The 57,538-nt window shown below is 73.0% G+C and carries 47 protein-coding genes and 4 pseudogenes (2 of these 51 running past the window's edge); 33 read left to right on the top strand and 18 right to left on the bottom strand.

From position 1 onward, the window contains the following. A protein-coding gene (locus V5O46_RS09940) for a 4'-phosphopantetheinyl transferase family protein (protein WP_332884117.1) crosses the window boundary here: on the top strand, positions 1-15 show its 3' end. It extends 648 nt beyond the left edge of the window; the window shows 15 of its 663 coding nt (coding positions 649-663); its start codon lies beyond the left edge, outside the window; its stop codon occupies positions 13-15. A 660-nt stretch (positions 16-675) separates the two neighbouring features. Here the strand turns inward: V5O46_RS09940 and V5O46_RS09935 are convergent. After that, positions 676-1,067, bottom strand: a pseudogene (locus V5O46_RS09935) (hypothetical protein). Between V5O46_RS09935 and V5O46_RS09930 the strand changes: the two are divergent. The 5 genes and pseudogenes from V5O46_RS09930 to V5O46_RS09910 form a co-directional block, all read left to right on the top strand. Next, positions 966-1,196 (top strand): annotated as a pseudogene (locus V5O46_RS09930) (hypothetical protein); the annotation flags it as partial. The pseudogenes V5O46_RS09935 and V5O46_RS09930 overlap by 102 nt on opposite strands. 32 nt (positions 1,197-1,228) lie before the next feature. Next, entirely contained in the window at positions 1,229-2,353 is a 1,125-nt protein-coding gene (locus tag V5O46_RS09925) for a family 78 glycoside hydrolase catalytic domain (protein ID WP_332884116.1), read from the top strand. Positions 2,354-2,556: 203 nt separating this feature from the next. Beyond that, complete coding sequence (locus V5O46_RS09920; RefSeq protein WP_332884115.1) at positions 2,557-3,156, top strand: alpha-L-rhamnosidase C-terminal domain-containing protein; 600 nt, start codon at positions 2,557-2,559, stop codon at positions 3,154-3,156. A gap of 970 nt (positions 3,157-4,126) precedes the next feature. Then, the gene (gene panD, locus V5O46_RS09915) at positions 4,127-4,546 is read left to right on the top strand and encodes an aspartate 1-decarboxylase (protein WP_332884114.1); all 420 of its coding nucleotides are present in this window, start codon (positions 4,127-4,129) and stop codon (positions 4,544-4,546) included. Positions 4,547-4,572: 26 nt separating this feature from the next. Next, entirely contained in the window at positions 4,573-5,226 is a 654-nt protein-coding gene (locus V5O46_RS09910) for an aspartate/glutamate racemase family protein (protein WP_332884113.1), read from the top strand. Between the two features lie 678 nt (positions 5,227-5,904). Here the strand turns inward: V5O46_RS09910 and gndA are convergent. Beyond that, positions 5,905-7,344, bottom strand: a complete 1,440-nt coding sequence (gene gndA / locus V5O46_RS09905) for an NADP-dependent phosphogluconate dehydrogenase (RefSeq protein ID WP_332884112.1) — start codon at positions 7,342-7,344, stop codon at positions 5,905-5,907. 348 nt (positions 7,345-7,692) lie between these two features. Here gndA and V5O46_RS09900 point away from each other — a divergent pair, with 348 nt between their 5' ends. Further along, positions 7,693-8,907: a transglycosylase family protein gene (locus V5O46_RS09900; RefSeq protein WP_332884111.1), complete on the top strand. Its 1,215-nt coding sequence runs from the start codon at positions 7,693-7,695 to the stop codon at positions 8,905-8,907. Here the strand turns inward: V5O46_RS09900 and V5O46_RS09895 are convergent. Next, positions 8,897-10,018 (bottom strand): DMT family transporter, encoded by a 1,122-nt coding sequence (locus V5O46_RS09895; RefSeq protein WP_332884110.1) that lies wholly within the window; start codon positions 10,016-10,018, stop codon positions 8,897-8,899. The two genes, V5O46_RS09900 and V5O46_RS09895, sit on opposite strands and share 11 nt — an antisense overlap. A 364-nt stretch (positions 10,019-10,382) precedes the next feature. Between V5O46_RS09895 and V5O46_RS09890 the strand changes: the two are divergent. From V5O46_RS09890 to V5O46_RS09880, 3 genes and pseudogenes are all read left to right on the top strand, one after another. After that, positions 10,383-10,915, top strand: a pseudogene (locus V5O46_RS09890) (sugar phosphate nucleotidyltransferase); the annotation flags it as partial. A gap of 343 nt (positions 10,916-11,258) precedes the next feature. Next, positions 11,259-12,599, top strand: a complete 1,341-nt coding sequence (locus tag V5O46_RS09885) for a wax ester/triacylglycerol synthase family O-acyltransferase (RefSeq protein ID WP_332884109.1) — start codon at positions 11,259-11,261, stop codon at positions 12,597-12,599. A gap of 303 nt (positions 12,600-12,902) precedes the next feature. Continuing rightward, the gene (locus V5O46_RS09880; RefSeq protein ID WP_332884108.1) at positions 12,903-14,390 is read left to right on the top strand and encodes an SDR family NAD(P)-dependent oxidoreductase; all 1,488 of its coding nucleotides are present in this window, start codon (positions 12,903-12,905) and stop codon (positions 14,388-14,390) included. A gap of 205 nt (positions 14,391-14,595) precedes the next feature. Here V5O46_RS09880 and V5O46_RS09875 read toward each other — a convergent pair whose 3' ends face one another. Then, entirely contained in the window at positions 14,596-15,045 is a 450-nt protein-coding gene (locus tag V5O46_RS09875) for a hypothetical protein (protein ID WP_332884107.1), read from the bottom strand. Between the two features lie 472 nt (positions 15,046-15,517). On the opposite strand from V5O46_RS09875, the gene V5O46_RS09870 reads away from it, so the two are divergent. Then, a complete protein-coding gene (locus V5O46_RS09870) occupies positions 15,518-15,691 on the top strand; it encodes a hypothetical protein (protein WP_332884106.1) in 174 nt (57 codons plus the stop codon). Positions 15,692-15,783: 92 nt separating this feature from the next. Beyond that, positions 15,784-16,266, top strand: a complete 483-nt coding sequence (locus V5O46_RS09865) for a GNAT family N-acetyltransferase (RefSeq protein ID WP_332884105.1) — start codon at positions 15,784-15,786, stop codon at positions 16,264-16,266. A gap of 27 nt (positions 16,267-16,293) precedes the next feature. Here V5O46_RS09865 and V5O46_RS09860 read toward each other — a convergent pair whose 3' ends face one another. Then, on the bottom strand, positions 16,294-17,637 hold the full coding sequence (locus V5O46_RS09860; RefSeq protein ID WP_332884104.1) for an amidase: 1,344 nt from the start codon (positions 17,635-17,637) through the stop codon (positions 16,294-16,296). A gap of 275 nt (positions 17,638-17,912) precedes the next feature. After that, positions 17,913-18,647, bottom strand: a complete 735-nt coding sequence (locus tag V5O46_RS09855; protein ID WP_332884103.1) for a TetR/AcrR family transcriptional regulator — start codon at positions 18,645-18,647, stop codon at positions 17,913-17,915. Positions 18,648-18,737: 90 nt separating this feature from the next. Here V5O46_RS09855 and V5O46_RS09850 point away from each other — a divergent pair, with 90 nt between their 5' ends. Continuing rightward, positions 18,738-19,799: an amidohydrolase family protein gene (locus V5O46_RS09850; RefSeq protein ID WP_332884102.1), complete on the top strand. Its 1,062-nt coding sequence runs from the start codon at positions 18,738-18,740 to the stop codon at positions 19,797-19,799. Between the two features lie 150 nt (positions 19,800-19,949). Here V5O46_RS09850 and V5O46_RS09845 read toward each other — a convergent pair whose 3' ends face one another. After that, positions 19,950-20,996 (bottom strand): LacI family DNA-binding transcriptional regulator, encoded by a 1,047-nt coding sequence (locus V5O46_RS09845; RefSeq protein WP_332884101.1) that lies wholly within the window; start codon positions 20,994-20,996, stop codon positions 19,950-19,952. A gap of 216 nt (positions 20,997-21,212) precedes the next feature. Between V5O46_RS09845 and V5O46_RS09840 the strand changes: the two genes are divergently transcribed. The 6 genes from V5O46_RS09840 to V5O46_RS09815 all read left to right on the top strand — a co-directional run bounded on the left by V5O46_RS09840 (position 21,213) and on the right by V5O46_RS09815 (position 30,808). After that, complete coding sequence (locus V5O46_RS09840; protein ID WP_332884100.1) at positions 21,213-22,505, top strand: ABC transporter substrate-binding protein; 1,293 nt, start codon at positions 21,213-21,215, stop codon at positions 22,503-22,505. A gap of 6 nt (positions 22,506-22,511) precedes the next feature. After that, positions 22,512-23,420 (top strand): carbohydrate ABC transporter permease, encoded by a 909-nt coding sequence (locus V5O46_RS09835; protein ID WP_332884099.1) that lies wholly within the window; start codon positions 22,512-22,514, stop codon positions 23,418-23,420. A 41-nt stretch (positions 23,421-23,461) separates the two neighbouring features. Beyond that, complete coding sequence (locus V5O46_RS09830) at positions 23,462-24,346, top strand: carbohydrate ABC transporter permease (RefSeq protein WP_332884139.1); 885 nt, start codon at positions 23,462-23,464, stop codon at positions 24,344-24,346. 26 nt (positions 24,347-24,372) lie between these two features. Then, on the top strand, positions 24,373-25,632 hold the full coding sequence (locus V5O46_RS09825; protein WP_332884098.1) for a glycoside hydrolase 5 family protein: 1,260 nt from the start codon (positions 24,373-24,375) through the stop codon (positions 25,630-25,632). Then, the gene (locus tag V5O46_RS09820) at positions 25,629-27,707 is read left to right on the top strand and encodes an endo-beta-N-acetylglucosaminidase (protein ID WP_332884097.1); all 2,079 of its coding nucleotides are present in this window, start codon (positions 25,629-25,631) and stop codon (positions 27,705-27,707) included. The genes V5O46_RS09825 and V5O46_RS09820 overlap by 4 nt, the downstream gene beginning before the upstream one ends. Positions 27,708-27,790: 83 nt before the next feature. Then, positions 27,791-30,808: an alpha-mannosidase gene (locus V5O46_RS09815; RefSeq protein WP_332884096.1), complete on the top strand. Its 3,018-nt coding sequence runs from the start codon at positions 27,791-27,793 to the stop codon at positions 30,806-30,808. Positions 30,809-30,850: 42 nt separating this feature from the next. On the opposite strand, the gene V5O46_RS09810 is transcribed toward V5O46_RS09815, so the two are convergent. Next, positions 30,851-32,272, bottom strand: coding sequence for a lipase maturation factor family protein (locus V5O46_RS09810; protein WP_332884095.1), 1,422 nt, complete (start codon positions 32,270-32,272; stop codon positions 30,851-30,853). A 129-nt stretch (positions 32,273-32,401) separates the two neighbouring features. On the opposite strand from V5O46_RS09810, the gene V5O46_RS09805 reads away from it, so the two are divergent. The 3 genes and pseudogenes from V5O46_RS09805 to V5O46_RS09795 all read left to right on the top strand — a co-directional run. Continuing rightward, the gene (locus tag V5O46_RS09805) at positions 32,402-34,507 is read left to right on the top strand and encodes a SpoIIE family protein phosphatase (RefSeq protein WP_332884094.1); all 2,106 of its coding nucleotides are present in this window, start codon (positions 32,402-32,404) and stop codon (positions 34,505-34,507) included. A gap of 49 nt (positions 34,508-34,556) precedes the next feature. After that, on the top strand, positions 34,557-35,420 hold the full coding sequence (locus tag V5O46_RS09800) for an Fpg/Nei family DNA glycosylase (RefSeq protein WP_332884093.1): 864 nt from the start codon (positions 34,557-34,559) through the stop codon (positions 35,418-35,420). A 60-nt stretch (positions 35,421-35,480) separates the two neighbouring features. Further along, a pseudogene (locus V5O46_RS09795) lies at positions 35,481-36,169 on the top strand (sigma-70 family RNA polymerase sigma factor); the annotation flags it as partial. Here V5O46_RS09795 and V5O46_RS09790 read toward each other — a convergent pair. From V5O46_RS09790 to V5O46_RS09780, 3 genes are all read right to left on the bottom strand, one after another. Continuing rightward, positions 36,147-36,800 (bottom strand): zf-HC2 domain-containing protein, encoded by a 654-nt coding sequence (locus V5O46_RS09790; RefSeq protein WP_332884092.1) that lies wholly within the window; start codon positions 36,798-36,800, stop codon positions 36,147-36,149. The pseudogene V5O46_RS09795 and the gene V5O46_RS09790 sit on opposite strands and share 23 nt — an antisense overlap. Positions 36,801-36,985: 185 nt before the next feature. Beyond that, positions 36,986-37,501 carry a hypothetical protein gene (locus V5O46_RS09785; RefSeq protein ID WP_332884091.1) on the bottom strand — a complete coding sequence of 172 codons (516 nt, stop codon included), beginning with the start codon at positions 37,499-37,501 and terminating at the stop codon, positions 36,986-36,988. Between the two features lie 149 nt (positions 37,502-37,650). After that, positions 37,651-38,196 carry a sigma-70 family RNA polymerase sigma factor gene (locus tag V5O46_RS09780; protein WP_332884090.1) on the bottom strand — a complete coding sequence of 182 codons (546 nt, stop codon included), beginning with the start codon at positions 38,194-38,196 and terminating at the stop codon, positions 37,651-37,653. A gap of 233 nt (positions 38,197-38,429) precedes the next feature. Between V5O46_RS09780 and V5O46_RS09775 the strand changes: the two genes are divergently transcribed. Next, positions 38,430-39,605 (top strand): CapA family protein, encoded by a 1,176-nt coding sequence (locus tag V5O46_RS09775; protein ID WP_332884089.1) that lies wholly within the window; start codon positions 38,430-38,432, stop codon positions 39,603-39,605. A gap of 135 nt (positions 39,606-39,740) precedes the next feature. After that, complete coding sequence (locus tag V5O46_RS09770) at positions 39,741-40,577, top strand: polysaccharide deacetylase family protein (protein ID WP_332884088.1); 837 nt, start codon at positions 39,741-39,743, stop codon at positions 40,575-40,577. Positions 40,578-40,608: 31 nt separating this feature from the next. On the opposite strand, the gene V5O46_RS09765 is transcribed toward V5O46_RS09770, so the two are convergent. Next, positions 40,609-41,274 carry a class F sortase gene (locus tag V5O46_RS09765; protein WP_332884087.1) on the bottom strand — a complete coding sequence of 222 codons (666 nt, stop codon included), beginning with the start codon at positions 41,272-41,274 and terminating at the stop codon, positions 40,609-40,611. 332 nt (positions 41,275-41,606) lie between these two features. Between V5O46_RS09765 and V5O46_RS09760 the strand changes: the two genes are divergently transcribed. Further along, positions 41,607-42,092 (top strand): hypothetical protein, encoded by a 486-nt coding sequence (locus tag V5O46_RS09760; RefSeq protein WP_332884086.1) that lies wholly within the window; start codon positions 41,607-41,609, stop codon positions 42,090-42,092. 101 nt (positions 42,093-42,193) lie between these two features. Here V5O46_RS09760 and V5O46_RS09755 read toward each other — a convergent pair whose 3' ends face one another. From V5O46_RS09755 to V5O46_RS09745, 3 genes are all read right to left on the bottom strand, one after another. Then, positions 42,194-42,856, bottom strand: a complete 663-nt coding sequence (locus tag V5O46_RS09755; protein ID WP_332884085.1) for a hypothetical protein — start codon at positions 42,854-42,856, stop codon at positions 42,194-42,196. Positions 42,857-43,066: 210 nt separating this feature from the next. Next, positions 43,067-43,831, bottom strand: coding sequence for a bestrophin-like domain (locus V5O46_RS09750; protein WP_332884084.1), 765 nt, complete (start codon positions 43,829-43,831; stop codon positions 43,067-43,069). Between the two features lie 16 nt (positions 43,832-43,847). Next, positions 43,848-43,979 (bottom strand): hypothetical protein, encoded by a 132-nt coding sequence (locus V5O46_RS09745; protein WP_332884083.1) that lies wholly within the window; start codon positions 43,977-43,979, stop codon positions 43,848-43,850. 725 nt (positions 43,980-44,704) lie between these two features. Here V5O46_RS09745 and V5O46_RS09740 point away from each other — a divergent pair. From V5O46_RS09740 to V5O46_RS09730, 3 genes are all read left to right on the top strand, one after another. Further along, positions 44,705-45,682, top strand: coding sequence for an SCO0930 family lipoprotein (locus tag V5O46_RS09740; protein ID WP_332884138.1), 978 nt, complete (start codon positions 44,705-44,707; stop codon positions 45,680-45,682). Positions 45,683-45,893: 211 nt separating this feature from the next. Beyond that, entirely contained in the window at positions 45,894-46,706 is an 813-nt protein-coding gene (locus V5O46_RS09735; protein WP_332884082.1) for an SAM-dependent methyltransferase, read from the top strand. After that, positions 46,703-48,847, top strand: coding sequence for a putative bifunctional diguanylate cyclase/phosphodiesterase (locus V5O46_RS09730; RefSeq protein WP_332884081.1), 2,145 nt, complete (start codon positions 46,703-46,705; stop codon positions 48,845-48,847). The genes V5O46_RS09735 and V5O46_RS09730 overlap by 4 nt, the downstream gene beginning before the upstream one ends. 21 nt (positions 48,848-48,868) lie before the next feature. Here V5O46_RS09730 and V5O46_RS09725 read toward each other — a convergent pair whose 3' ends face one another. After that, positions 48,869-49,753 (bottom strand): LysR family transcriptional regulator, encoded by an 885-nt coding sequence (locus V5O46_RS09725; RefSeq protein WP_332884080.1) that lies wholly within the window; start codon positions 49,751-49,753, stop codon positions 48,869-48,871. A 120-nt stretch (positions 49,754-49,873) separates the two neighbouring features. On the opposite strand from V5O46_RS09725, the gene V5O46_RS09720 reads away from it, so the two are divergent. The 5 genes from V5O46_RS09720 (at position 49,874) to V5O46_RS09700 (ending at position 55,056) form a co-directional block, all read left to right on the top strand. Next, on the top strand, positions 49,874-50,545 hold the full coding sequence (locus V5O46_RS09720) for a succinate dehydrogenase (RefSeq protein ID WP_332884137.1): 672 nt from the start codon (positions 49,874-49,876) through the stop codon (positions 50,543-50,545). A gap of 2 nt (positions 50,546-50,547) precedes the next feature. Next, positions 50,548-52,500: a fumarate reductase/succinate dehydrogenase flavoprotein subunit gene (locus V5O46_RS09715; RefSeq protein WP_332884079.1), complete on the top strand. Its 1,953-nt coding sequence runs from the start codon at positions 50,548-50,550 to the stop codon at positions 52,498-52,500. Continuing rightward, positions 52,497-53,246 carry a succinate dehydrogenase/fumarate reductase iron-sulfur subunit gene (locus tag V5O46_RS09710; protein ID WP_332884078.1) on the top strand — a complete coding sequence of 250 codons (750 nt, stop codon included), beginning with the start codon at positions 52,497-52,499 and terminating at the stop codon, positions 53,244-53,246. Before V5O46_RS09715 ends, V5O46_RS09710 begins: the two co-directional genes overlap by 4 nt. Before the next feature lie 218 nt (positions 53,247-53,464). Next, positions 53,465-54,238: a GNAT family N-acetyltransferase gene (locus V5O46_RS09705; RefSeq protein ID WP_332884077.1), complete on the top strand. Its 774-nt coding sequence runs from the start codon at positions 53,465-53,467 to the stop codon at positions 54,236-54,238. Then, positions 54,235-55,056, top strand: coding sequence for a lysophospholipid acyltransferase family protein (locus V5O46_RS09700; protein WP_332884076.1), 822 nt, complete (start codon positions 54,235-54,237; stop codon positions 55,054-55,056). The genes V5O46_RS09705 and V5O46_RS09700 overlap by 4 nt, the downstream gene beginning before the upstream one ends. A 10-nt stretch (positions 55,057-55,066) precedes the next feature. Here the strand turns inward: V5O46_RS09700 and V5O46_RS09695 are convergent, their stop codons facing one another. Both V5O46_RS09695 and V5O46_RS09690 read right to left on the bottom strand, forming a co-directional pair. Further along, the gene (locus tag V5O46_RS09695; RefSeq protein WP_332884075.1) at positions 55,067-57,418 is read right to left on the bottom strand and encodes an excinuclease ABC subunit UvrA; all 2,352 of its coding nucleotides are present in this window, start codon (positions 57,416-57,418) and stop codon (positions 55,067-55,069) included. Between the two features lie 72 nt (positions 57,419-57,490). Further along, on the bottom strand, positions 57,491-57,538 hold the end of the coding sequence (locus V5O46_RS09690) for an LLM class flavin-dependent oxidoreductase (RefSeq protein WP_332884074.1). 984 nt of this gene lie beyond the right edge of the window; only the last 48 of its 1,032 coding nucleotides appear in the window; its start codon lies off the right edge, out of view; its stop codon occupies positions 57,491-57,493.

Here is a 57,538-nt window from a genome sequence, read left to right as displayed (position 1 = left end):
GCGGTCTCGCTGTAGCCGGAGGACCTGGGGACGCATCAGCCCCGATGTGCGTCCATGGGCTCAGCCGGTCGGCAGGGTGGGAGGAGGTGGAGTGTCCCGGACGCGGCGCTTGCCGATGCCTGATGGCGTGCTGGGAGAGTCAACACTGGGCCAGTGTGAGTCCTGAAACACTCTGGGACATCTGACCGCAGATGCGAATCGTTGTAGGCTCCGGAGGCCGCCCTTTACCTGCAGGAAGCAGACGGGGGCCAGCCCCACCAGCCTCGATCCCTCCCTGGAATCCCTGCGGCAGTGATGGGAGGAAGGCGAGCACATCGCGCCGTCCTGCACCAAGAGATCGTCGCCAAGGGCTACCAGCGGGTCAAGATGGCAAGGCTGGGAATTCTCGGTCGGCGCGACGGCACGTGACGAACCGGCTGGCATGTCCGTCGCTTCCATGGCGTCTCCAGGAGCAGCAGTCCGTCCAGTTCCGGGAGATCGTCTCAGTGGGCCTGATCAGGAAGGGCCGGGGTTGACGCCTCCGGCCCCTTTGCGCGCGCTGTAGAAGCATGGGTGCGCCGAGCGGCGGCACTTCTTGGGGGCCGAGCTGTAGTTCCGGCCATTGACAAGGCCACGTCGGTCAGGAAGTCCGGAGTTCGGCTGGGACACGCCGGTGTGGTCAGACCTTCTCGGCGGTCACGCGCCGGTGGTCGGTGGTCGGTGGTCGGTGGTGAGTATCGTAATGTCCTCGACGTCGGACGTCAGGGATGGTGACCCGGCCCGGTTGGGCGAGGGCGGTGGCGCAGAGCATGGCGTCGATGGCGTACTTGTGGCCGTGGAGGCCGGCCGTGCGCAGCAGGGCGGCGGACTGGGCGAGGGCCTGGGTAACGGGCTCGACGCGCAGCCGGGACAGCGTCCACTTGAGCGGCGTCGTTGATCCGGGGGTGGCGTTCGATGTGGTCCGGCATCTGCGCCGCGGCCCGAACGTGATCGCGGTGCTGGTCTCCTATTACGGCCGGGCCACGTCGTGGTGGCAGTTGGCGCCGCCCGAGGGCGGCATCAACGGTGACGCCTGTCTCGTACTCGATGCGCGGTGGGACGGAGCCTGCGACCTTTCCAGCGACGTCTCGTGGCGCGTGCACCGCTCCACCGCGTGGAGCATGCTGGGCTCCTTCGGCGTCCCCTGCGAGGTGCTGGACGCCCGAGCGTTGCCAACCGGCTGGACCGGCCCTGGCCTTGACGACAGCGGTTGGCCGACCGCAACCATCTTGAAGGCCAGGCACTGGGGCGGGCTCGGGCGCAGTCGGCCACCGGTCAGTCCGTACGGGGGAAGCTGCTCCCCCGGCCGATCGTGCTCGGCGGCCCGACCGTACGGCCGACGGCGGTCCTGGACGCCCGAGTCCGGCCGAAGCCGCACTGGGCGAGCCCGCATCCGGCGGCCCGCGTGGTGCAGTATCTTGAGGACCCGGGTACGTCGGTCCGTGCCGGTCTGCCACTGTCCGCCTCGATCGACCGCGACCAGAGGCTCGACGCCATTCTCGACTTCGGCGCGCTGACCACGGGTTTCGTGGAACTGACCGTCGACGCCTCGCCCGGCACCGTCCTCGAGCTCGGCCACCGCGAGGAGCCCAAACGCGTCGGTGTCACAGAGACCACCTCCGACTACGAGGCCGGCGCCCGCTACATCTGCTCGGGCGGCCGGGCGACCTACTCCGCCCTGGAACCGGCCGGCCTGCGCTACCTCCACCTGACGGCGCACGCCCCCGACGGCGCTGAGGTGACCCTGGTGGACGCGGCCGTTCACGAGCACGTGTACCCGCAGTCGGGCGGGGCCCACTTCACCAGCGGTGACCAGGAGCTGGACCGCATCTACCGCGCGGGTGTCCGCACCGTTCAGCTCAACTCCACCGACGCGTACACCGATTGCCCGAGCCGCGAACAGCGCGCCTGGACCGGTGATCGAGTCGCCCACCAGATGGTGCATCTGGCGATGAAAGACGACTGGCGGCTGGCGGAGCACTACGTCGAGCTGGCTAACTCGCCGCGTCCGGACGGCATCCTGCCGCTGAGCGTGGCCGGTGACTTTGAGCAGTTCGGCGGGTTCACCATCCCCGACTGGTCACTGCACTGGGTCCACGGCGTGCACAACCTCTACCGCTACACCGGCGACCGCACCCGCCTCGCCCCATGTCTGCCGACCGTGGAGCGGGTGCTGCGCTGGTACGAGCTCCACCTCGACGAGCACGGGACGCTGAGCGACCTGCCGGAGTGGAATCTGGTGGACTGGTCGAGCGCCTTCACCACCGCCCGCACCTCCATAGTGTCCGCGCTGTGTGCCCGTGGCCTCGCCGAGTACGCGGACCTGTGCGACTGAGTCGGCAACGCCGGGTCGGCGGCCCGGGAACGGCACGCGGGTGTGGCGGTCTCGTTCGAGGATTTCTGGGATCCGCGCCGGGGCTTGTACGTCGACCACATCGTCGACGGAAAGCGCCGGCGGCCACCTCGCAGGCCGCGAACGCCGCCGCGATCGTCGCGGGCCCCGCGCCGCGTGAGCGGTGGCGGGCGATCGCGGCGGCGATGATCGACCGCTCTGCCGTCGTCACCCGCTCCTGGATCGGCGGCGACGGCGGCTACGACATCCAGAAGGAGGAGGACCAGCGGCGCGGCATCCAGCGCATCGACTGGGACGTCGACCACGAGATCGTACGTGCCCAGCCCTTCTTCAGCTACGTCGCGCACGACGCCGTGGCCCGCGCGGGCCACGGCATCCGGTTCGTCGACCTGGTCCGCGACTGGTCAGTGTTCCTGCGTGAGGGCTACGACACCTTCGGCGAGTGCTGGGGTTGGGGCACGCCCGTGCACGGTTGGTCCAGCACTCCGTCCCGCGACCTGATCGTGCACGTGCTGGGCATCTCGCCGGATCTGCCCGGGTTCGAGCGGGTGCGGATCGCCCCGCGGCCGGGCCCACTGGGCGAGGTGGCCGGCGTGGCGCCGACTCCGTACGGACTGGTTGAGGTCGAGATCTCCGGCGAGCAGGCTGTGGTGTCCAGTCCGGTCCCGGTCCACTTCGTCGACCCCACCGGCCGGAGCCACCGCGTGGCCGCCGGGAAACACCGGGTGCCGATGCGTCGCGCGCAGACCCTGACCGAACGCACCCCGGGGAACCCGTGTGCTTGACCACGGCGTGCTTCCCCAACCGATCGGAAGTCGCGGTGGCGCAGACAAATCACGGGCCGTGGAGCGTGCTCGGCGACTCGCATCCCGCCGATCCAACGGGAACGTCCTTCCGGTCCAGACCAGCTCGGTGTTCCGGCATCCGGGCAAGGAGGACTTGTAATCGCCCTCCCAGAGCCAAGCCGTGTGCGTCACGCTTCGACCGGCGTCGTCAGCACGGCCCGGACAGCCTTGCCGCCCGGCGGGTGGGGGACGCAGTCCCAGTGGTCGGCGAGGGCGGCAAGAAGCGCCAGGCCACGGTCCCCGGTCTGGAGTCGTCGGGTTCGGTGTTTGCTAGGAGGGGGGCGCGGGTGGAGGTCCAAGCAGGCGTTCTGACGTTGATGCGGAGGCGGTGGGCGGTCGGGTTGAGGTCGCCGTGAGCCGGAAGCAGTGACCGTGCACGCGGCCGTGCAGGACGGCGGTGGCAGCCAGCCCCACGACGATGAGTTCGGCACTTCATGGACGAGTTGGAGGCCGATGGGCCACGGAAAACATGTGAACATCATTCGCGCTCCCAACCGTTGTCCTCCGACACGGTGATGCGCCTTGGGCATGACGTAGAGGGGAAATGACGAGGAAGTGTTCGATCGTGTGGTGGGGAAGCGTGCTGGTCGGCTCTCCCGTCCCGCTCTCGCACTCGCCTGCGAGCCGTGATCCGATTACCCCCGAGCAGGCTCAATGCCGCCGACTTGCCTGATGAGACGTCAGGTAGGTCAGCACCCACTCAGCATCAGTCCCGAACGGTTCCTCGCGCGTGCGCCTGGTCGGTGGCTTCGCGACACCTGGCTGGCGCAGAAATGCGCAGGCGGGAGACCTGGTCACAACAACGCACGATTTTCCTGGAGGTCTTCGAGTCGAAGACATGTCGATGTACAGTGAGGGACGCCCCTGACCTGCAGAAAGCTGGCGGGGAGCCGTCTTCTAGGAGTCCAAAGTGCTGCGAACTTTGATCAAGTCCAAGATCCACCGCGCCACCGTCACCCAGGCCGACCTGCACTACGTGGGATCGGTGACCATCGACGCCGACCTGCTGGACGCCGCCGATCTGCTGCCCGGTGAGCTGGTGCACATTGTCGACATCACCAACGGTGCCCGGCTGGAGACGTATGTGATCGAGGGCGAGCGGGGTTCCGGCGTGATCGGGATCAACGGGGCCGCAGCCCATCTCGTGCACCCCGGCGATCTGGTGATCATCATCAGCTATGCCCAGGTCAGCGACGCCGAGGCGCGGGCGCTGGAGCCGCGGGTCGTGCACGTGGACCGGGACAACCGCATCGTCGCCCTGGGTGCCGATCCCTCCGAGCCGGTGCCAGGCTCGGATCAGCGGCGCAGCCCGCAGTCCGTGGCCGGCTGACGGTGCCGGCCGGGGCCGTCTCGCGGGTGCTCGCTCTGCTGCACACGTCGCCCGTGCATGTCCCGGTCTTCGACGCCCTGCGCGACGCCCACCACCCCGGCCTGGAGCTGCGCCACCACGTAGAGGCGGGTCTGCTCGACCGGGCCCGGCGCGACGGGCCTCAGGCCGTGACCGACGCGGTCCGGGCGGCGCTGCGACGGGCGGTCGGCGACGGGGCGCGGGCCGTGCTGTGCACCTGCTCCACCCTCGGCGCCGTCGCGGAGGAGGCGGCCGGTGCCGCCGGGGTGCCGGTGCTGCGGGTCGACCGGCCGATGGCCGCCGCCGCGGTCGCCGCCGCCCCGACGTCCGCCGGGGGCCGGGTCGTCGTTCTCGCCGCGCTGGAGAGCACCCTCGCGCCGACGGCCGGTCTTCTCGCCGAGGAGGCGCGGCGTGCCGGTCGGCTCGTCGATGTGCGGACCCGGCTGGTCGAAGGCGCCTGGGAGCGGTTCGGGGCCGGCGACACCGACGGGTATCTGCGACGGGTGGCCGCAGCCGCCGACGCGGTCGAGAGGGCCGACGTGATCGTTCTGGCGCAGGCCTCCATGGCCCGGGCGCGGGAGCTGGCGGCCACCGACGTCCCGGTGCTGTCCAGCCCACGGCCGGGCCTGGCGGCGGGGGCGGCGGCGGTGTCGGCCGCATAGTGCCGTGACAGTGCCGTGCGGCGGGTTCCGGGTGCGGCCCCCAGGGGCCCCGGGCGTCACTTCACGGGACGCCTGTCCGCAGGTGGTCCTTCTGGTCCGTGTGGTCCTTCTGGTCCGTCTGATCCGGGTGGTCCGTCTGGTCCACCCGGGCCCGCGGCCCGTCATGCGGGCGGGTGAGTGGGGGCAGGACGGTCGGGTAGGCGGGGGAGTAGTCCAGAGCCGACGTCGCCCGACTGGCCGGAGGACACGTGCCATGACCGACCCCTACCCGGACCCCGTCCCGCCGGGACCCACGCCGGGCCCGGACCCCCAGCACCCCGAGCCGCACCCGGTCCCGCCGCCGGAGCCGCCGCCCGCCCCGGAACCGACGCCACCCTCCCCGCCCGGCCCGCAGCCGACGCCCCCGCCGCCTCCCGGACCGGGCCCGGAACCCACCCCTCCGCCGCCTCCCGGACCGGGCCCGGAACCGACACCTCCGCAGCCTCCGCCGCCCCCGGGGCCGGTCCCGCAACCGCCCCCGCAGCCGGGCCCGCCCGAGCCGTCCCCCTCCCCGATCCCCCCGGGCCCGGAGCCCGTACCGAACCCGGAACCCGGGCCGCCGCTGACCTGAGCGGTGCGAGAGCGGTGTGAGAGCGGTGCACCGGGTCCCGGTGGGACGGCGCGGGCCCGGGCCGACGGCTACGCCGGGACCTCCGACCGGTCCCCGCCCCACAGGGTGTGGTACGAGCCCTCCCGGTCCGTCCGCCGGTAGGTGTGCGCCCCGAAGTAGTCCCGCTGGCCCTGCGTCAGCGCGGCGGGGAGCCGCTCGGCGCGCAGCGCGTCGTAGTAGGCGAGCGCGGCGGCGAAGCCCGGCGTCGGCACGCCCTGCCGGACCGCCGCGGCCAGCACCTCGCGCCAGTCGTCCTGCGCGGCGGCGATCTCCCGGGCGAAGGCCTCGTCGGCCAGCAGGCTCGGCAGCTCCGGCCGGGCGTCGTACGCGGCGCGGATCCGGTCCAGGAAGGCCGCGCGGATGATGCAGCCGCCCCGCCAGATCGAGGCCACCGCGCCCGGGTCGATGTCCCAGCCGTACTCCTCACCGCCCGCCGCGATCTCGTGGAAGCCCTGGGTGTACGACACGATCTTCGACGCGTACAGCGCCTGCTCCACCCGGTCGGCGAACGCCGCGGCCTCCGCCTCGCCCAGCGGCGCGGCCTGCGGGCCGGCCAGCCCGCGCGAGGCCTCCCGCAGCGCCATGTGCCCGGACAGCGAGCGGGCGAACACGGCCTCCGCGATACCGGACACGGGGACGCCCAGGTCGAGAGCGATCTGTACGGTCCAGCGACCGGTGCCCTTCTGCTCCGCCCGGTCCTGCACGACGTCCACGAACGGCTTCCCCGTCGCCGCGTCCACATGCGCCAGGACCTCGGCCGTGATCTCGATCAGGTACGAGTCGAGGCGGCCGGTGTTCCAGGTCCGGAAGATCTCCGCGATCCGGGCGGGGGAGTACCCGGCGACGTCCCGGAGCAACTGGTACGCCTCGCCGATCAGCTGCATGTCGGCGTACTCGATGCCGTTGTGCACCATCTTCACGAAGTGCCCCGCGCCGTCGGGACCGACGTGGGTCACGCAGGGCGCGCCGTCCGACGCCTTCGCGGAGATCTTCTCCAGCATCGGGCCGAGCGAGTCGTACGACTCCGTCGATCCGCCCGGCATGATGCTCGGGCCGTTGAGCGCGCCCTCCTCGCCGCCGGAGATGCCGGTGCCGACGAAGTGGATGCCCCGTTCGCGCAGTTCGCGCTCCCGGCGCCGGGTGTCCGCGAAGTGCGCGTTGCCGCCGTCGATGATCATGTCGCCGGGCTCGAGCAGCGGCGCGAACTCCTCGATCACCGCATCCGTCGGCCCGCCGGCCTTCACCATGATCACCAGCCGCCGGGGCCGCTCCAGCGCCGCCACGAACTCCTTGGCGGTCTCGGCCGTGACGAAGTCGCCCTCACCGCCGAACTCCTCCACCAGCGCGTGCGTGCGCGACGCCGTCCGGTTGTGCACCGCGACCGTGTAGCCGTTGCGGGCGAAGTTGCGGGCCAGATTGCGGCCCATGACCGCGAGACCCGTGACGCCGATCTGCGCTGTAGTGCTCATTGCGTTGGCTCCTAGGGGACGTGGTGGTGTATGTGCGGCCGGCCGGTGAGCGTGGTGCCGGTCGTGCCCGCCGGTACCGCTTCCCGGTCATCCTGACGCGCCGGTACGCCGACCGCACATCATGGTCCGGCGGGCCCGGCACGGGCCCCGGTACCACTCCAGTACGCACGGACGCGCCCGGCGGCTCAGCGGCAACCGGGCGGATCGCCCCCGCCGGCCTGCGGTTCCGGCCAATGACCGCCGATTCCCGGCCACTTGGCGTGACCACGGGGCCGGTTGCCGTCTTGTCATGGCTCGTTCCCGGCGCTTACTTTTGCCCCTCCTGACGCGTTGTCGAGGGAGTAGGTCATGGCCGCACGCGGCCGGCACCGCCGGTACCAGCCGAACAGGATCAACCGCGCCTCACTCACCGTCACCGCGGGCGGTGCCGGCATGGCGCTCCCGCTCGTCGGCACCGGCACCGCCCACGCGGCCGGCACCGACACCTGGGACCGGGTCGCCGAGTGCGAGTCCACCGGTGACTGGGACATCAACACCGGCAACGGCTACTACGGCGGCCTGCAGTTCGCCCAGTCCACCTGGGAGGAGTTCGGCGGCACGCAGTACGCGCCACGGGCCGACCTGGCCACCAGGGACCAGCAGATCGCCGTCGCGGAGAAGGTGCTCGACGGACAGGGCCCCGGCGCCTGGCCGGTGTGCTCGGTACGCGCGGGACTGACCCGGGGCGGCGCCGCACCCGCTGTCCGGCCCTCCGGCCCGCCCGCCCCGTCCACCGACGGCAGCGGGCGGCGGACCGGCGCCGGCCAGGACCCCGCCACCGCCGCCGACGTCCGCCCCCAGACCACTCCGCAGTCCCGGGCCGGAAAGGCCCGGATGTACACGGTGGTCACCGGTGACACGCTGTCCGGCATCGCGGACGGCGAGCGGGTGAAGGGTGGCTGGCAGCGGCTCTACGAGACCAACCGCGCCACCGTCGGCGCCGACCCCGACCTGATCCTCCCGGGCCAGCGGCTCCGGCTGGACGGCGGGGCCGCCGCAGCCCCGCGTACGACGCCCCCGCCGGCGGGCAAGGAGGACCGCGGGGCCGAGCACCGCGGCGCCGAGGAGACCCGCAGCACCGAGGAGACGCGTCCCGCACGGGACAAGGCGCCCACCGGGCGCGCCCTCGTGGCCCCCGTCGACGCCACGACCGGCACGCCGTACCACCAGGCCGGCTCCGCCTGGTCGAAGGGCTATCACACCGGCGTCGACTTCCCCGTGCCCACCGGCACCTCCGTGCGGTCGGTCGCAGCGGGGCGGGTCGTCGGCGCCGGCTGGGCGGGCTCCTTCGGGTACCAGGTGGTGGTCCGGCACACGGACGGCCGCTACAGCCAGTACGCCCATCTCTCCGCGATCTCCGTGCGCGACGGGCAGAGCGTGGGCGCCGGTCAGCGCATCGGCCGCGCCGGCTCCACGGGCAACAGCACGGGCCCGCATCTGCACTTCGAGGTGCGGACGGGGCCCGGGTTCGGCACGGACGTCGACCCGGTGGCCTACCTCAGGGCCGGTGGCGTCAGGATCTGACCCGTACCCGGTGCGGGTCCAGCAGCAGCAACGGGACGTACGGGCCGCCGTAGAACGGGCCGTAGCCGTGGGCCACCAGCGGCTCGGGCGAGGCCGGCACGGCGAGCGCCCCGGTCCCGGTCCCCGCGATCTCCGCGGGCAGCGCATCCGCGGCCCGCGGCTCGGGCACGCCGGACAGCGGTACCTGACCGGCGGGCACCTTCCGGCCGGGCGCCGCGACCGCCTCCGCACCGGCCGGCACCTCCGGCGACGGCGCGGCCGAGGGCACGTCCCCGCGCTCGCTCCGGGCGATCCGCTCCGTCGTCAGCAGGATCAGGCCGCCCGCCGCCACCACCCCGCAGCTCAGTGCGAGCACCGTCCCGGTGGCGCCGTAGCGGAACGTCTCGCCGAACATGGTGATGCCGACCGCCGCCGCCACCACCGGGTTCACCACCGTCAGCGTGGCCAGCGGGGCGGCGAGGCCGGCGCCGCGGTAGGCGGCCTGGGACAGCAGCACCCCCGCCGAGGCCAGCACACCGATCACCGCGAGGGTGGGCAGACCGACGGCCGACAGCCCGCCGGTCCAGTCGACCGCGACCGTCTTGGTGAACACCGACGACATGCCGAAGGCGACGCCGGACGCGGTCGCCAGCAGCATGCTGCGCACCGCCGGGAGGCGGTGCGCGGCCCGCGCGGCGATCATCAGCGACACCACCGCACCGGCTGTGACGGCGGCCAGCGCCACCCGCTCCGCCCCGCCCAGCGACTGCGTCTCGGCCGCCCCGACCAGGGACAGCAGTCCGGCGAGTCCGACCGTCGCCATGATCGCGCCCCGCCAGGCGGTTGCCCCGGCCCTGCGGCCCACGAACAGTGCCGCCATGGGCAGGGCGAAGACGATGGTGAGCGCGCCCAGCGGCTGCACCAGGCTGAGCGGGCCGTATGCGAGGGCGGCCACGTGCAGCAGGCCGCCGAGGCCGTTCAGCGCCACCGCCGCCCACCACCGAGGCTGCCGCAGCGGGGCGTACTGGGCGCCGGGCGCGGAGACCGCGACGCGCTCCTGCACGATCGCTCCGCCCGCATAGGCCACGGCGGAGACCAGCGACAGCAGCACGGACACGGCGAGGGCGCTCATCGGCGGCTCCTCTGCGGGATGCGGGCACGGGACGTGGTCCGCCCGGCCCGGCGCGGCGAACGGTCGGCTCTCATGACCAACACTGTGCCCTGCCGGGTTCTTCCCGTCGTCGTCCCAGAGCATTCAATGCGTCCTACTGCCGATGGAGTACGAGGGCGGCCCGGTCATCCCCAGGGTGGGCGGAACCCGGTCACGGACCCTGACCGGACCCGGGCCGCGGCCCGGCCGGCCCGAGCGGGCCCCGCTGCCCCTCGGTCCCCGCGCCCTGCAGGAGGCCCCCACGACCGCGCAGGTCCCGCGTACTTCCCCGGGCGCCCGTCTGGGCGACCATGAGGGAACCAGCCGCCGACGGGGGAGGATCCGGATGCGTGTGGGACTGCCGACCCGGGAGTACCCTCCGGACGTGTACGGCGGCGCGGGCGTCCACGTGGAGTTCCCGGCCCGCGAACTCGCCCCGCTGGTCGACCTGGACGTGCACTGCCGGGGCGAGGCCACCGCGGCGGACCGCGGGCCCGGGTGCACCGCCACCGCTCCTGGACCGCGCTCGCCGACCACGTCTACCGCATGGACCCGCGGCAGATGCTCGCCCGGCACGTCGAATCCGGCGCGGGCGTCACCGTGGCGGGCATCCGGGTGCCGCGCACCGAGTCGTCGTCGTTCGGTGTGATCACCCCGGGCGCGGACGACCGGACCGTGGAGCACTTCCTGGAGATGCCCGCCGACCCTCCCGGCCTGCCCGGCGACCCGGGACGCGTGTACGCGTCGACGGGCGACTGCCTGTTCACCACCAAGGTGCTGACCGAGGCGCTGCACGCGGACGCCGTGGACGAGAACTCGGTGCACGACATGGGCGGTTCGAACCTGCCCCGGCTCACCGCACGGGGCGAGGCCGCACTGCGATCGGCGTCGACCCCGAGCGGGACGCGGAGCTCCGCACCGTCTCCCGGGGCGGCGTCATCGCCCTCGGCAAGGGGCAGCGGGTGCCGTGACCATCGCCCGGACGGGTTCCGGACGGATGGACGACGCACGGTCGGAGGACGGCCGTCCGGGTGGGGGACGAAACCCTCCGGGACCCGCCCCACCTGCGGTGACGACCACATGCGCCCCATGAGTCCCAGCCCTCTCGCCGGGACGGGACTTAATCTGGTGTTAACTGTACGTAGCCTGATCGTACTTGACCGTAATCGACGAAGGGCGATGGAATGCTGGTCCAACCCGTTCGTCGACGCGAGGCACGCCCTTGACTTCCGATCTGCTCGCACCTCTCGACCTGGCGTTCTGGAACATCGAATCCCCCGAGCACCCCATGCACCTCGGCGCGCTCGGCGTGTTCGAGGCCCGCTCGCCCACCGCCGGCGCCCACGCCGCGGACCTGCTCGCCGCCCGCGCGGCCGGCGTGCCCGGACTGCGGATGCGGATCCGCGACGTGTGGCACCCCCCGCTCGCCCTGCGCCGCCCGTTCTCCTTCGGCGGCGCGACCCGCGAGCCCGACCCCGGCTTCGACCCGCTCGACCACGTCCGGCTGCACGCCCCCACCGGCGACTTCCAGGCGGCGGCGGGCCGGCTCATGCAGCGCCCGCTGCAGCGCACCCGGCCGCCGTGGGAGGCGCATGTGCTGCCGGGTGAGGACGGGGCGTCCTTCGCCGTGCTGTTCAAGTTCCACCATGCCCTGGCGGACGGGCTGCGGGCGCTCACCCTCGCCGCGGGCGTCCTCGACCCCGTCGACCTGCCCGCGCGCCGGCCCCGGCCCGAGGAGCCCCGGCACGCCCGCCTCCCCGATGTGCGCAGGCTGCCCGAGGTGCTGCGCGGCGCGCTGTCCGACGCCGGGCGGGCCCTCGACATCGGTGCCTCCGCCGCCCTGTCCGGCCTCGACGTGCGTTCCTCGACCGCGCTCACCGCCGTGCCCTCCGGCACTCGCCGTACCGCCGGCGTGGTCCTCGACCTCGACGACGTCCACCGCATCCGCAAGGCCGAGGGCGGCACCGTCAACGACGTGCTGATCGCGGTCGTCGCCGGGGCCCTGCGCCGCTGGCTCGACGAGCGAGGTGACGGCAGCGAGGGTGTGGCGCCCCGGGCCCTGATCCCGGTCTCCAAGCGCCGGCCGCGCGGGGCCCAGCCGCCCGGCAACCGGCTCTCCGGCTATCTGATACGGCTCCCGGTCGGTGACCCGGACCCGCTCGCCCGGCTCGGCGCGGTGCGCACGGCCATGGACCGCAACAAGGACGCCGGACCCGGCCGCGGCGCGGGTGCCGTCGCACTGCTGGCCGACCACGTCCCCGCGCTCGGCCACCGGCTCGGTGGACCGCTGGTCGGCGGGGCGGCGCGGCTCTGGTTCGACATCCTGGTCACCAGCGTGCCGCTGCCCGGCATCGGCCTGCGGCTCGGCGGCAACCCGCTGACCGAGGTCTACCCGTTCGCCCCGCTGGCCCGCGGGCACTCCCTGGCGGTCGCCGTCTCGACCTACCGCGGGCGGGTCCACTTCGGGCTGGTCGCCGACGGCCGGGCGGTGCCGGACCTGGACCGTCTCGCCGGTGCCGTGTCCGAGGAGGTGGCGGCGCTGATCACCGTCTGCGACCCCTGACCTGGTGCCGGGCGACCCCTGACCCGGTGCCGGGCGGCCTCTGATCCGGGCGTCTGCGGCCGTTGGCCTGGTGCCGGCGGCCCCTGATCCGGGCGTCTGCGGCCCTTGGCCCGGCGTCTGCGGCCCCTGGCCCGGCCGTCCGCGACCTTGCTCCGGCCGTGCGCGGCCCCGGATCGTGCCGCCGCCGGCGGTCGCCGATCCGGTCGGTTTGGCGGCCGGACCCGGCGCTCGCGTAAAATCCGGCGTTCGAAAGCGGGCGCGAGTCGGAGCGCCGCGACGGGCGACCAGGGAACGGCAGCGGCGATGACGGTGACACAGCACGGCTCGGCGACCACGGACGAGGAGGTGACCGGGTCCGCGTACGGACCCGGCATCGACCCGGAGCGCCTCGCCGTCTGCCTCAGTGTGCTCCAGGAACTCGACGAGCTGGACGTCGACCACCCCGACGCGGTTCTGGTGCGCCGGGCCACCTCGCACATCTACCGGACGGTGAAGCAGCGCCGCCGCCAGGAGCGCCGGGCCGCCAAGACCGCTCACGACAAGGCGGTCACCGAGGCCACCGCCACCGGCTCCGCGCAACGCATCGACGACGAGACCGAGGGCATCCTGCCCTCCTCCCGCACCGAGGCCGGCGCCCTCGCGGGCATACTCCGGCGCCCCCGCTCCTGCTACGTCTGCAAGCAGCGGTACGTCGAGGTCGACTACTTCTACCACCAGCTCTGCCGGAGCTGCGCCGCCGAGAACCGGGCCCGCCGCGACGCCCGCGCGGACCTCACCGGCAAGCGCGCGCTGCTCACCGGCGGGCGCGCCAAGATCGGTATGTACATCGCGCTGCGGCTGCTGCGCGACGGCGCCCACACCACGATCACGACGCGCTTCCCGGGCGACGCGATCCGACGCTTCAAGGCTCAGCCCGACAGTGCCGAGTGGATCCACCGACTGAAGATCGTCGGCATCGACCTGCGTGATCCCGCGCAGGTCCTCGCGCTCGCCGACTCGGTCGCCGCCGAGGGCCCGCTGGACATCCTGATCAACAACGCCGCCCAGACGGTACGGCGCTCCCCGCAGGCCTACAGCGAACTGGTCGCCGCCGAGTCCGGCCCGCTGCCGGCCGGTGAGCTGCCCGCCGCGGAGGTGATCGGTACCTTCGGCTCGGGCGCCGTCGCCGAGCTGCCCGTCGCCGGCGGTGGCGCGCTCACCGCACAGGACGTCACCGATCTCGCGCTGGTCTCCGGCTCGGCGTCCCTGGAGCGCATCGCGGCCGGCACCGCCATCGACGCCGGCGGGCTGGTGCCGGACCTGCACGACACCAACAGCTGGATCCAGTCCGTCGAGCAGGTCACGCCGGTCGAGCTGCTGGAGGTGCAACTCTGCAACTCCACCGCGCCCTTCATCCTGATCAGCCGGCTGCGCCCGGCGATGGCGGCCGCGGCGGCCCGGCGCACGTACATCGTGAACGTCTCCGCCATGGAGGGCGTCTTCAGCCGCGGCTACAAGGGCGCCGGGCACCCGCACACCAACATGGCCAAGGCCGCCCTGAACATGCTCACGCGCACCAGCGCCCAGGAGATGTTCGACAAGGACCACATCCTGATGACGGCCGTCGACACCGGCTGGATCACCGACGAGCGCCCGCACCCCGACAAGATCCGCCTCGCCGAGGCCGGCTTCCACGCCCCGCTCGACCTGGTCGACGGCGCGGCCCGGGTCTACGACCCGATCGTCCGCGGCGAGGCGGGCGAGGACCTGTACGGCGTCTTCCTGAAGGACTACGCGCCCGGGAAGTGGTGACGGCGGGTCAACGGCGGTGACCCGCCGGCCCGTTCCGGCCGCGCCGTCCCTGTGCTCGCGCACAGCGCCCGGCGGGCCGGAGCGCCCGGTCACGTGTCCTTCGTGGTCCGGTCCCGTGCCGGACCTCCCGCGGTCCCGTCGCCCCGCCGGAGGCACCGCGCGGCCTCCCCGGCCGCGGGCACTCCCGGCGCCGTACCGCCCGCGGTCAGTCCACGGCCCCCAGCCTGGAGTGCCGGGACGCCAGCAGCTCCAGTATCGTCCGCCAGTCCTCCAGGACCCCGGCGTCGAAGACGGCGGTGCCGCCCTCGTCCCGTGCCTCGCGAAGACGGAGCAGATCGTCGTCGGCCGGGGCGTCCGCGCGGGCGTGGCGGCGCAGCAGACCGGCGACGCGGTCCCCGAGCAGCGGGCCGACCGCATCCGCGGCCCGGTCGGCGCCGTCGGCCGCCTCGCCCGGCCACAGCAGCCGGCCCACGGGATGCACCAGGCCGGCCACCTGCAGCTCCTTGTCGGCGGGGCGGGCGCGGCGCAGCAGCGCGGCCGTCCGCAGCGCGTGCTCGTACAGATCGACCGGCCCGCCGCCGAGCCCGGCCGGGTGCCGCGAGCCCCGGCAGGCGTACAGCAGGTCCATCAGCTCCTCGACGCTGCGCAGCTCCATCCGTCGGTCCTCCCGCGAGACAGCCGTTGCGGACCGTCAGCAGACCATGACGAGCTTGCGCGGCGGCCAACGGCACTTGAACTGCGCAACCACCACCCGGGCGGCCTCCGCGAACAGGGGCGGCGCTGTCGGCCGAACGGGTGACCCCTACCGGGACATCACGGGATGGACGGGGGCAGAATAAGCCCAACTGCGCGCTGAATGACGCGCGATGGTTACCGGGAGTTTTCAGCCCCATAGAGCGGACCCCCGCTCATTTGGTTAATCTGGAGCGGACGGGCAGCAGTACGGGTCCTACCCACACCCACCGGCCCGTCATGGGACGAGCCGGGGCACAGCGGCCTGCTCTCAGTGGAGTTACCGGCGCCACCGCGTCCGAACTGCTCTTGACCGAGACCCGAGCGGGCGTCAGGCACCGGACGGCAGACTGACCGGCGACGCCCGAGGGTGACCGACACATAAGGAGTGCGCGGTGACACCGGAGAAGACCAATCGCGATCAGGACCCCGAGGAACGCCCGGAGGGCGCGCCCCGCCGGCCCGGGGAGATCGGCAGCCTGGACGTGTGGGCCCGGTCCGCCCCGATCCGCCTGGCAGGGTACGAGGACGACCTCGCCGAGCCGCACATCCTGCCCAGCGTGGACTGACGCGCCGACGCCGGTCCGACGGCTCCCGCCGGCCCCCGCCGCCGGACCGGCCCGGATATCGCCGACAGCATGGGCGTGCCAGACTCACGCCCATGCTGATCAGGGAAGCCACTGCGGACGACTGGCCGGCCATCTGGCCGTTCTGGCATCGCATCGTCGCCGCCGGCGAGACCTACGCCTGGGACCCGCACACCACCGAGGAGCAGGCCCGCGCCCTGTGGACGGGCCCCGGCAAGCGGGTCCTCGTCGCCGAGGACGACACGGGCACGGTCGTCGCCTCCGCCTACGTCACCCCCAACTACGGTGGCCCCGCCGCCCGGATCGCCAACGCCGCCTTCATGGTCGACCCCGACCACGCGGGCCGCGGTGCCGGCCGCGCCCTCGCCGAGCACGTGCTCGCCGCGGCCCGGGCCGACGGATACCGGGGCATGGTCTTCAACGCCGTCGTCGAGACCAACCCCGCGGTGAAGCTGTGGACCTCACTCGGCTTCACCGTCCTCGGCACCGTGCCGGAGGCCTACGAGCATCCGCGGCACGGGCCGGTGGGGCTGCACATCATGTACCGGGCGCTGTGAACGGCGAGCGGCCCGCGGCGGCGGCTCCTACTCCAGCGGGGCCGTCCGCCGCCACGGCCGCAGGGTCTCGAGCTGCTCCGCCAGCCCCATCAGCTCCGCCTCCGAGCCCGGCAGGCCCACCAGTTGCACGGCGCAGGGGGCGCCCGACGGCAGGGTGCCGAACGGCACCGACATGGCCGGCCAGCCGGTCAGGTTCCACGGCGGGGTGAACGGCGAGTACGCCGTGTTGGCGGCGACATTGCGCAGCCAGCCGCGCTCGTGCCAGGGCGCGGACTGCGGGGAGCGCCGCGCCAGGGCCGGGGTGAGCAGCACGTCGTACTCGGCGAAGAACGGCTCCAGCCGCTCGCGCAGCCGCTGACGCCCGCGGCCGGCGACCGCGGCGCGGGTGAAGCGTCGCCCCACGGCCGCGTGTACCCGCGTACGCCGTGCCAGCAGCCGCGGATCCAGACCCCGTGCGTCCACCGACGTGCCCGCCGTCCACTGCACGAGCGAGGTCAGGCCGAGCGCGACCGGGTAGGGCGGGTCGGCCCGCCGCACCTGGTGGCCCGCCTTCATCAGCACCCCGGCCGCCTCACGCGCGGCGGCCGCGTACGGCCGCCCGACCGTGACCCCGGCGACCGGGCTGCGCAGCGAGACGGCGATCCGGTGGGTGACGGCCGTCTCGGGTCGGGGCAGGGCACCGTCGGCGAGGACCGTGAGCATCAGCCGGGCGTCCTCGACCGTGGTGGCCAGCGGCCCGTTCTCCGCCATGCCGAACCAGTCGCCCTCGCCGATCCCGGCCGGCACCACACCGCGGCCCGGCTTCAGGGTGACCAGGCCGCAGTTGGCCGCCGGGATGCGCAACGAGCCCATGCCGTCGTTGCCGAGCGCGAGGGGCACCAGTCCGGCGGCGACCGCAGCTGCGCTGCCGCCCGAGGAGCCGCCCGCCGTCCGCGTCGGGTCCCACGGGTTGCGCGAGGTGCCGTGCACGCCCTCGGTGGTGCCGAACACACACAGCTCCGGCACGTTGGTCAGACCGACGACGACCGCGCCCGCCGCCCGCAGCCGGGCCACGGTGACGTGGTCGGCGTCGGCCGGGGTCTCCGGGGTCGCGGCGGAGCCGATGCGGCAGGTCTCGCCGTGCACCGCCAGATTGTCCTTGACCGCCACCGGCACACCGGCCAGCGGCAGTTCGGCCAGGTCTCCGCGGGCCCCCACGGCGTCGGCCTCGGCCAGTGCCGCCTCGGCCCGCACCGTACGGAAGGCGCCGACCCGGCCGTCGAGCCGCTCGATCCGGTCGAGGTGTTCGGCGACCACCTCCCGCGGTGTGGCCCGCTTCTCGCGAACGGCGGCGGCGATCTCGACGGCGGTCCGGCCGGCCCAGTGGGTCACGGAAGGCTCCTCGGGGTGCGATACGGCTGGCTACTGGTGAGTACGCAGACAGCACTGTGCCCGGGGAAGCGGGTCCGGGCAAGGTGATCTCAAGAGCCGCCAGGGGATCGACTTGAAGCATCGAGCCTGACGACCGATCAGCCCATGGAAAGGGCGTGTCGGGGCCTCGCAGTCCTCGCCGCCGTAGGAACCGTGCACCCACCGGACAGCCGACGCTGCGTCGGCCACTCCTCATGCGGATCCTCACCCCGGCGAGGGCACGAGCCGCCGACGCCTCAACCGCCGGCGGCGAGGCGGCCCAGCCACTCCGTCAGCAGATGCTGCTCCGCGCTGCTGAGGGTCGTCTGTTCGGGCAGCGCTGCGCGCAGGGCGCGGGCGGCGCCCGCCGGGCCCTCCTCCTGCACGGACGGCTGCTGAGTGGTCACGGCGGTGATCATGGACTCCCGCAGCGTGGTCAACAGGGCCGGGTCGCGCCGGTCCTCCGGCAGGGACAGCCAGGTGAGCACTGCGCCGCGCGCCGTGGCATGGATGATCTGGGCCGCGAGTTCCTCGTCGACGCGGAGCCGGCCGCCGGCGGCGAGGCGCCGAATACGGCCCCTCAGGATCTCCATGCCGGCCTTGAAGGCGGCCGAGGCGGCCCTCGTGGGCTCGCTGTACATCAGTGTGTACAGCGCGGGATTGGCCAGGCCGAACTCGACCGCGGCATCCCAGCCGGCTCCCAGGTCCTCGACGGGGTCCCGCGGGTCGGGGTCGACGTGCTTGGTGGCCAGGAACGCGGCGAAGCCGTGCTCGGCCACCGCGTCGAGCAGCCCGTCCTTGTCGCCGAAGAGCCGGTAGATGGCCGGCGCCTGCAGGCCCGCAGCTTCGGCGACCGCGCGGGTGGTGACCGCGTCGCGACCCCCTCGCGTCAGCAGGTCGACGGCGGCCTCGACGACCCGCTGCCGGGCCTGTTCGCGACCGACGGCCGCAGCGTCGGAAGCGCTGCGCCCGCCAGGTGGACTCCATGACATGGATCAACGGTACCGCGTCGATGGTTCCGTCGTTAGTATCACTGATACGCTCTTGATGATTCCATTGGAAACAAAGCAAAGGGGCATCGTATGACCGACCGGCTGCGGATCACTGCACTGGAAGAGCACGTCGCCCTGCCCGCGATCATGGAGGCGTGGTCGCGGGCAGGCGTGCCGGAGCTGCCGAACCTGGGGTTCGGCGACAGTCCCGTCGCCCGGCGACTGCGCGACACCGCGGAGACGAGGCTTGCGCACATGGACGACCAGGGGGTCGACGTGGCGGTGCTGTCGATCTCGTCACCGGGCGTGCAGAACCTGCCGGACCCGGACGCGGTCGCCGTGGCCCGTGACACCAACGACCAGCTCGCGGCGGTCGTGGCCGGCAACCCCGACCGGTTCCAGGCGCTTGCGGCGATCCCGACCCAGTCGCCGTCGGCCGCGGCCGCGGAGCTGGAGCGGGCGGTCACCGAGCTCTGCTTCCCGGGCGCCATGCTCTACGGGCGCACCGGATCCAAGCTCGCCGACGACCCCGGGTACGACGAGCTGTACGCCGCTGCGGAGCGGCTGCAGGTCCCCCTCCACTTCCACCCGCAGATGCCTGTCCAGGCGGTGATGGACGCCTACTACTCCGGCATCGGCCCCATCGGGACCGCGCTGGCAGGGCCCGCCATCGGCTGGTACTACGACCTGGGCGTGCAGTACCTGCGGATGATCTTCTCCGGTGTCTTCGACCGGTACCCCGATCTCCAGGTGATCGCCGGCCACTGGGGAGAGGTCGTGCTCTTCTATCTCGACCACACCGGATTCTTCGCCGACGCCGGTGGCCTGGCTCGCCCGCTCGCCGACTACTTCAAGCAGAACTTCTGGGTCGCCGGCAGCGGCACCGTCAGCCCCCGCTACCTCCGCTGGACCGCCGAAGTGGTGGGGACCGAGAGGATGCTGTACTCCACCGACTACCCCTTCACCTACGGGTTCCGCCCCGGCGGTTTCCCCTTCGTGGACACCAGCGCGGGCGTCGCCCGGTCCTTCCTGGAGGACGCCCCCTTCACCGACGACCAGAAGGCCGGCATCGCGCACCGCAATTGGGAACACCTCACGTCCCGCGCCGCAAACCGCACCCGGCGACCTCGGCAAGGCGTGTCCCGCGCCTGACCAGACCCTGCCCGCACGAGGGCCACCGCACCCGACGACCGGTTCCGCAAGCGGCTGGTGGGCAACGGAGTCCTCGCCGGAGCGGCGGATCAGCCGTCGGCGTCCTCGCCGCCGGTTCCGCCGGCGATCGCGCGTCGGGAAGCCGCCCGGTCACGCCGTCGGTGCGCGGCCCGTGCTGTCCCGTTCGATCAGCCGCGGCACCGGGACCCGCACCGTGCGCGCCGGGCCGCCGTCCAGCAGCGCGGTCAGCTCCGTCGCCGCCGTACGGCCGAACTCCACGCTGTCCCGGGACAGCGCCGACAGCCACGGCTTGACCAGCCGGCACAGCGCCGAGTCCTCCCAGGACACCACCGACACGTCGCCCGGCACCGAGAAGCCCAGCCCGGCCGCCGCGGCGACCCCGGCGACCGCCATCACGTCGTTGTCGTAGATCAGGGCGGTCGGCGGCGCGGGGCCCTCCAGGACCCGCCGGGTCGCCGCGGCTCCCTCGGCGTCGGAGTAGTCCGTCGTCACCGACCGCACCTCGGCCGGGCCGCGCCGCTCCGCCTCCGACTGCAGGGCGCGGATACGGCGCTCGGTGTGGGCGAGGCCGGGCAGCCCGGCGATATGCGCGATCCGCCGGTGGCCGAGCGCGGACAACGCGTCCACCAGCGCGGCCATGGCCCCCGCGTCGTCGGCCCACACCGTGGACACCCCGGGGTGCCGTTCGTCCGGTGCACCGCCTATCACGACGGCGGGCAGCCCCAGTTCGTCCAGCAGGTCCGGCCGCGGATCGTCGGTGCGCGGGTCGACCACCAGGACCCCGTCCACCCGGTGCTCGGCCCACCAGCGCCGGTAGACCGCGCACTCGTCCGCCACGTCCGCCGCCACCTGGAACAGCAGCCCCAGATGACGCTCCGCCAGCACCTGCTGGATGCCGGAGACCAGCTGGAGGAAGAAGGAGTCCACGCCGAGCGTGTGCGCCGGCCGGGCCAGCACGAAGCCGACCGTCGCGGCACCCTCGCCGGACAGTGCCCGTGCCGCGGTGCTCGGCCGCCAGCCCAGTTGCTCGGCGACCCGCCGCACCCGGTCCCGGGTCACCTCGGAGACCCCCGGGCGGCCGTTCAGCGCGAACGACACCGCGCTCTCGGAGACCCCGGCGCGCCGCGCGATGTCCTTCATCGTCGGCCGACGCGCGGCCGACCGCCTGAGCGGCATACCCGGCCCCTTTCCGTGGAGATCACTAATGCGCTTGAGTGATGTGACTCTAAAGCGCATTAGTCAACCTCGCAACTCTTTCGCTCCAACTCTGTTGACCTGCACTAATGCCCAGAAGATTTCTTTAGTTCGGATGAGTCCATTGACTTTCCGTGCCGCCTGACGGCATGGTCGCTGCCGTCCAGTCGCCGACGCCGCCCAGGGAGCCGTGTCACCGTGCCCACCCCGCGCAGAACACTCACCACCGTCGCCGTCGCCGCCCTCCTGCTGCCGCTGAGCGCCTGCGGCTCCGGGAGCGACGGCGGTGGCTCCACCGACGCCTCGGGCAAGGTCCAGGGCGACATCACCTTCCAGACCTGGAACCTGCGGGCCAACTTCAAGGACTACTTCGAGGACCTGATCGCCGAGTTCGAGAAGAAGTACCCCGGCACCGACGTCAAGTGGGTCGACCAGCCCGCCGAGGGCTACGCCGACAAGATCAGCGCCGACGCCGCCGGCGGCACCCTGCCCGACGTCGTCAACGTCTCCCCGGACCTGGTCGCCCCGCTCGCCCGGGCCGGTCTCGCCCTCGACCTGGACAGGGCCGCCCCGCAGTACGCGAAGGAGTACCTCGAGGGCGCCTGGGCGAGCCACCGGATACCGGGCACGGACGGCACGTACGCCTTCCCCTGGTACCTCAACACGGGGCCGCTGTTCTACAACAAGTCACTGTTCGAGAAGGCCGGGCTGGACCCGGAGAAGCCGCCGACGACCTACGACGAACTCTTCACCCAGGCCCGGCGGATGGCCGAGAGGACGGACGGCGAGGTCGCCACTCTCGCCAACGTGCCCACCATCGAGGACTTCGGCCGCTACGGCGTGCCCCTGATGAACGACGAGGGCACCGCCTTCGCCTTCGACGACGCCAAGGGCGTGCAACTGCTCACCGAGTACAAGGAGCTGTACGACGCGGGCGCCCTGGACGCACAGGCGCTGACCGCCACACCCGAGTCCTCCGGCAAGAAGTTCCTCACCGGCGCCGTCGCGATGAACCCCGGAAGTGCTCTCGACCTCGCCAACTTCAGGAAGCAGGCGCCGAACCTGTACGAGAACATCGGCATCACCGACCAGATCACCAGCACCGGCCACGCCAACATGTATGTGATGGGGGTGATGGTCAACGCGCGGAGCGAGCGCAAGCCCGCCGCCGTCGCCTTCGCGCACTTCGTCACCGACGCCGCGCACCAGATGTCCTTCGCCCGGCAGGTCGCCGTCTTCCCGAGCACCGCCGGCTCGCTCGACGACCCCTACTTCACCAAGGAGGACGGCACCGACGAGACCCGGGTCCGGGTGGCCGCCGCCCGGTCGCTGAAGACCGCCGTCAACTACACGCCCGTGCTGTTCAGCGAGCAGATGAAGACCGCCCTGCGCAACGAGGTGGCCAGGGCGCTCCAGGGCAAGGAGAGCCCCGAGGAAGCCCTCGACAACGCTGTCAGAGCCTGCGACCGGCTCCTCCGGCAGCAGGGCTGAGACGGCATGGCGAGTCCTGCCGTCCCCCGGAGCCCGGCCCGGCGCGTGCGGCGGCAGCTGCCGGCCGCCCCCTGGCTGTTCGCCGCCCCCGGTCTGCTCGTCACCGGCGCGTTCATCCTGTATCCGTTCGTCTCCACCCTGGTCAACGCCTTCACCGACCGCCGCACCCTGGTGCCGGGCGAGTTCGTGGGCCTCGCCAACTTCCGCGAGCTCCTCCACGACGAGATGTTCTGGACCGGGCTGCGCAACAGCACCCTCTACGTCCTCGGGGTCGTCCCCGCGCTGGTGCTGCTGCCGCTGCTGCTCGCCCTGCTGGTGCAGAAGAACATCCCCGGCATCACCTTCTTCCGCTCCGCCTTCTACACCCCGGTCGTCGCCTCGATCGTCGTGGTCGGCCTGATCTGGGTGTGGCTGCTGGACGACCGGGGCCTGGTCAACGCGGTGCTGGAGACGGTCGGCGTGGGCCGGGTCGGCTTCCTCAGCGACCAGTGGCTGATCCTGCTCAGCGCCATGGCCGTCACGGTCTGGAAGGGCCTCGGCTACTACATGATCATCTACCTGGCGGCGCTCGCCGACGTGCCGCGCGAGCTGCACGAGGCGGCGGCGGTCGACGGCGCGGGCCCGGTGCGGCGCTTCCTCACCGTCACCGTGCCCGCCGTCCGCTCCACCATGGTCCTGGTCGGCGCACTCTCCTCGGTCGCCGCGTTCAAGGTGTTCTCCGAGGTGTACCTGATGGCCGGGCCGAGCGGCGGGCCGGCCGGCGAGGACACCACCCTCGTGATGCTGGTGCAGCGCACCGGCACCGGCCTGACCGGCCGGGTCGGCTACGCCTCCGCACTCTCGGTCGTGGTCTTCGTGGTCACCGTCGCGCTGATGCTGCTGGTGCTGCGCGCCGACCGGAGGGAGAAGCCGTGAGCGTCGTCGAGAAGTCCCCGTCGGCGACCGGGACACCCGCCGTGCGCGTCCCCGCCCCCGCCCCCGCCCGTGCACCCCGTGTCACCGACGAGTACGGCCGCCGCGTCCGCCCCTGGGAACTCGCCCTGCGCTACGTCCTGCTGCTGGCCGTACTGGCCCTGACCATCGGCCCGTTCCTGTGGCAGCTGTCGACCTCGCTGAAGGGACCGACGGAGGACATCTTCAGCTCCCCGCCGAGGTTCCTGCCCGCCGACCCCACCCTGCACAACTACGAGCGGGTCACCGACACCATCCCGGTCTGGGACTACGCCCTGAACTCGCTGAAGGTCGCCTCCGCCAACGTCGTCACCAACTGCGTCGGCGCCTCCCTGGCCGGCTATGCCCTGGCCCGGCTGCGCTACCGCGGCCGGCGCGTCACCACTCTGGTGTTCGTGCTGGCGATGCTGGTGCCCGTGGAGGGCATCATCATCGCCCAGTTCACCACCATGCGGGAGCTGGGCCTCAACAACACCCTGATCGGCGTGCTGCTGCCCGGCTGCGTCAGCGCTCTGAACGTCCTGCTGATGCGCAACGCCTTCCGCAACCTGCCCTACGAGATCGAGGAGGCGGCCTACGTCGACGGCGCCAACGTCTGGCAGCGCTTCTTCCGGATCGCCCTGCCGTCGGTCAAGGGCACCCTGGCGGTCGTCGCGATCTTCGCGTTCATGGGCGCCTGGGACGACTTCCTCTGGCCGCTGATCGTGCTGAGCGACCCGTCCAGGTTCACCCTCACCATCGGTCTCAACTACCTGCACGGCACCTTCGCCAACGACGAACGTCTGGTCGCCGCCGGCACGATCATCGCGGTCGCACCGCTGATCGTCCTCTTCGCCTGTCTCCAGCGCTACTTCTTCCGCGGCGTCGGCGAGGGCGCCGTCAAGGGCTGACCCGCCCCTTCCCCCAAGGACACCCCATGCCCCCTGCCGTGCGCTTCGGCGTCAACTACACCCCGAGCGTCGGGTGGTTCCACCACTGGCTCGACTTCGACCTCGACTCCGTCCGCGCCGACCTCGACTCGATCGCCGCACTCGGCCTGGACCACGTCCGGGTGTTCCCGCTGTGGCCGTACTTCCAGCCCAACCGCTCCCTGATCCGGAAGCGGGCCGTCGAGGATCTGCTCCGGCTGGTCGACGCGGCCGGCGAACGCGGACTCGACGTCACCGTGGACGGGCTGCAGGGCCATCTGAGCAGCTTCGACTTCGTGCCCGCCTGGACCCGCAGCTGGCACCGGCGCAACCTGTTCACCGACCCGGAGGTGATCGAGGGCCAGGCCGCGTATCTGCACACGCTCGCCGCCGCCCTCGCCGACCGCCCCAACTTCCTCGGCATGACGCTCGGCAACGAGGTCAACCAGTTCTCCGCGCCCCCGCACCCCGACCCCGACCGGGCCACCGGCGCCCAGATCGACGCCTGGCTGGAGCGGCTGCTCGCCGCCTGCGAGAAGGGCGCCCCGGGACGGATGCACCTGCACGCCGAGTACGACGCCACCTGGTACCAGGACGACCAGCCGTTCACCCCCGCCCAGGCCGCGCGGCTCGGCGCCGTCACGGCCGTGCACTCCTGGGTGTTCAACGGCACCGCCCAGCGGCACGGCCGCGCCTCCGTCCCCGCCGAGCACCACGCCGCCTATCTGGTGGAGCTGAGCAAGGCCTGGACCGACGACCCGCACCGCCCGGTCTGGCTCCAGGAGGTCGGCGCCCCCGCGCCGCTGGTCCCGCCCGAGCACGCCGCCGCCTTCACCGAGGCGACCGTCGCGAACGCCCTGGACTGCCCCGGCCTGTGGGGGGTGACCTGGTGGTGTTCCCACGACGTCTCCCGCAGCCTCGCCGACTTCCCCGAACTCGAGTACGGGCTGGGCGTGCTGACCAACGACCGCCGCCCCAAGGACACCGCCGCCGTACTGGCCCGCGCCGCCCGCGCCCACCGGCCGCTCCCGGCGCCGCGCACCACGGCACTCGTGGTCCCCGCCGTGCCCGGACGGCGCTCCCGCTGCGCACCCGGAGGGCCCGTCTTCGACGCCTTCTTCCGACTGGTCGCCGACGGCGCCCGCCCCACCACCGTCCTGGACACCCGTGCGGGCGACACCGGTCACCTGGCCGCGCGCGGCATCACCGAGACCGTCACTCCCGAACAGGTACTCCCCACCACCTCCCGAGGAGGGACCCGCTCGTGAACACCCCCGGAAGCACCCCCGGAAGCACCCCCGGAAGCACCCCCGGACGCCCCACCCGACGCACCGTCCTGCGCGCCGTCGGCGCCGCCGCCGGCGCGGCCGCCCTGGCACCGGCCCTGCCCGCCCTGCCGGCGCAGGCCGCCGAATCCCGGGCCGCCGCAGGTCTCCAGCCGTACGCCGCCTACTGGTACCCCGACTCACTGCCCTCGGGCAGCCCCGCCCCCGGCATCACCTGGCGCAGCCTGACGGACTGGAGCGCCGACACCGACCCCGACCTCGCCCTCAACGCCGCCACCGTGCCGCTCGCCGAGCGCTTCACCCCCGTACCGGCCAACGCCACCGCACGCTCCGGGCAGGCCCGTGTCCAGGCCCTGGTGTCCTTCGCACCGACGTCGGGCAACCCGTCGCAGGGCTCGCCCACCGCCGACTACTACGCCCTCACCCACTGGGCCTACCTCGACGAACTCGTCTTCTGGGGCGGCTCGTCCGGCGAGGGGCTGATCCTCGCCCCCAACGCCCCCGTCGTGGACGCCGCGCACCGCCACGGCGTGCCGGTCCTCGGCAACGTCTTCCTGCCGCCCGTCGCCTACGGCGGACAGCTGCGCTGGACCCGGGACCTGGTGCAGCGGGACTCCGCCGGACACCACCCGCTCGCCGCCCGCCTGGTCGCCGTGGCCGAGGCGTACGGCTTCGACGGCTGGTTCGTCAACGCCGAGACCGGCGGCGGCGACGCCGCGCTCGCCGCGGACATGCTCGGCTTCCTGCGGGAGCTGAAGGCCCTCGCCGGGGCCAGGGGACAGCGGGTGACCTGGTACGACTCCATGACCGTGGACGGGTCGGTCAGCTGGCAGGGCGGGCTGACCGAACGCAACCGGCCGTTCTTCGAGGCCGCCGACTCCATGTTCGTCGACTTCCGCTGGTCGTCTGGCCGCCTGGCCGCCTCCGGGGACACCGCCGAGCGGCTCGGCCGCAGCCGGTACGAGCTGTGGGCGGGCGTCGACGTGGAGGCGAACGGCTGGAACACGGCCGAGGACTGGGACGCGATCGTGCCCACGGACCGGGCGCACACCACATCCGTCGGCCTCTACCGGCCCGAGTGGACCCGGAACCACCTGCCCGCCGACCGTCGTGCACCCGGTGACTTCCACGCCGCCGACGACCGGTTCTGGACCGGCCGGTCCCTGGATCCGTCCCGGCCCGACGGCAGCGATGCCTGGCGGGCACCGGCGGTGTCCGTCGCCGACCGGTCGACGGTGACCGCGACGCCGTTCGCGACCGTGTTCAACACCGGTCACGGACTGCGCTGGTACGAGGAGGGACGGGTGACATCGGACGCACCCTGGAACCACCTCGGACTGCAGGACCGGCTGCCGTCGCGGCGCTGGGCGGTGCGCACCACCGGGGAACGGCCCGCGGTCGGCTTCGACTTCGCCGACGCCTGGCACGGCGGCAGCAGCCTGCTGGTCGACGGCGCCCTCGGCGCACCTGCCGAGGTGGACCTGTACGCCACCCGCCTGCCGGCCGGGCCCGGCACCGTCGTGGACGTGACTTACCGCACCGACGCGGGCACGGTGGACGTCGAGCTCGCCGTCGCCACCGAGCAGCCCGGCGAGCCCGGGACGCCGCCCGCGTACACCTACCTGCCGGTGCCCCCGGGTGGCGGCGGCTGGCGCACCGTGACCGTCCCGCTCGCCGGCGTCACCGGCACCGTGCACGCCCTCGGCGTCCGGCTCACCGCGGCCGAGGGCCCGGTGCGCTGGCGGCTCGGTGCTCTGGCCGTACGCGGGGCGACCCGGCCCGTGCCCGCCGCACCCACCGGACTTCGGATCACGGCCGCGGAGGGCGGCGACCTGCGGTTCGCCTGGGAACCGGCGCCCGGTGCCGTGCGCCACCACACCCTGCACCGGGTCCTGCCCGACGGCACCCGGCGGTTCCTGGGCGGCACCTGCCAGCGGGCCTGGTTCGCGGGCGGACTGCGGCCGGAGGGCGACGAGCCGGCCGCACGGTTCGAACTGCGCGCCGTGGGGGAGCTGTACACCACATCGGCCCCAGCGGTCGTGACCCACACCTGGTGACCACCGCAGCAGACACCCGCATCCGATCCCGCACCGCACCCGCACCCGATCCCGCACCCGCACCCGATCCCGGAGCACCCCGCATGCATGACGACCGCAACCTGGTCGAAGCCCGCCTCAAGCGCGTCCTCGACGAGCGCGTCCGCCCCGCCGTGTACCCCGAGTCCGTCCCCCTGGGGGTGGCGGTCTGGCATGCCCCGGACGAGCCGGTGCCGGTCGCCGAGGGACTGGCCGCCGAACCCGAGCCCATCGCGGTGGGCGCCCGCTGGGGTGCTCCCTGGGGCACCAGCTGGTTCCGGGTCACCGGCACCGTGCCCGCCGAGTGGGCAGGGCGGACCGTCGAGGCGGTCCTCGACCTCGGCTTCGACGAGAACATGCCCGGCTTCCAGTGCGAAGGCCTGGTGTACCGCCCCGACGGCACGCCGGTGAAGGGCCTCAACCCCCGTAACCAGTGGGTGCGGATCGGCGCCCCCGTCGCGGGCGGCGAGGAGGTGCGCCTGCACATCGAGGCCGCCTCCAACCCCGTCATCCTCGACTACCACCCCTTCCGGCCCACCCGGCTCGGCGACAAGGAGACCGCGGGCAGCGACCCGCAGTACACGCTGGCCCGCATGGACCTGGCCGTCCTCGACGAGACGGTGTGGCAGCTGGTGATCGACCTGGAGGTGCTCGGCGAGCTGATGGCGGAGCTCCCGGTGGACGCACCGCGCCGCTGGGAGATCCTGCGGGCTGTCGATGCGTCCCTGGACGCGATCGACCTGCAGGACGTGAACGGCACGGCCGGGCGCGCCCGTGAGCGGCTCACCGGTGTGCTGGCCGCGCCCGCCGTGCCCTCCGCCCACCGGATCAGCGCCGTCGGGCACGCGCACATCGACTCGGCGTGGCTGTGGCCGCTGCGCGAGACCGTCCGCAAGGTGGCCCGCACCACCTCCAACATGACCGCCCTGCTCGAGGACGAGCCGGAGTTCGTGTTCGCCATGTCCCAGGCCCAGCAGTGGGCCTGGGTGCGCGACCACCGGCCCGAGGTCTGGGCGCGGGTGAAGAAGGCCGTGGCCGAGGGGCGGTTCGTGCCGGCCGGCGGCATGTGGGTGGAGTCGGACACCAACATGCCCGGTTCGGAGGCGATGGCCCGGCAGTTCGTGCACGGCAAGCGGTTCTTCCTCGACGAGTTCGGCATCGAGAACGACGAGGCGTGGCTGCCGGACACCTTCGGCTTCGCCGCCGGACTGCCGCAGATCATCAAGGCGGCCGGGTCGAAGTACCTGCTGACCCAGAAGATCTCCTGGTCCCGGACGAACCACTTCCCGCACCACACCTTCCGCTGGGAGGGCATCGACGGCACCCGGATCTTCACCCACTTCCCGCCGGTCGACACCTACAACTGCGCCATGAAGGGCAGCGAGATCGCGCACGCCGCCCGCAACTTCAGGGACAAGGGCGTCGCCCGGCACTCCCTGGCCCCCACCGGCTGGGGCGACGGGGGCGGCGGCACCACCCGGGAGATGGTCGCCAAGGCCGCCCGGCTGCGCGACCTGGAGGGCTCGGCGACGGTCACCTGGGAGACCCCGCAGGCGTTCTTCGAGCAGGCCGTGGCCGAGAATCCCGAGCCGCCGGTGTGGGTCGGCGAGCTGTACCTCGAACTCCACCGGGCCACCCTCACCAGCCAGGCCCGGACCAAGCAGGGCAACAGGCGCAGCGAGCACCTGCTGCGGGAGGCCGAGCTGTGGGCCGCCACGGCCGCCGTGCGCACCGGTTTCCGCTACCCCCACGAGGAACTGGACCGGCTGTGGAAGACGGTGCTGCTCCACCAGTTCCACGACATCCTGCCCGGCTCCTCCATCGCCTGGGTGCACCGCGAGGCCCGCGCCACCTACGCCCGGGTCGCCGCCGAGCTGACCGGGATCATCGAGGCCGCGCAGCGTGCCCTGGCCGGCGAGGGCGACACCCCGCTCGTCTTCAACGCCGCCCCGCACCCCCGCGCCGGAGTCCCGGCCGGCGGCGCCCGGCCCGGCTCCACCGAGGGCAGGACGGAGCTGGGCGCCCGGCCGGACGGCGGCCACGTCCTGGACAACGGCCTGCTGCGGGTCGAGGTCGACGAGCGCGGGCTGGTGGTCTCCGTGTACGACCGCGCGGCCGACCGCGAGACGGTCGCGCCGGGCGCCGCGGCCAACCTGCTCCAGCTGCACCCCGACTTCCCGAACATGTGGGACGCCTGGGACGTCGACCAGTTCTACCTCAACTCCGTCACCGACCTCACCGACGCCGACGAGGTGGCGCCCGGGGAGGACGGCGCCTCACTGCGCATCGTGCGCTCCTTCGGCTCCTCCCGCGTCACCCAGGTGCTGACGGTGGTGCCGGGGGAGCGGCGACTGGAGCTGGACACCGAGGTGGACTGGCACGAGACGGAGAAGTTCCTCAAGCTCGCCTTCCCACTCGACGTGCACGCGGAACGGTACGCCTCCGAGACCCAGTTCGGGCACTTCCACCGGCCGACCCACACCAACACCAGCTGGGAGGCTGCCAAGTTCGAGGCATGCAACCACCGCTTCGTCCATCTGGAGGAGCCCGGCTGGGGCGTGGCCCTGGTCAACGACTCCACCTACGGCCATGACGTCACCCGCACCGTCCGCGGCGACGGCGGTACGACCACGACGGTCCGGGTGTCGCTGCTGCGCGCCCCGCGCTTCCCCGACCCCGAGACCGACCAGGGCGTGCACCGGTTCCGGCATGCTCTGGTGCCGGGCGCCGGGATCGGCGACGCGGTCCGCGAGGGCTGGCGGATCAACCAGCCCGAGCGGCGGCTCCCCGGCGCCGGGGAGGTGGCGCCGCTGGTCTCGGTGGACCGGGACGCGGTGGTGATCACCGCGGTGAAGCTGGCCGACGACGGCAGCGGCGACGTCGTGGTCCGCTTCCACGAGGCGCACGGCGGCCGGGTCCGGGCCGCGCTCACGGCCTCCTTCCCGGTCGCGGAGGTCACCGCCACCGACCTGCTGGAGCGCCCGCTGCCCGAGGGGGAGGCGCCGCCGCGGGCCGACGGAAACCGGGTCGCCGTGACGCTGCGGCCGTTCCAGCTGATGACCCTGCGGCTGCGGCGCGCGTAGCGCCCCGCGCGGGCCCGGTTCCGCGGTGGGCCGGGCCCGCGGCTACGTCCGCCGCCCCGTCTCCGCCAGCCGCGTCGGCGGCAGATACTCCCGCACATACGTCCGCTGCCAGCACGCCCCCGTCGCCCGCAGCTCGCGCCAGGTGGTGTACCGGTAGCGGAACAGCCGGGCGCGGATGTGCAGCGGCGGCGCGTCCGGCGGGAACGGCGAGCGGCGCAGCAGCTTCAGCGTGGCCCGGTCGTTCTCCAGCAGCCGTTCCACCAGCGCCCCGAACCAGGACCCGGCGTAGGCGGGCGACAGTGCGGCGAACCACATCAGCCAGTCCAGCCGCAGGTGGTACGGCGCGAACTGGCGCGGCCAGTGCCGCAGGTCGCCGGGCTTGCCCCGGAACTCGTACTCCCGCCAGTCCGAGTCCTCGCGCGGCACCTCGTCGGCGGTGCCCTCGATCACCACCTCGTACCGCACCCGGCTGACGCTGCCGAACGCGCCGTAGGTGTTGACCAGGTGCAGCGGATCGAAGGAGCGGTTCATCACCTGGCGGCTCGAGAGCATGTTGCGCACCGGGCGGTAGCTGAGGCCGAACAGCAGCGCGGACACCGCCAGGACCACGATCTCGTACCACAGGGGCGCCGCGGGCCCCGACGGCGCATCGGCGGGGAACCGCACCGCCGACAGGGCCAGCACGATGGTGATCCAGTTCAGCCAGGAGAAGTTGCCCGACAGCACCAGCCACAGCTGGGTGACGATCATCAGGGCCGCGGCCGCCGTGGCGACCGGCTGCGGGGTGAACAGCAGGAACGGCACCACGAGCTGGGTGACATGGTTCGCGGCGACCTCGGCGCGGTGCAGCGGCCGGGGCAGATGGTGGAAGAACCAGCTCAGCGGGCCCGGCATCGGCTGGGTCTCGTGATGGTGGTCCAGGCAGGTGAGCCTGCGCCAGCACTCGTCGCCGCGCATCTTGATCAGCCCTGCCCCGAACTCGACCCGGAACAGCAGCCAGCGCAGCAGGAACAGCACGACGACCGGCGGCGCCACCTCGTCGTTGCCGAGCAGCACCGCGAGGAATCCGGTCTCCAGCAGCAGCGACTCCCAGCCGAAGGAGTACCAGGTCTGCCCGACGTTCACGACGGACAGGTACAGCGCCCACGGCACCAGCCACAGCAGCATGGCGCCCCACAGGGGCAGCACCGAGTCCAGGCCGGCCAGCAGTGCCACCGACACGGCGCAGCCTGCCCAGGCGCAGAGCGCGAAGAGCCGGTCGGAGTAGCGCCAGTGGAACAGGCTCGGGGCCTCCCGGAACGGCACCGCCGCGGTGAAGCGGGGTACCGGCAGCATGCCGCGCTCGCCGATCAGCGCCCGGAACTGCAGCGCCGCCGTCAGGAACGCGACCAGGTACACCGCCGCCAGAGCCTTCTGGAAGACCAGCCGGCTCAGCCAGTAGTCGGGCGCGGTGAACCACTCCACGGTCCCGCTCTCCTTCCCTCGCATCACTCTGTGTATGCAGATATGTCTATCTGCGTGACCAGAGTGAGTGAAGCAGACCGCGGGTCGAAGAAGTCGAAGAATCGCACAAATCCTGGCAAGGTGGGCTCCATGGCTGATCGGGGAGCGAGCGCCCTGTCACTCCCGGAGGACTGGCCCGCCCACCCGGACCCGATCCTGGCGCTCAACCGCATGGGCAGCTTCGACTGGGACCTGGACACCGGCAGCTTCCACATGGACGCCCAGGCCCACGAGGTCTTCGACGTGTGTCCCGAGGAGTTCGACGGGCGCCCCGAAGGGCTGTCGATCCGGGTCCCCGCCGCCGAGGGCCGCCGGCTGGACCTCCTGGTCGCCCAGGCGATGAAGGACGGAAGCGAGAACTACGGCACCTACTTCCGGATCCGCTGCCGCGACGGCAGCCTGCGCTGGACCCACACCCAGGGCTACATCCGGCGCGACGGGACCGGCCGGCCCCGCCGGATCGTCGGCATCGTCCGGGACGCCACCCAGGAAGTCCACGAGATGGAGGCGCGCCGCGACGAGGCCGCCCAGGACGAGGCCCGCCGGCAGCAGACCAGCGTCGTCCAGCTCACCACGGCCGCCCTCGCCCACGCCCGCACCGTGGACGACGTCGTCGACGTCCTCAAGGACACCCAGGGGCTCAGTCATCTCGGCGCGGCCAGCATCGTCGTGGGCCTGGTCGAGGCCGGCCGTATCCGGCTGCTCGCCGAGGGGCCGGAGGGCAGCTTCGTCCCCGGCACCGACGTCACCCGGATCAGCGAGGCCTATCCGATGAGCGAGGCCGTCAGGACGCTCAGCCCGCGCTTCATCGAGTCGCCGGAGGAGTTCGCCGAGCGCTACCCCATCCTCTGGCCGCACATCGCCGGACTGCGCATCACCTCCGCGGCCTATCTCCCGCTGATCGCCCAGGCCCGCCCGATCGGTGCCATCGGACTGCTCTACGCCGACCGGCGCGGCTTCTCCACCGAGGACCGCAACGTCCTCGTGGCGCTCGGCAGCAGCATCGCGCAGAGCCTGCAGCGCGCCATGCTCTACGAGCAGGAGATGGACCTCGCCGCGGGCCTGCAGCAGGCCATGCTGCCGCGCACCATCCCCAGCGTCCCCGGCTGCGACGTCGCCGTCCGCTACCGCGCGGCCACCATCGGCGGCGCCCTCGGCCGGGACATCGGCGGGGACTGGTACGACCTGATCCAGCTGCCTGGGGGTACCCCCTCCGGGGGAGGCCGGGTCGGTGCCGTCATCGGCGACGTCCAGGGTCACGACACCCATGCCGCCGCCGTCATGGGCCAGCTGCGCATCGTGCTGCGCGCCTACGCCGCCGAGGGCCACACCCCCGCGACGGTGATGGCGCGCGCCTCCGTCTTCCTCCACGAACTGGACACCGACCGCTTCGCGACCTGTCTGTACGCCGAGGCCGACCTGGCCACCGGAGTGGTCCAGGTGGTCCGGGCCGGGCACATCGACCCGCTGCTGCGCAGCACCGACGGCAGCTGCCGCCGGGTTCCCGTCGAGGGCGGACTGCCGCTCGGGCTGTCCGCCGAGTTCGGGCGGCTCGCCTACCCGGTCACCACCCTGGAGCTCGACCCCGGCTGCACCCTGCTGCTGTGCACCGACGGGCTGATCGAGCAGCCCGGCGCCGACCTCGACGACGGCACCCGTAGTCTCACCTCGCTGATCTCGGCCGGACCCGCGGGCGTGCGCGAACTCGCCGACCGGCTGATCGAGGAGGCCGACGAGCGCGGTGGCGACGACGACGTGGCCCTGCTCCTGCTGCGCCGGCACGCCCCGGACACGGCGCAGTCCGGCAGCCGGCTCCAGCAGCATGTCGCCCCCGGTGATCCGGAGGCGCTCACCGAGGCCCGGCACATGATCCGGGCCGCGGTCCGGTCCTGGGGCGCCGAGGAACAGAGCGATACCGTCGAACTGGTCGCCGACGAACTGATCACCAACGCGCTCATGCACACCGAGGGCTCCGCGATCGTCTCCCTCCGGGTGCTGTCCGGTGCCGAACGCCGGCTGCGCGTCGAGGTCGAGGACTCCTCCAGCGCCCTGCCGCGGCGCCGCGAGGCGGGGGAGTCCGGGGTCTCCGGCCGGGGCCTGATGCTGGTGGACATGCTCGCCGACGTGTGGGGCGTGGAGGCGCGCGGCGGCGGCAAGTGCGTATGGACGGAGTTCGTGGTGCCGGACGGGGCCTGAGGGCTCCGGACGCCCGGCGCCGGGGGCGGCCGGCTGGCACTCTGGACACATGCCCGAACTGCCCGAGGTCGAGGCGCTGCGGGAGTTCCTCACCGAGCACCTCACCGGCCACGAGATCGTACGGGTGCTGCCCGTGGCGGTCAGTGTCCTGAAGACCTACGACCCTCCGGTCACCGCCCTGGAGGGCCATGAGGTCGTGGCCGTGCACCGGCACGGCAAGTTCCTGGACGCCGAGACCGCCGGCGGCCCCCGGCTGGTGACCCATCTGGCCCGCGCCGGATGGCTGCAGTGGAGGGACCGCCTCCCCGACGGTGTCCCGCGCCCCGGCAAGGGCCCGCTCGCGCTGCGGGTCGCCCTGGCGACCGGCGCGGGCTTCGACCTGACGGAGGCGGGCACCCGGAAGCGGCTCGCGGTGTACGTCGTGCCCGATCCGCAGGACGTGCCCGGCGTGGCCCGGCTCGGACCCGACCCGCTCGCCGGCGACTTCGACGAGGCCCGGTTCGCCGCCCTCCTGCACGGTGAACGACGGCAGCTCAAGGGAGCCCTGCGCGACCAGAGCCTGATCGCGGGCGTCGGGAACGCCTACAGCGACGAGATCCTGCACGCCGCGCGGATGTCCCCGTTCAAGCTCGCCTCGTCCCTCACTCCCGAGGAGACCGGCCGGCTCTACACGGCCCTGCGCGACACGCTCACCGAGGCCGTCCAGCGCTCCCGCGGGCTGGCGGCCGGCCGGCTCAAGGCGGAGAAGAAGAGCGGCCTGCGGGTGCACGGCCGCGCCGGCGAGCCCTGCCCGGTGTGCGGCGACACCATCCGTGAGGTCTCCTTCAGCGACTCCGCGCTCCAGTACTGCCCGACCTGCCAGACCGGGGGGAGACCGCTGGCGGACCGCAGGCTGTCCCGGCTGATCAGATAGCCCGGCGGAGCTCCGGGAGCAGCCGGCATCCTGAGAAGACGATGAAAAGGGGCAAAAGTCCGACTCGCCGCACGCTCCCGCGACCGCGGGGGGAGCGCGGAGGACCTGCGGCGGGTCGCCGCCCTCGGACTGCTCAAGGCGATCCGCCGGTTCCACCCCGGCCGGGGCCCCTTCGAGCCCTTCGCGATACCGACCGTCCGGGGCGAGCTGCGGCGCCACTTCCGCGACCGGACCTGGGGCGTCCGGGTGCCGCGCCGCGTGCAGGAACTGCGCGACACCGTCCGCGCCGCCTGCGTGGAGCCGGCCCTCACTCCCGGCGGCCCGCGCCCCACGGTCGCCGATCTCGCCCGGCCCACCGGCTCACCGAGGAGGAGGTGCGCCGGGGCATGGAGGCCCTGGAGAGCTACCGGGCCCTGTCCCTGGACGCGGTGGCCGGCGACGGCGGCCCGGACGCCGACGGGCCGAGCCTCGCCGGCGTCCTGGGGGAGCCGGACCACGCCTACCAGCGCGTCGTCGACCGCGAGAGCGTCGAGGAGGCGGTGCGCCGGCTGCCCTCCCGCGAGCGGGCCATCCTCTGTCTGCGGTTCTTCGAGGACTGGTCGCAGCGCCGGATCGCCGAGCGGCTGGGCATCTCCCAGATGCATGTCTCCCGACTGCTCAGCCAGGCCTGCGCCCGGGTCCGCAGCGAGATCCTGGACGCACCGCCCGCCGGTCGCCGACCGGTTCCTAGCCCGCCGGTTCGAGGATGACCAGCCGTTCCCCGTCCGCGCTGCGCACCTCGTAGCGGGCGATCTCGTCCGGGTGCAGGGCGGCGCCGCCCCGCATGGTGCTCGGCGAGGCCTCGCCCCCGGGCGCGCTCCAGCTGGTGACCGTCTCCTCCGAACCGTCGTGGCCGACGGCGACCAGCCGGCAGGAGCGCGGCCCCGCCCCGTCCCGTACGGTCAGCTCGACATCGCTGCCCCAGGCCGCGTCCTCGGTGCTCAGCTGCGCCCACACACCGGTCCGCTCGTCGGTGGCCGTGATCCGCCCGGTCTCCTCGCCCGGCCCCGCCAGGACCACGATGCCGGGTCCGGCGACCGCGATCACCACCGAGGCGGCCACCGCGCACCACAGCCGCAGCCGCCCCGCCCGGTGCCGGGCCGCCACCTGCGACAGCAGCCGGTCGAGCAGCGCCGGGCCGGGCCGGGTCATGGGGTGCACGAAGCGCGGCGTCGCCCGTCGGTAGAGCATCAACTGCCGGGCGGCAGGCCTGAATTCGGTCACCGCCGCGGTGCAGCGGGGACATTCCATGAGGTGGTCCTCGAAGCGGAAGGCCTCCGCCTCGTCGAGCACGCCGAGCGCGTAGGCGCCGACGTCGCGATGCCTCTCCAGGGGCCTCATGCCGAATCCTCGTGCCGTTGGGTGCGGGTGGGGTCACTCCGTGCTCCCACCCGTACGCAGCAGACCGGCGAATCACTCAAGCCACGCCGAGAATCCCCGCAACCAAGGAGTTCGGAGCGGTGCGGCCCGTGGATTGGTCCGCCCCGGAGAAAATCCGGCACCCGGTACGGGTGGTACGGCAGCACCTAGAACAGGTGGATGGCGAGATGACCGAGCGGCAGCCCCAGCTGCCAGGCCGGCGTCCACACCTTCGGCCCCTCGTCCTCGCCGGCGCCCGCGGCGGCGCCGCCGGGCACCGCGTTGAGGTCCGGGGCTAGCAGCTCGGTCTCCTGCAGCCAGCGCCAGGCCGCCCGGGCCAGCTCCACGTCCGGCGCGCTCCGGCCGCCGACGGCGGGGTGGGCCACGGCCTCCGCCAGACGCTCCCGCACCCAGGTGTGCCACGGCTGGTCGTAGGCGGTCAGCGACAGCCAGGTCTCCAGCTGGGTGACGACCCGGATGCCGCTCAGCTCGCCCTCGGTGTCGGCGAGGAAGACGGTCAGCGCCAGCGCGTCCCGGCCGGCGCGGAACTCGAAGGACGTCGGCGGCATCAGATCGCCGGTGCGCAGCAGCTCCTCGGCGATGTACTCGGCGTAGAACCAGGCCATGGGGACGGTCAGTTCGTCCCCGCCGTCGTCCGTGCTCTCCTGACCTCTGTCCAGCATCCTTTCCTGCCTTCCTCCGGTGCGTGCGCGGCGCCCATCCCCGGGCCCCTGCGACTGGGCCCCGTCCGGAACACGGATAGAGGACAGCCGATTACTCAACCGGGGTCCTCGGCAAGGCGCTTTACGGAGGTTTGACTCACGGGTCGGTTTCACCGCAGGTCGGATGCGTATCCCGGCAGAACCCGGCGCAGGGCGCGCAGCGCGTAGTACGCGCGGGACTTCACCGTACCCGGCGGGATGCCGAGGGCCGTCGCCGCTTCCGCCACACTCGCCCCCCGGAAGTACACGAGCACCAGGACTTCACGGTGTTCCGGAGTGAGTGTCTTCACAGCCTCGCGCACATCCAGGGCGGCATCCGCCCGCTCGGCGTGGTCCGCGCAGACGCGCGCGTTCTCCAGCACCGCGTCGCCGACCTCGGGCGGCCGCGCCTGCCGGGCCCGGCGCGCGTCGATCGCCAGCCGCCGCGCCACGGTCAGCAGCCAGGGCCGTACGGAGTCGAAGCCGGCCGCGCGCACCGCCTCCGGATGCTGCCAGGCCCGTACCAGGGTCTCCTGCACCAGGTCCTCGGCGCGCTGCCGGTCGCCGTCGCACAGCCGCAGCAGCAGCGCGAACAGTGGCCGGCCGTGCTCCCGCTGCAGGTCGGCGAGCTCGTGCTCGGCGGTCGTCGGGTGGGTGAGGGTGATTCCGGCGGTCATGGCCCGTATGGCATCGCAGGGCACCTCCGGGGGACAGGGCGCGCACACGGATGTGCGACGGGCGGTCGATCGCGTCGACGAACGGTTCGACGAACGGTCGGTGAGCGGCGCTCCGGCGCTCCGGACGGGCTAATGAGCGTGTCGCAGCCGCGTGTGACGGCAGGCGCCTTCTTACCTGTTTGTGGGTAAATCCGATTTTTATCGTCGGTGTGCAACCACAGCGGAGTGAACGCATGATCACACGCAGTCGGCAGGTGGCCCTGGCCCTGACCGCACTCCTCGCCGCGGGCGCGGCCTGCCAGGCCCGCGACCCCGAGTCGCCGCCCGCGGCACACCCGGCCCCGCCGGCCGCCCGGACCGGCGCCTTCACCCTGGTCGCCTCGGGAGACGTCCTGCCGCACGACCCGGTGATCGCCCGGGCGCGGTTCGACGCGGGGGGTACCGGCTACGACTTCCGCCCCATGCTGGCCGGTGTCGCACCCGTCGTCTCCGGCGCCGATCTGGCCCTGTGCCATATGGAGACCGTCTACGGCGCGGACGGCAGGTACTCCGGCTACCCCGTCTTCAGGTCACCGCCCGAGGTCGCCGCGGGTCTGGCCGCCACCGGCTACGACGGCTGCTCCACCGCCTCCAACCACAGCCTCGACGACGGCGCCCGCGGTATCAGCCGCACCCTGGACGCGCTCGACCGGGCCGGCGTCCGGCACGCCGGGTCGGCCCGCACCCGGGACGAGGCGGCCATCGTGACCGTCCTGCACACGGACCGGGCCCAGGTCGCCCACCTGGCGTACACCTACGGCACCAACGGCCTCCCGATGCCCCCCGGGCAGCCCTGGGCGGTCGAGCTGATCGACGAGCGGAAGATCCTCGAGGACGCGGCGGCGGCCCGCCGGGCGGGAGCCGACGTGGTCGTCGTCTCCCTCCACTGGGGCACCGAGTGGCAGGAGGCGCCCGACGAGCAGCAGTTGGCCCTGGCCCGCGTGCTCACCGCCGCCCGCACGGACGGCCGGCCCGACATCGACCTGATCCTCGGCACCCACGCACACGTCCCGCAGGCGTACGAGAAGGTCAACGGCACCTGGGTGGTGTACGGGATGGGCGACCAGATCGCCGGTGAGATGATCAACCACGAGGGCGTCAGGGACCCGCGCGGCAACCAGTCGACCCTGGCCCGCTTCACGTTCTCCCCGCCCGCCCGGTCCGGCGGCCGCTGGGAGGTGACGAAGGCCGAGTTCGTCCCGCAGCTGTTCGACGTCGACGCCGGCCGGGTGGTGAACCTCAACCGCGCCGTCGCCCGGGGCGCCGATCTCGCGGCGGTCCGCGACCGTATCCGCGAGGTGGTGCTCAGCCGCGGCGCGGGGGAGGACGGGCTGGTGATGGGGGAACGGGCGGACCCGAGGGGGGAGTAGGCCGCACCCGCCCCGCGGCACCGCCGCCACCGGCCGGCGGACCTCACCCGCCGCGCTGGGCCGGGCGGGTGGAATCGTGCCGCCGCACCGGTGTTGCACTGGTGCGTCGGCCCGCCGCCGGGCGACTGATGAGTCATGAGGAAGGATCAGTTGCTCACACGGCGCCGTGCGTTGCTCGCCGGTGCCGCCGCAGCCGGGGCGGCCGGGGCGGCCGGTGTGCTCGGGGCACTGCCGGGGGACGAACCGGTGCGGTCGGCGGCACCCGCTCCCGGACCCCGCGCGCACCACCCGCTGCAGCCCTCCGCCTACCGGCTGCGGCCCATGACCGGCCACGGCACCCCGCGCTCCGCGCCCGGCCGCACCCCGGTACGGCGCAAGCCGCTGCTGCGGGTGTCCGGACGCGGCAGCACCATGGTGCTGACCTTCGACGACGGTCCCGACCCCCGCTACACCCCGGACATCCTGGACATCCTCGCCGAGTACGAGGTGCGCGCGATGTTCTTCGTGTGCGGGGAGATGGCCGCCCAGAACCGGGACCTGCTGGCGCGCATGGCCGACGAGGGCCACATCGTGGGCAATCACACCTGGTCCCACCCGCTGCTGACCCGGCTCACCCGCAGCCGGATCCGCACCGAGATGGAACGCACCTGCGAGATCATCGACCGCTCCTGGGGCGAGCCGCCCCGCTGGTTCCGCGCGCCCTACGGAGCATGGAACCGCGCCGCCTTCCAGCTCGGAGCCGAACTGGGCATGGAAGCGCTCGCCTGGACCGTCGACACCCTCGACTGGACCACACCCGGCACCGGCACCATCGTCGACCGGGTCGAGAACGGCGCCGCCCCCGGCGCCGTGGTGCTCTCCCACGACGCCGGGGGCGACCGCTCACAGAGCGTCCGCGCCCTGCGCTCCTACCTTCCCGAGCTGCTGGACTCCGGCTACCACATCACCGTCCCCCGGCGGCAGTACCTGTGAGACACCGGCGCCCGCCCGGCCGGGCCCGCGCTCAGCGGGTCCCGATCAGGCGGGCGAAGGCGACGACGTTCCCCGCGTAGCCGTTCTGCTCGGAGAATCCGCCACCGCAGGTGATCACCCGCAGTTCGGGGTGGCCCTTCGAGGCGTACACCCGGTCGCCGGGGAAGTCGTTCTTCTCGAAGACCTCGATGGCGTAGATCTCGAACACCGCGGTCTTCCCGTCCTGGCGGGACACCTCGACCTTGTTGCCCTGCTTCAGCGCCCCGAGTCCGTAGAAGACCGCCGGGCCCTGCGCGTTGTCGACATGGCCGACCACGACCGCGGTGCCCTTCTCCCCAGGGGTCACGGCCGCGGTGAACCAGCCCGCCAGGTTCGGGTCCTCGGGCGGCGGCGCGTCCACCCAGCCGTCCGCGTCCAGACCGACCGGCATGACCGGAGCATCGACCTGGATCGCCGGGATCCTGACCCGGTCGGGCACGGAGTACGGCAGCACCGCCGACGCCCCGTCGACGGCGTCCCCGGTCGTCCGGCGGCTGTCCGAGGAGGCGGCGGACGCCGGCTGCGGCGGGCCCACGTCGAACTCCCCCGAACCATTCCGAATGAGCGCCAGACCGGTCAGCAGCACCAGCGCTATCACGCCCCAGGGAGCCCGCTTCCGCCGCGGCTCCTCCTCTTCGGCCAGCTCGGACGCAGCCATTCGCCATTCCCCTCTCGACCCGGCCGTCGCCGTGTCATTCGCGCATGGGAAAACGCTAAGGGCCCGCACGCCGACCGGCGACGGGGCGGCGGCGAACGGGTGGCCCTCGCCCCTTTCGGTGCGCCATCCGAGGCGGCCCCCACGGAAATTTCTGACAGTCCGTGACCTGCAGTGATGACCACCAGTCCGGTTCCGCCCGGAAATCCGCTCACCAGGACGGACCATTCCCGAAATGCGGGCGGTGCCGGGGCAACTGAGGGTCTTTCTGGGAGACGCTTTCTCGCCGATCGTTCCGGGGTACGGGTCCCGGGGCGTCTTCCGCGGAGGATCACATGCGTAATTCTCGTGCCCTGGCGGCCACCGGTGCCGCGGTCGCTGTCCTGGGGCTCGGTGCCCCTGCGGCCGTCGCGTGGGACTCGCCGAGCAACATCGTCGCCCTGCCCAGCGTCATCGCCCGCGGCGGCCAGATGACCGTCACCGTCGACGGCTGCCCGGAGGGCGGCACGATGACCTCGGACGCGTTCCCCAGGACGCCGCTGACGCCGGTCCGGGGAGCCAACGAGACGTCCAAGGGCATCGCCACGATCAACCGCGACGCCCGCGCGGGCTCGCACGACATCACCGTCAACTGCTCCGGCAGGCGGCTCACCAAGCCCTCCGCCTTCACCGTCATCGGCGGTGTCCAGGGCGGTGTCGGCGGCAGCAGCTCCAGCGGTGCCACCCCCACCGACATCGCGATCGGCGCCGGGCTGGTGACCGCGGCCGTCGCGGGCGGCGGCCTGCTCTGGATGCGCCGCAGGGCCGAACGGCGCATCTGACGTGGGGTGTCCCGCCCCTCGCACACAGAGCTTCGCCCCGGACCTTCGAGGGGTCCGGGGCGAAGCTCTGTGTGCGGGCGGAGGGACCCGGCCGGACGGCGTCAGCCTCCTTCCTCGGCGGTACGGCGCCGCGAGAGGTGGTACGCCGTCCCGACCGCGCCCGCGACGAGTGCGGCGCCGAGGCCGATCTCGCCGAGGTCGAAGTCGCCGAAGCTGCCGCCCTCGCCGGCGTGTACGCCCTTCTGCGGATAGTCGCGGTGGCCGTCGCCACCGTCATGACGGCCGTGGCCGTCGTACTCGGCCTGACCGTCGTGCCCGTCCCGGCCGGTGTAGTCGTCCCGACCGTCCCGACCGCCCTGGCCGTCGTGTTCGTCCTTGCCGTCGTGGTCCTGCCAGGACTTCGAGGACTGGCCGTGGTGGCCGGTGATGGTCAGGTCGGTGGTGCCGGTGGCGCCGTCACAGCGGAACGTCACCTTGTACACCGCGCCGGGTCTGGCGTCCCGGTCGACCTCCGTCTGCGCCCAGGACTGTCTGCGGGGGATGGTGACCGTGTCGAACACCGGCGAGGACACGGTCGCGGGGCCCTTGCACTCCCCGTCGTGGCGATCCACACGCAGGGTGACCTCACCGCCGGGTTCGACGGTCGAGGGCAGGACGCTGAAGCCGAACGGCGTGATGCCGTCGATGGCCGCGTTGGCCGGAACGCAGGCGGACAGGGCGCAGGCGCCCAGCAGTGTGACCGAAGCGACGGGTATGGCGCGCATGGTGGATCCTCCGGGTCCCGAGGAGCAGTTGCGGACCTCTTCCGCTCGCATCGGAAATGCACCTCGATGCCCGAAACGCTAGGAATGCGCGCAGGGTGCCGCTATCGCAGTCGGGCGAATGGGGCAAGGGCGTGGGCCGCCCAGGGGACGGGGCTGCTGCGGCCGGGGGACGGCACCGGCGTGCCGCTGCCGTCCCCGCGGTCCGGTGTCTCAGCCCTGCACGTTCGGGAAGAGGGTCAGGAACGGCTCCGCGGAGACTCTGATGCCCCGGCCGAAGGGGGCGTCGAAGTCCCAGATCAGATAGAGCAGAAAAGCGATGAGCGCGGAGAACAGTCCGGCGACGACCAGTTCCCGGGTGGTGCGCCGGATCTGCAGGGCGAACACCATGCCGATGGTGACGAGGGCTCCGACGATCAGCCCGAACCACACCAGCCCGGGCATGGTCTCCCCGGACGACTCGGCCCGGGCGGTGCGCGCCTGGTCCGCCGCGGCCACCTGGTCCACGAGAGGCTGGTAGGCCTGGGCCTCGAAGTCCGAGCGCGGCTCGTAGTCGGTGACGTCCGCGCGGATCCGGTCGAGGAGGGCATCACCGCGCCGGGTCAGCTCGCTGCGGTCGGCCATCACCTCCCACTCGGTGGTGGCGACGTGTCCGACATAGGCATTGACATCGTCCCGAATCAGGTCGCGCATCTCGGGCGGATAGACCCGTACCCGCTCCGAGATCTCGTGCAGCGCGACGGCCTCCGCCTGCACATGGTCCTCGGAGGCGCTGCGCGCCTCCCAGGCCCCGGCGATGGCCAGGCCCAGGACGATGGCGTACACCACGCCGATCCACATCGTCATGTACTCGATGACGTCCGGGGTCTCCGTGATGTCCTCGTCCACGGCGGCCGTGCGGTGCCGGACGAGGGTGATGACGACCACCACGCCACAGGCGGCCAGCATCGCGAGGGTGAGAACAAGCCATTCCGCCAACAGGGGCCTCCAGGAATCAGCGCGGGCGCAGCGCGGCGACGGCGACGACCGCCGGCACGGCGATCAGCAGGACGAAGACGAGGGGCGACGGGGCGCGGCCACCGGGCCGCGGGCGCGCCGGTGCGGCGCGGTACTCGGGGTAGTTCACCGGGGACAGCGAGGGCCGGGGCGTCGGGCTGGCCGGCGGCGAGGAAGCCCTCGAAGGTGCCGGAGCCGGAGGCGGCACGGCCATCGGCGTGGGCGTGGGCGTGGGCGTGGGCGTCGGGGCCGGGCGCGGTGCGGCGGGCCGGGGCGCCGGGGGCGCTGGCTCCGGCGTGGGTGCCGGGGCCGGCCGCGGTGGCGGTGCCGGTGCCGGTGTGGTCGGTGGCGGCGGTGGCGGCGTCGGTACGGGCGTGGGCGCCGGCGCCGGCGCCGGCGTAGGGCTGGGGCCGGGCGGCGGTGTGGTCGGGGGACACGGCGGGAACGTCGGCCAGGTGCCGCTGCCGGCCACCGCCACGGCCCCGGTGCCGGCGGGGCCGGTCGAGACGTATGCGCAGGCGTCGGCCGCGGCACCGCCGACGGGTATGCCGACGAGGGCGCACGTCAGCACCGCCAGGGCCAACACCCGTACACCGGACGGGGATCGGGTCGGTTCGGGTCCATGCACGAGGCAGATCATGAGGGCTGCCGCGACCGGTCGCGCCGGGCTGCCCGCGGATTGCCCCGAAGGAGGGAAACCGGTGCTCGCGGGTTTGAGCGCGTCCCGACCCGGCCCCGGGCCGGAAGAAATCCCGGCGTCCGTTGAACACGGGCGGGGCGCGCACGCGTACCCAGTGTCGTGCGGCGGCCCAGCAGGAGGCTGCCGTACCACCGGAGACAATCGGGGAGTTGACGATGAAGACCTCCTGGCGGAGCGCCTCACTCGTGGCGAGCGCTGCGGCCGTGCTGGCGCTGACGACGGCGTGCGGTCAGGACAGCGGCACGGCCGGGAGCAGCCAGAACGTGGGCGCCACGGCCGCACCCGGCGACGTCGGCGACATCGGGGCCGGCGGACTCGGCGACCAGGGCGCGGGCGCCGGACAGCAGTCGGCGAGCCCGCCCGCCGGAGCCGGCGAACAGCCCGCGGGCGGCGGGAAGCTGGCCGTCGCCGACAACGCCGAGCTCGGCGAGCTGGTCACCGACGGCGCCGGACGCACCCTCTACCGCTTCGACGAGGACACCGCCAAGCCGCCCAAGTCCACCTGTGACGGCGACTGCGCCACGGCCTGGCCGCCCGTGCCCGCGGACGACGCCGCCGCCGGCGAGGGCATCGACCCGGAGCAGCTCGGCGAGGTCACCCGCGCCGACGGCACCAAGCAGCTGACCATCGGCGGCTGGCCGGCGTACCGCTACGCCAAGGACGCCGCCGCCGGTGAGATCAAGGGCCAGGGAGTGGGCGGCAAGTGGTACGCGCTCGCCCCCGACGGCAAGAAGGCGAAGGCCGGCGAGTCGGCGGACGACCGGCCCGGACTGTCCACCGTCAACGACCCCGAGCTGGGTGAGATCGTCGTCGACGAGAACGGCATGACGGTCTACCGGTTCCTCAAGGACGAGGCCTGGCCGGAGCCGGTGTCGGCGTGCACCGACGCCTGCCTGGAGAAGTGGCCGATCGTGGCGCCCGTGGAGCCCGACGACACCGAGGGCGTGGTGAAGAAGGACCTGATGACCTTCACCCGGCCGGACGGCGCCGAGCAGCAGACGGTCGACTGCTGGCCCATCTACACCTTCGCCGGGGACAAGGAGCCCGGCGACACCAACGGTCAGGGCGTCGGCGGCACCTGGTACGCCGTCTCGCCCGACGGGAAGCCGGTCGGCGCGCCGAAGCAGGACTGAGGCGACCTCCCCAGGGCAGCCGGTCGGCGCGTCCGGCCACCGGGCCGCCCCCTCCGTTCCCAGGCGGAGAGGGCGGCCCGTTCGGCGTGCTGGCACGTGCCGCAGGCAGTGACCGGGAACGGATGGTCAATTTCCGTTTCCGCTCGCCCGTTCGGCGGGCGATCAGTAGCCTCGGCTCGAACACCGGATCGCGTACGCCTTGGAGAGATCGATGGAGCGACCCGCCTGGGCCCCCCGGGGCATCGACATGACGGTGCCGAGCGTGTCCCGGATGTACGACTTCTACCTGGGCGGCTCGCACAACTTCGAGGCCGACCGGGAAGCCGCCCGCAAGGCCATGGAGTTCATGCCGGGACTCCCCAAGATCATGCAGGCCAACCGGGCCTTCCTGCGCCGCGCGGTGCGCTGCGCCGTCGACGAGGGCATCACCCAGTTCCTGGACATCGGCTCCGGCATCCCGACCTTCGGCAATGTGCACGAGGTGGCCCAGCGGGCCCGGCCCGGCGCGCGCGTGGTGTACGTCGACCACGATCCCGTCGCCGTGGCGCACAGCCAGGCGGTCCTGGCGGGCAACGCGGACGCGGACGTCGTCGCCGCCGATCTGCTCAAGCCGCGGGACCTTCTGGCCAGTTCCGCGGTGGAGCGGCTGATCGACCTGAATCGTCCGGTGGCGCTGCTCCTCGTTGCCATACTGCACTTCGTGGAAGACGCGGACGACCCGTACGCGGCGGTGGCCGAGCTGAGCGCCGCCCTCGCCCCCGGCAGCATGCTCGTGCTCACGCATGCCTCGTACGAGGGAATCCCGCTGCCGCCCGAGCGGGCACGGGGCGCGGCCGACGTGTACAAGGACATTCGCAATCCGCTGATCATGCGCTCCCGCGACGACGTCGCGCGGTTCTTCGAGGGGTACGACATGGTGGAACCCGGGCTGGTGCCCATGGCGCTCTGGCGGCCCGAGGTGGCGCCGGAGGACGAGGATCCCTACGCGTTCTCCGGTTTCGCCGGCGTGGGGCGTACGGCGTGAGCGCGGAGCCGGACGGGCCGGAGGACAGACTGCGCAGGTTCGCGACGATCTGGAGCCGGGCGGTGTTCCCGGTGACCTCGACCTCGTCGACCCGCCCGGAGTTCGAGGACGAACTGCTGCCGCTGGCCCGCAGACTGAGCGAGGCGCTGCGGGCGCGCGGCTTCGACGCCGACGAGGGCAGAGCCGTCGGAGCCGCGCTGGTCGACGCCCACTGCACCGACCCGGAGGCGCTCAGCCGCACCCTGGACTGCGTCGACGCCTACTTGGTGCTCTACTGCGGCCGGGACGGCGACCCGGAGGGCCTGAGGGCCCGGTCGGCGCGGCTGCAGCACGCGATGGCGGCCGGGTTCGCAAAGGCGCTGCGCGAACGGACCCTGGCCGAGCAGGAGGCCATCGCCCAGGCGGCGCTGAAGGCGCAGGGCGTGGTCGCCCAGGCGCTGCACGCGAGCGAGGCCCGCTTCCGCGCGGTCTTCGAAGGTGCTGCCATAGGCATCGGCATCGCCGACCTGGACGGCAACGTCCTCCAGGTCAACGGCGCGCTCACGCGCATGTTCGGCCTCGGCGACCAGATCCTGCGCCGCGGCAACGTCCGGGACTGGACCCACCCCGACGACGCGCCCCAGACCTGGCGGCTCTACGACGAACTGGTCCGCGGCGAGCGCGACCACTACCACCTGGAAAAGGCGTTCTACCGGCCCGACGGCACGGTGCTGTGGACCAACCTCACCGTCTCCCTGCTGCGCGACGCCGACGGTGCCCCCCGGTACCAGCTCGCTCTGATGGAGGACACCACCGAGCGCCGGCTGCTCAATCTGCGGCTGCGCTACGAGGCCACCCATGACGCGCTGACCGGGCTGCCCAACCGCAGCTTCTTCTTCGAACGCCTGGAGAAGGCCCTGAACGCGGGCGAGGGCCAGCGCTTCGGGCTGTGCTACCTCGACCTGGACGGCTTCAAGACCGTCAACGACAGTCTCGGGCACGCGGCCGGCGACCGGCTGCTCGTCGAGGTGGCCGACCGGCTGCAGGCCTGCGCCACCGCGCCCGGCGAGATGGTGGCCCGGCTCGGCGGTGACGAGTTCGTGGCGCTCACCACCGGCCCCGACACCCGCCACGAGGTCGACGAGCTCGCCGCGCGGATCATGAACGCGCTGCACGCCCCGATCAGCGTGGACGGCCGGGAGCTGACCGTCCGCGGCAGCATCGGCATCGTCGAGGGGCCGGCCGGCGAGCGCAGCCCGGCGGAGGTGCTGCGCAGCGCCGACATCACCATGTACCGGGCGAAGTCGGCGGGCGGCAACCGCTTCGAGCTCGCCGACCCGGAGGCCGACGCCCGCGTCATCACCCGGCACGGACTGACCACCGCACTGCCGACGGCGCTGGAGCGCGGTGAGTTCTTCATCGAGTACCAGCCGCTGGTCCACCTCGGCGACGGCAGCGTGCGCGGCGCCGAGGCCCTGGTGCGCTGGCTGCACCCGCAGCACGGGGTGCTCGGCCCGGACCGGTTCATCCCGCTCGCCGAGCACACCGGACTCATCGTGCCGCTCGGCCGCTGGGTGCTCGAGCAGTCGGTGCGGCAGGCTCGCGCCTGGCGGGAACGGTACGGCGAGCGCACCGCCTCCGGTCCGCTGCGCATCAACGTCAACCTCTCGCCCTGCCAGCTGCACCACCCCGGCCTGGTCCAGGACACCGTCGACATCCTGGAGCGGGCGGGCGTCGAGCCGGACGCGCTCTGCCTGGAGGTGACCGAGTCGGCGCTCATCGGCGCCGACGACGACCTGCTCAAACCGCTGCGCCGACTGTCCGAGATGGGCGTCGACATCGCCCTGGACGACTTCGGCACCGGTTACTCCAACCTGGCCAACCTGCGCCGGCTGCCGGTCAGCGTCCTGAAGCTGGACCGCTCCTTCACCCAGAGCATGCAGCGGTTCCCGGCGGACCCGGTCGACCTCAAGATCGTCGAAGGGATCGTGTCCCTGGCCCACGGCCTCGACCTCGCGGTCACGGTCGAAGGCGTCGAGACCGGCGCCCAGGCCGAGCAACTCCGCATACTCGGCTGCGACACCGCCCAGGGCTGGTACTACGCCCGCCCGGGCCCACCCGAGCGCCTGCACGATCTCGCGCTGGTGGACGCAACCACCTAGGGGTACGGGCCCCGACGCCACTCACCGCTCCAGCAGCATCCGCTGCAGTTCCCGCGCGGCCCTCGGCGGCGCGACGTCACTGCGGTGCGCCAGCGCGATCGTGCGGTGCAGCCCGGGCCGCGCCAGCGGCGTGACCCGCAATCCGCGCCCGGCCCGGGCCGCCACCATCCGCGGCACCACCGCGACCCCCAGCCCCGCCCGCGCGAACCCGAGCACCGCGTCCATCTCCCCGCCCTCCACCGCGAAGTCCGGCTCGAACCCCGCGGAGCGGCACGCCGTCACGGTCAGCTCCCGCAGGTCGTAGCCGTGCCGGAACATGACCAGCCGCTCGCCCGCCAGGTCGGCGACACGGACCGCGCGCCGGCCGCCGCCGGGCCGGGGCGCCTCCGGTGACGACACCACCACGAGGTCCTCGCGCAGCAGTTCCACCGTGGTCAGCGCCGGAGACGGGGTGGGCAGCGGCAGCACCACCAGGGCGAGATCCAGCGCACCGCGCGCGAGATGCCGTACGAGATCGTGTGAACCGCCCTCCTCGATCATCAGGCGGATGCCGGGATAGCGGTCGTGGAAGGCGCGCAGCACATCCGGGAGCAGACCCGTGCACACGCTCGGCGTGGCACCCAGCCGGACCCGGCCGCTGTGCAGCTGCACCAGCTCCTGCACCTCGTGCCGGGCGGTGTCGGCGTCGGCGAGGATGCGCCGGGCCAGCGGCAGCAGCGCCTCCCCGGCGTCGGTCAGGGTGATGTTGCCCCGCGCCCGCAGGAACAGGTCGGCGCCCAGCTCCCGCTCCAGCGCCTTGATCTGCTGCGACAGCGACGGCTGCGCGACATGGACCGCCTCCGCGGCCCGGGTGAAGTGCCGGGTCTCGGCGACCGCCACGAAGTACTGGAGCTGCTGGAACTGCATACGACCATCATAGGCATGATCTATTGAATCAAGCTGGACCATGTCTTGGACCGATGGGTCTGTCCCCCCGTAGCGTCTGGTGGCATGGCACTGGCAACGCGGACCGACCGGCGGCCGTCCATGGCACGCACCGTGTGGGACTCGACCGTCGGCAAGAAGACAGTGATGGCGATCAGCGGTCTCGTCATGCTGCTCTACCTGGTCGTCCACATGATCGGAAACCTGAAGGTCTACTTCGGGCCCGAGGAGTTCAACGCCTACGGACACTGGATCCGCACGGTCGGCGAGCCGTTCATGCACTACGAGTGGACACTGTGGCTCGTCCGTGTCGTCCTGGTCGTCGCCGTGGTGGCCCACGCCGTCTCCGCCTACCAGCTCAGCCGCCGCGACATCAGGGCCCGGCCCCGCGGCTACGTGCACAGGAAGCCGCGGGCGGGCTACGCCACCCGCACCATGCGCTGGGGCGGGGTCATCCTCGGCCTGTTCATCGTCTGGCACGTCCTGGACCTGACCACCGGCACCGTGCACCCCGGCGGCTTCGAGGCCGGCAAGCCCTACCAGAACGTCGTGGACACCTTCTCCACCTGGTACGGCAACGTCATCTACATCGTCGCGATGCTCGCCCTCGGCCTGCACGTCCGGCACGGCTTCTGGAGCGCCGCCCAGACCCTCGGGGCCGGCAGCCGCACCCGCGACCGCGCCCTGAAGACCGCCGCCAACGTTCTCGCGCTGCTGCTCACGGCCGGCTTCATCGCCGTACCCGTGGGTGTCATGACCGGAGTGGTGAGCTGAAGATGAGCACCCCATACGCGAACTACACGACCGGCGAGCCGCTCGCCGACACCAAGGCGCCGGCCGGGCCGATCGCCGAGCGCTGGGACAGGCGGCGCTTCGAGGCCAAGCTGGTCAACCCGGCCAACCGGCGCAAGCACACCGTCATCGTCGTCGGCACCGGGCTGGCGGGCGGCTCCGCGGGCGCCACCCTCGCCGAGCAGGGCTACCACGTCGTCCAGTTCTGCTACCAGGACTCCCCGCGCCGCGCCCACTCCATCGCCGCGCAGGGCGGCATCAACGCGGCGAAGAACTACCGCAACGACGGCGACTCCGTCCACCGGCTGTTCTACGACACCGTCAAGGGCGGCGACTTCCGGGCGCGCGAGTCCAACGTCCACCGGCTCGCCGAGATATCCGTCGAGATCATCGACCAGTGCGTGGCACAGGGCGTGCCCTTCGCCCGCGAGTACGGCGGCCTGCTCGACACCCGCTCCTTCGGCGGCGTCCAGGTGTCGCGGACCTTCTACGCCCGTGGCCAGACCGGCCAGCAGCTCCTCCTCGGCGCCTACCAGGCCCTCAGCCGGCAGATCGCCGCGGGCAACGTGGAGATGCACCCGCGCACGGAGATGCTCGACCTGATCGTCGTCGGCGGACGGGCGCGCGGCATCGTCGCCCGGGACCTGATCACCGGAAAGACCGACACCTACTTCGCGGACGCCGTCGTGCTGGCCTCCGGCGGCTACGGCAACGTCTTCTACCTGTCGACCAACGCGATGAACTCCAACGCGACCGCCGTCTGGCGGGCGCACCGCCGCGGCGCCCACTTCGCCAACCCCTGCTTCACCCAGATCCATCCGACCTGTATCCCGCGCACCGGCGACCACCAGTCCAAGCTGACGCTGATGAGCGAGTCGCTGCGCAACGACGGCCGGATCTGGGTGCCCAGGGCCAAGGGCGACACCCGCCCGGCGGACCAGATCCCCGAGGACGAACGCGACTACTACCTGGAGCGCATCTATCCGTCCTTCGGCAACCTGGTACCGCGGGACATCGCCTCCCGGGCCGCGAAGAACGTCTGCGACGAGGGGCGGGGCGTCGGACCCGGGGGACAGGGTGTGTACCTGGACTTCGCCGACGCGATCGAGCGGATGGGGCGGAAGGCCGTCGAGGCCAGGTACGGCAACCTCTTCGACATGTACCAGCGGATCACCGACGAGGATCCGTACCGGGTGCCGATGCGGATCTACCCGGCCGTGCATTACACCATGGGCGGACTGTGGGTCGACTACGACCTCCAGACCACGATCCCCGGCCTGTTCGCGATCGGAGAGGCCAACTTCTCCGACCACGGCGCCAACCGGCTCGGCGCCTCCGCGCTGATGCAGGGCCTGGCCGACGGCTACTTCGTGCTGCCGGCCACCATCAACGACTACCTCGCCCGCAATCCGCACACCGACCCGGTCACCGACGGCCACCCGGTGGTCCAGGAGGTGCGCGCCGAGACCGAGGACCGGCTGAACCTGCTGCTGTCCGTCGACGGCGACCGCACCCCGGACTCCTTCCACCGCGAACTGGGCGAGCTGATGTGGGAGTTCTGCGGCATGGCCCGCTCCGAGGCCGGGCTGCGCAAGGCGCTGGAGCGGATCCCGCAGATCCGCGAGGAGTTCTGGCGGCGCATCAAGGTCCCCGGCACCGGCGAGGAGCTCAACCAGTCGCTGGAGAAGGCCAACCGCATCGTCGACTACCTCGAGCTCGCCGAGCTGATGTGCCTCGACGCGCTGCACCGCACCGAGTCCTGCGGCGGCCACTTCCGGGAGGAGTCCCAGACCCCCGACGGCGAGGCCGCCCGCCGGGACGACACCTTCGGCTACGCCGCCGCCTGGGAGTTCACCGGTTCGGGCACCGCCCCCGTCCTGCACGAGGAAGACCTGGTCTTCGAGTACGTCCACCCCACCCAGCGGAGCTACGCATGAGGCTCACCCTGCGCGTATGGCGGCAGCGGAACGCCGACGCCGACGGCGCGATGTCCACCTACGAGGTGGACGGCATCTCACCCGACATGTCCTTCCTGGAGATGCTCGACACCCTCAACGAGGAGCTCATCCTCAGGGGCGAGGACCCGGTCGCCTTCGATCACGACTGCCGCGAGGGCATCTGCGGCGCCTGCTCGCTCGTCATCAACGGCGACGCACACGGCCCCGAGCGCACCACCACCTGCCAGCTGCACATGCGGTCCTTCGAGGACGGCGACACCATCGACATCGAACCCTGGCGGGCCGCGGCCTTCCCGGTCGTGAAGGATCTGGTCGTCGACCGGTCGGCCTTCGACCGGATCATCCAGGCCGGCGGCTACATCACCGCGCCCACCGGCTCCGCGCCGGAGGCGCACGCCGCACCGGTACCCAAGCCGGACGCCGACCTGGCCTTCGAGCACGCCGAGTGCATCGGCTGCGGTGCCTGTGTCGCCGCGTGCCCCAACGGCGCCGCGATGCTCTTCACCTCCGCCAAGATCAACCATCTCAATGTGCTGCCGCAAGGGGCGCCCGAGCGCGAGACCCGGGTGCTGGACATGGTGGCGCAGATGGACGAGGAGGGCTTCGGCGGCTGCACCCTGGCCGGTGAGTGCGCCACCGCTTGCCCCAAGGGCATCCCGCTGATGTCCATCACCGGCATGAACAAGGAGTGGCTGCGGGCCACCCGCAAGGCGGCCAAGCGGTAGCGGCCGGCCCAGGGCGTTCGCCGAAGAGGTGCGGACGGGCGGGACCGGGGGAGGTGCTCCTCCCGGTCCCGTCTCGCATGCGGCCCCTGCCATTCAACATCCCCACATCCGCTCTCCCGGCGCCGGTCACGCGCTGGTCGCCCGGCCTGGGAAGAACTGGTGCGACCGGACGCGTCACCCCGGCCCCACCGTAACCCCGCCGTGACCAGGAGAGCACCATGACCGGCGTACTGACCGCCGACCGCCCCCCGCAGCCGGCCGCACCCACCCGCTACACCGTCTCCCTCGCCCGCGACGAGCAGGACGTGCGTGCCGCGCAGCGGCTGCGGCACGACGTCTTCGCGGGGGAGTTGGGCGCCCTGCTGTCCGGCCCGCAGCCCGGCCACGACATCGACGCCTTCGACGCCTACTGCGACCACCTCCTGGTGCGCGAGGAGACCACCGGCCAGGTCGTCGGCACCTACCGGCTGCTGCCGCCGGAGCGGGCAGCGGTCGCCGGGCGGCTCTACGCGGAGAACGAGTTCGACATCGCCGGACTGGACGGGATCCGGCCCGGCCTGGTCGAGGTCGGCCGCTCCTGCGTGCACCCGGACCACCGCGACGGCGCCGTCATCGGGCTGATCTGGGCCGGCATAGCGCGGTACATGACCGACCGGGGCCACGAGTGGCTGGCCGGCTGCTGCTCCGTCCCGCTCGCCGACGGGGGCGCCCTCGCCGCCGCCACCTGGGACCGGGTGCGCGCCAAGCACCTCGCCCCCGAGGAGTACCGGGTACGGCCGCTGCTCCCGTGGGTCCCGGACGGAGGGCGGCCCGCCGCCGCCCGTGCCGACCTCCCGGCGCTGCTGCGCGGCTACCTCCGGCTGGGCGCCTGGGTCTGCGGGGAGCCCGCGCACGACCCCGACTTCGGCGTCGCCGACCTGTACGTGCTGCTGCCGATGCGCAGGGTCAACCCGCGCTACCTGCGCCACTTCCTCTCCCTCGTCCCCGCGTGACGAGCGTCTGGCTGCCCGCCGCGCCCTGCACCCCCGGGGCGTGTGTGGAGCCGGCGCGCTCCGCGGCCCGGACCGCGCCGCGCGCCGTGCTGCGGCTCACCGCGGTCGCGGTGCTGATCCTCGCCGGCATCGCCGTCTCGCCCCTCGGTGCGAGGATCCCCGCCGCCCTGGTACGGCGGTGGTGCCGGTGGATCGTGCGGGCCGCGGGCCTACGGGTGCGCATCACCGGCGAGGCCCCGGCCCACGGCGGGGTGCTCCTGGTCGCCGATCACGTCTCCTGGCTGGACATCCCGCTGCTGGCCGCGGTCCGACCGGCCCGGATGCTGGCCAAGACCGAGATCCGCCGGTGGCCGGTGGCCGGTCCGCTGGCAGCCCGCGGCGGCGCCCTGTTCATCGAGCGGGACCGGCTGCGCGCCCTGCCGCAGACCGTGGCCCGGATCGCACGGGTGCTGCGGGACGGCACCGCGGTCGCCGTCTTCCCCGAGGGCAGCACCTGGTGCGGGCGCGCCCGGGGCAGCTACCGCCGGGCCGTGTTCCAGGCCGCCCTCGACGCCGGTGTCCCCGTGCAGCCCGTCCACATCCGCTACCGGACCGGCGAGCGGGCGCTGACCACGGCGCCCGCGTTCGTCGGCGAGGACACCCTCGTGGCCTCGCTGTGGCGGGTGGCGTCGGCCCGGGGGCTGGTCGCCGAGGCACGGGTGCTGCCCGTGATCCCGCCGGGCACCCACCCCGACCGCCGGTCCCTCGCCCGCGCCGCCGAACCGGGGCAGGTGCGCACGGGACCCGTACACGCACCGCACGCGCACCCGGCCGGATGACCCCCGGCCCTCACCGCGGCGGCGGTCCGGCTGCGGCCAGCGCCCGCGCCAGCCAGGGCGCCGTCGCGCTGCCCGCCGCCGCGGCCACCTCCCGGGGCGTGCCCGCCGCGACGATCCGGCCGCCCGCGTCGCCGCCGCCCGGCCCCAGGTCGATCACCCGGTCCGCGTCCGCCACCACGGACATGTCGTGCTCGACGACCACCACCGTGTGCCCGGCGTCGGCCAGCCCGTGCAGCTGCCGCATCAGCACCTCGACATCGGCCGGGTGCAGGCCTGTCGTCGGCTCGTCCAGCAGATAGACGGTGTGTCCGCGGCGCCCCCGCTGGAGCTCGCTCGCCAGCTTGATGCGCTGCGCCTCCCCGCCGGACAGCTCGGTGGCCGGCTGGCCCAGCCGCAGATAGCCCAGACCGACGTCGAGCAGCGCACGCAGGCTGCGCGCCGCCGCCGGGGTGTCCGCGAAGAACTCCGCCGCGCCCGCCACCGTCAGATCCAGCACCTCTGCGATGGTCCGCCCGCGGTGGGTCACCTGGAGCGTCTCCGGGTTGTAGCGCGCCCCGCCGCAGTCCGGGCAGGGCGCGTACGTGCTCGGCAGGAACAGCAGCTCGACGCTGACGAACCCCTCGCCCTGGCACCTCTCGCAGCGGCCGCCCGCGACGTTGAACGAGAAGCGGCCCACCCCGTACCCGCGCTCGAGGGCCGCTTCGGTCGCCGCGAAGACCCTGCGCACGACGTCGAACAGACCGGTGTACGTGGCCAGGTTGGAGCGCGGCGTCCGCCCGATCGGCTTCTGGTCGACCCGGACCAGCCGCCGCACGCCCGGCAGGTCCTCGGTGATCTCACCGATCAGGGTGGACTTCCCGGACCCCGAGACCCCGGTGACCGCGGTGAGGACGCCGAGCGGGAACTCGGCGGTCACCCCGCGCAGATTGTGCCGGGTGACCGGGCCGACGGTCAGCGTGCCGCGCGGGCTGCGCGGCGCCCGGGCCGGCGCGGGGGAGCGGCCGAAGAGGTACCGGGCGGTCAGCGAGCCCTCCACCCCGGCCAGTTCCGCGACCGGCCCGCTGTGCAGCACCCGCCCGCCGTGCTCGCCGGCCCGGGGGCCGATGTCCACGATCCAGTCGGCGCCCCGCACCACGTCCAGATGGTGCTCCACCACGAACACCGAGTTGCCGGCCGCCTTCAGCCGCTCGAGCACCGTCAGCAGCGCCTCCGTGTCCGCCGGGTGCAGCCCCGCGGACGGCTCGTCCAGGACGTACACGACCCCGAAGAGGCCCGAGCGCAGCTGGGTCGCCAGCCGCAGCCGCTGCAGCTCGCCCGCGGACAGGGTCGGCGCCGGGCGGTCCAGGCTCAGATAGCCCAGGCCCAGCTCGACGACGGGCGCGATCCGGGACGTGAGGTCGGCGGTGAGCACCCGGGCCGTCTCGTCGTGCCCGGGCAGGTGGGCGGCGAGTTCACCCAGCGGCAGCGCGGCCAGCTCCGCGATGGTCCGGCCGCCGACCGTCACCGCCAGCGCCTCGGGGCGCAGCCTGCCGCCGCCGCAGTCCGGGCAGGGCGCGGCGGTGAGGAACCGCTCCGCCCTGGCGCGCAGCGTGGCGCTCCGGGAATCGGCGAAGGTCTTCCTCACATACCGCCGGGCGCTCATGTACGTGCCCTGGTAGGGGCGGTGGATCCGCCCGGCCTCCCGCACCGGGTGCACCGTGACCACCGGCTGCTCGTCGGTGAACAGGATCCACTCCCGCTGCGCGGCGGGCAGGTCGCGCCAGGGGCGGTCGACGTCGTAGCCGAGCGCATCGAGGACGTCGCGCAGGTTCTTGCCCTGCCAGGCACCCGGCCACGCGGCGACCGCGCCCTCGCGGATCGACAGCGACGGATCCGGGACCAGCAGTTCCTCCGTGGTGCGGTGCACCTGCCCGAGTCCGTGGCAGCCGGGACACGCACCGGCCGCGGTGTTGGGCGAGAACGCGTCGGAGTCGAGCCGCTCGGCGCCCGGCGGGTGGTGCCCGGCCCGGGAGAACAGCATCCGCAGGGAGTTGGACAGCGTGGTGACCGTGCCGACGGAGGACCGGGAGGTCGGCGCCGCGCGGCGCTGCTCCAGCGACACGGCGGGCGGCAGCCCGGTGACCTCGCCCACCTTCGGCGCTCCCGCCTGGTGGATCAGCCGGCGCGCGTACGGAGCCACCGACTCGAAGTAGCGGCGCTGCGCCTCGGCGTAGATCGTGCCGAACGCCAGCGACGACTTGCCCGACCCCGACACGCCGGTGAAGGCGGCCACCACGTCCCGCGGGATGTCTACGTCGACACCCCGGAGGTTGTGCTCGCGGGCGCCGCGGACGCGGACATAGGGATCGTGAGGGTGGTGCATCGGGAGGCTCCGGGGCGGACGGGCGCGGGCAGGGACGGGGCAGGGACAGGGCAGGGGACAAACTCCGCGATTCTATGCGTGTGCCCCTGCACGCACGGCCCCGGTCCCTGCCGCGACGAT

The organism is Streptomyces poriticola (genome assembly GCF_036689765.1).
Classification (GTDB): domain Bacteria; phylum Actinomycetota; class Actinomycetes; order Streptomycetales; family Streptomycetaceae; genus Streptomyces; species Streptomyces poriticola.
The sequence above is the reverse complement of the archived record's forward strand: the minus strand, read 5'-3'. Positions and strand labels throughout refer to the sequence as shown.

Coding starts and splice junctions, on each gene's coding strand:
- V5O46_RS09855 (WP_332884103.1), bottom strand. CDS start 18,647: ATGTCATGGAGTCCACCTGGCGGGCGCAGCGCTTCCGACGCTGCGGCC.
- V5O46_RS09765 (WP_332884087.1), bottom strand. CDS start 41,274: ATGGCTGCGTCCGAGCTGGCCGAAGAGGAGGAGCCGCGGCGGAAGCGG.
- V5O46_RS09895 (WP_332884110.1), bottom strand. CDS start 10,018: ATGAGCGCCCTCGCCGTGTCCGTGCTGCTGTCGCTGGTCTCCGCCGTG.
- V5O46_RS09825 (WP_332884098.1), top strand. CDS start 24,373: ATGCCCCCTGCCGTGCGCTTCGGCGTCAACTACACCCCGAGCGTCGGG.
- V5O46_RS09805 (WP_332884094.1), top strand. CDS start 32,402: ATGGCTGATCGGGGAGCGAGCGCCCTGTCACTCCCGGAGGACTGGCCC.
- V5O46_RS09815 (WP_332884096.1), top strand. CDS start 27,791: ATGCATGACGACCGCAACCTGGTCGAAGCCCGCCTCAAGCGCGTCCTC.
- V5O46_RS09835 (WP_332884099.1), top strand. CDS start 22,512: ATGGCGAGTCCTGCCGTCCCCCGGAGCCCGGCCCGGCGCGTGCGGCGG.
- V5O46_RS09800 (WP_332884093.1), top strand. CDS start 34,557: ATGCCCGAACTGCCCGAGGTCGAGGCGCTGCGGGAGTTCCTCACCGAG.
- V5O46_RS09695 (WP_332884075.1), bottom strand. CDS start 57,418: ATGCACCACCCTCACGATCCCTATGTCCGCGTCCGCGGCGCCCGCGAG.
- V5O46_RS09780 (WP_332884090.1), bottom strand. CDS start 38,196: ATGACCGCCGGAATCACCCTCACCCACCCGACGACCGCCGAGCACGAG.
- gndA (WP_332884112.1), bottom strand. CDS start 7,344: ATGAGCACTACAGCGCAGATCGGCGTCACGGGTCTCGCGGTCATGGGC.
- V5O46_RS09720 (WP_332884137.1), top strand. CDS start 49,874: ATGGCACGCACCGTGTGGGACTCGACCGTCGGCAAGAAGACAGTGATG.
- V5O46_RS09735 (WP_332884082.1), top strand. CDS start 45,894: ATGGAGCGACCCGCCTGGGCCCCCCGGGGCATCGACATGACGGTGCCG.
- V5O46_RS09760 (WP_332884086.1), top strand. CDS start 41,607: ATGCGTAATTCTCGTGCCCTGGCGGCCACCGGTGCCGCGGTCGCTGTC.
- V5O46_RS09920 (WP_332884115.1), top strand. CDS start 2,557: ATGATCGACCGCTCTGCCGTCGTCACCCGCTCCTGGATCGGCGGCGAC.
- V5O46_RS09785 (WP_332884091.1), bottom strand. CDS start 37,501: ATGCTGGACAGAGGTCAGGAGAGCACGGACGACGGCGGGGACGAACTG.
- V5O46_RS09850 (WP_332884102.1), top strand. CDS start 18,738: ATGACCGACCGGCTGCGGATCACTGCACTGGAAGAGCACGTCGCCCTG.
- V5O46_RS09845 (WP_332884101.1), bottom strand. CDS start 20,996: ATGCCGCTCAGGCGGTCGGCCGCGCGTCGGCCGACGATGAAGGACATC.
- V5O46_RS09715 (WP_332884079.1), top strand. CDS start 50,548: ATGAGCACCCCATACGCGAACTACACGACCGGCGAGCCGCTCGCCGAC.
- V5O46_RS09880 (WP_332884108.1), top strand. CDS start 12,903: ATGACGGTGACACAGCACGGCTCGGCGACCACGGACGAGGAGGTGACC.
- V5O46_RS09865 (WP_332884105.1), top strand. CDS start 15,784: ATGCTGATCAGGGAAGCCACTGCGGACGACTGGCCGGCCATCTGGCCG.
- V5O46_RS09875 (WP_332884107.1), bottom strand. CDS start 15,045: ATGGAGCTGCGCAGCGTCGAGGAGCTGATGGACCTGCTGTACGCCTGC.
- V5O46_RS09900 (WP_332884111.1), top strand. CDS start 7,693: ATGGCCGCACGCGGCCGGCACCGCCGGTACCAGCCGAACAGGATCAAC.
- V5O46_RS09790 (WP_332884092.1), bottom strand. CDS start 36,800: ATGAGGCCCCTGGAGAGGCATCGCGACGTCGGCGCCTACGCGCTCGGC.
- V5O46_RS09725 (WP_332884080.1), bottom strand. CDS start 49,753: ATGCAGTTCCAGCAGCTCCAGTACTTCGTGGCGGTCGCCGAGACCCGG.
- V5O46_RS09770 (WP_332884088.1), top strand. CDS start 39,741: ATGAGGAAGGATCAGTTGCTCACACGGCGCCGTGCGTTGCTCGCCGGT.
- V5O46_RS09710 (WP_332884078.1), top strand. CDS start 52,497: ATGAGGCTCACCCTGCGCGTATGGCGGCAGCGGAACGCCGACGCCGAC.
- V5O46_RS09755 (WP_332884085.1), bottom strand. CDS start 42,856: ATGCGCGCCATACCCGTCGCTTCGGTCACACTGCTGGGCGCCTGCGCC.
- V5O46_RS09740 (WP_332884138.1), top strand. CDS start 44,705: ATGAAGACCTCCTGGCGGAGCGCCTCACTCGTGGCGAGCGCTGCGGCC.
- V5O46_RS09775 (WP_332884089.1), top strand. CDS start 38,430: ATGATCACACGCAGTCGGCAGGTGGCCCTGGCCCTGACCGCACTCCTC.
- V5O46_RS09705 (WP_332884077.1), top strand. CDS start 53,465: ATGACCGGCGTACTGACCGCCGACCGCCCCCCGCAGCCGGCCGCACCC.